This is a genomic window from Virgisporangium ochraceum, assembly GCF_016863655.1.
Lineage (GTDB): Bacteria > Actinomycetota > Actinomycetes > Mycobacteriales > Micromonosporaceae > Virgisporangium > Virgisporangium ochraceum.
In genome coordinates this window covers 1-42,526 of record NZ_BOPH01000029.1, presented here as the reverse complement: position 1 = coordinate 42,526, position 42,526 = coordinate 1, and the positions used below count along the sequence as shown (strand labels likewise).

Below are 42,526 nucleotides of genomic sequence, written 5' to 3'. Positions count from 1 at the left end.
CAATGGAGCAACGCGAACGGCTCGTTACCAAGATCCTGGTAACGAGCCGTTGACCTGCTCAAACTCTGGTGGGCGATACTGGGTTTGAACCAGTGACCTCTTCCGTGTCAAATTTGTCCTGGTACCGCTCTGACCTGCGGTTTGAGGAACGGCGCAGGTCGGGCGGTGCGGTACTGAGCCGTAGGGCGCGGCCGGCAGTTGTTCAACGCTGTCGAGGGCCAGTCGACGCTCACACAATCCGCACGACGCTTGAAGCGGATCAAGTCGCAAGATCTCGAAATCGCGGCTGCATAGCGAGAGCGGCCCGACGTCACTGCCACATCATCGTCCGGTCATGGATGCGGCAATAGGTCGGACCTGATGATTTGGTTTGGCTCAACGGCTAACCGACGACGCCGATCATCCGAGGCTTATCACCTCCGTAACGGCCATCACCGAGCCACGCCGAGCGTCCATGGACGAGACTGCCAGGTTAACGGCATTCACGCATGGTCGGCAGGCTTTGAGTGCCGATCCTGAGCCGAGCGCATTATCATTCACGTTTCTGGTGTCGTGAGGGCGGCAAGATGCATTCGCATGTCCGTCGAGGTTCTTGTGAGCTTGGTCCTTGCGCGTGGTTGTTTCAGATGTGTGCGCCAAACGCGAACAGCGTCTGCCGCTCGGCGCGAATCGTGCATCTCGCGTTTGTCGCGCGGACGGAAGGCACCAAACCGGTCAACGGAACTCGAGACCGCACGCCGCCAGCGGCGAAGCGAATGTCGGCGCGTTCCAACGGATGAATACGTCCCAGATCTCAATGGCGCCCGGGTGCTCTGATCTGGCGCGGACAGCGTGGCCTTGCTGATCTGCCGCGGCCGCTATCGATCACATATCCGCAAGTGCCGCGAGGAGTGTGGCCTTGCTGATCTGCCGCATTCCGCTCGTCACCAACGGTGACGGAGGGGGGCGCTCGCAAGCGCCCGGTCATGCCGAGAATAGTGAACACGATCTTGTGGTAGCCCAACCCAGGATCGAGCTACCGGAGAGAAGCCATTTCCGGTAGCTGATGGAACGCGTACGGTCCACCGGCACGTTGGGCTCCGCGTCATCCGGCGCTTGACATGGACGGCACGTTCGACAATGGCGACCCCGGATTCGACAACAAAGAGAGACCGCCAATTGGTGCGGTCGGTCGGGTGCGCTGTTCGCGGTCAGCAGGCAGGCATTGTCGCCATTGGAGACCCCGGAAACACTCTTTCCCATAGACGATCCGTCTACACTCGCGCTCCGTCGACGCACTGGGGGAGGCGCGAGTGGACGGCGGGTACGCGGTCGGTATCGACCTGGGCACGTCCAACACGATTGCGATCGTCCGTTGGCCGGACGGCCGGACCCGACCCGTGCTCTTCGACGGTCAGCCGGTGCTGCCCAGCGCCCTGTTCCTGGACAGCGACGGGAACCTGCGGGTCGGCCGGGACGCCAACCGGATGGCCCAACTCGACCCGGCCCGGTTCGAACCCAACCCGAAGCGACGGATCGACGAGGACGTGCTCTTGCTCGGTGACCGGGAACTGCCGATCGTCGAGGCGCTCGCCGCGCCGCTGCGGGCGGTGGCACGGGCGGTGACCGATGCCGTGGGTCATCTGCCGCCGGCGGTCATCACCTGTCCGGCCATGTGGGGCGCATCGCGGACAGGACGGTTACGTCAGGCGGCCTCGGCAGCGGGGTGGCCCGCGGTGGACCTGATGAGCGAGCCGATCGCCGCGGCCCGCTACTTCACCGGAATGATGCGCCGCCCGGTGCCGGTAGGGTCGACGCTGGCGATCTTCGACTTCGGCGGCGGCACGCTCGACGTGGCGCTGGTTCGCAACGACGGTCCGACGTTCACGGTGGCCGCCAGTGGCGGCGCCGAGGACCTGGGCGGTCTGGACATCGACGCCGCGATCGTCACGCATCTCGGCCCGTCGCTCGCGGTTCAGCATCCCGAGGTCTGGGCGCAGATCAACCACCCGTTGGACGAACTGGGCCGGCGCAACCGGCGAATGTTCTGGGACGACGTCCGGGCGGCGAAGGAGACGCTGTCACGCGCACCGTCCGCCCCGATCCCGGTGCCCGGGGTCAGCGCGTCGCTGCACCTGACCCGCGACGAGTTCGAGCACCTCGCCACGCCGTTGGTCCGGCGGGCGACAGCCGAGCTGACCCGGGCTACGCGTCAGGCCGGCCTCAGCGCCGACCGGTTGGCCGGGATCTTCCTCGTCGGCGGCACCAGCCGTACCCCTCTCGTGGCCCGGCTCCTACACGTGGAGACCGGCGTCGCACCCACCGTCCTCGAACAACCCGAACTGCCCGTCGCCGAAGGCGCGATCGCCGGCCCGGTCACCGGTCCCGCCGGTCCGGCCCGGCCCGCCGGCCCCGTCCAGTCACCCGCCGGCATGCTCGTCTCCGGCGGGCTGCCGGCGGTACCGCGGCACAGCCCGGCGGCGACGCCGCGCCGGGCCGGTGCGGTGCCCTCTGCCATGCCCGTCCCCGCACAGCCACCGCCCGGACGGCCCTTCGGCGCCGCGCCCACCCGGCGGCGTGGAGCGTGGGCGTGGGTCCTGGTGGTCGTGCTCGTCGGCGTGGTCGCCCTTGGCGGCGCCACCTGGCTGTACATCCGCGACTCCGACCCGTTCCGGCCCGATCGAACCGTCACCATCGCCGATCTCGCACCGTCCGGCTACCGGCAGGCCCTGGTGACCTTCGGACCGACGTTCGTCATCGGCGAGCGCGCCGACGGCAGGGCCGAAGTAGTCACCCTCGAGTCCGCTGGGGACTCGACGCGCCGCCAGCGGTCGACGGGCAAGGGTCCGTGGGCCAGCGCGCGGGCGATCGGCTCGTGGATGGCCCTGTTCCCCCGGCCAACGCCGGAAGGTACCCGGACCGTCGAGGTCTTCGACGGGACTCGGCACGCGACTATCGAGCTCGCTAAGGGCGAGGACATCATGTTTCCGTCCGGCGGACACGACCGGCTGCATTACGTCGTCTTCGCGGCGGCGACCGGCACGTTGCGGTCCGGCGACACCGCCAGCCCTGAGCCACGCCAGGTGAACGCTCCACCCGGCGCGACCCTGGCCGGCAGCTTCAACGTCGACAGTAACGGCGTCACGGTAGCCGGCCCCGACGGAAGGGTGTACTCATTCACCGTTGGCAACCCACGCGTCGCCATCGCCCCGACGCCGGTACCGCCGGGCCATCCGGGTGCCCTGTTTGTCCACGATCACCAGGCGGGAGTCACCTGGTATGCGGAGAACAAAGCCGGGTACCAGGTGTTCCGGAACGGTACGGCGGTGTTCAAGGGTGCACCCGATCGCACGCCGGTCCGGATCGCCATGTGCCGACCGAAGCAGCCGGAGCTCTGCGTCTTCGACGAGGTGAACAACGCTGCCACGACGACCGGCCTGACCGTGTACCGCTTTCCCGAGGTACCCGACCTCGTCTCAGTCCCGCACGCCGCCGCCGTTCCCACCGCGTCGACGGCGACGGTCCTGATCGTGCCGACCTTGGCGTTCGGGTCCGCGGGCTCGATCACCGTCAACGCGCGCGGCCCCGCGACCACCTTCGACGGAACCCTCCTGCAGGTCTACGACAACGACGCCGTGCTCGTACCGAGCCGCCCGGTCAAAGGGGCGGCGACGGCCGACTGGGCCGCCACACCGCAGTCGATCACCATCATGCAGGTGGACCTGAACACCGGGAGCCGCAAGAAACTCGAAACCGTGACGGCGCGGCCCGGCAGCTGCGGTGCGGCCAACGGCCGGATGGCATGTGCCGGCCGCGACGACTTCACAGTGTGGCGGTTGAGACTCTGACCGGCACGCGACGGACGGTCGCAACGTCACCGTCCCGAATGGCTCGGCCCAGATACATGCCACTGTGAGCTCGATGCGTGACGGTAACGGCGATCGGATGGGGTGACGCACCGGATCGCGGGGAGAGCGCCCATGTCGTGCGCCCACCGCCGGACGTTCCGGGCAGCGGCCGAGGGTGCGAATCCTCTCGTCCCACGAGTTGGCCACCCGTCGAATCCAATAGTTGCCGACTTCCCGGCAGCGGGCGATCGGCCGGCGAGGCGATCCCGCTCGACCTGCGGGCTGGCGAACCGGTCGTGCTCTACTCCAGCCCACCGACCCCGTCGATCTGTTCTGCACCGGCGAGGTCGCCGGGCCGACGTCAAGGTCTTCGAGGTCGACTACACGTTCACGTTCTTCAGCGGCCAGCGGTCCTGGGCGGCCCACTCCGAGATCGTGTCCGACCGCACCGGCAAGGGCAGCCTGGAGTGCTCCGGTCCGGCCGGGGTCACGCTGGCGATCGCCCAGGTGCCCGACAACGGGCACCTGCTGCGCAACGGTCAAGCCGTACTGTTCGGTCACACAGATCGAAGCACGATTGCCCGGGGCGGCCCGATGGCGGCGCGTCGAGATCATCAACGCGCTCGGCGTAGCCGCTGTCGGCGCTTGATCACGTTTCCGGATCTGGCCGCGAGGAGCGCGGCGTCCGGATTTGCGCTCGATCCACTTCCCTGTAACCGGAACAGTTAAGAATGATCTTGATTGACGATGGGTGGCGGGCCGATATTCGGTCCCAAGCCGTACCGAAACTGGCGTTCCGAAACGGCAGTAAGGTGACAACTCCGGTACGATTTCGCCCCGTGGCTTCCACTGCCAGTCGCCCCGACGCCCGGCTGGGCCTCGGCGATGCCCGGGTTTCGGCCACGAAACAGAGCCTCGAACGGCAACTCGACGCCGTGGCCGCCGGCGGCATCACCGGCGACCGGATCTTCACCGGCGACGGGCTGGCCGCGCTCCTCACGTACGCCCTCGCCGGCGACACGATCGTGGTGTACACCCTCGACCGACTCGGCCGGAACCTGCGCGAAGTCCCTAATCTCGTCCATGACCTCGCCGAGCGCCACATCGGCGTGCGGTCTCTGGCCGACCCGTTGCCGATCAGTACCGCCGCTGAGGGCATGGGCCGCGTCGCCTTCCTCCTGCTGGCCCGGTTCGCCGAGATGGAACGCGCCTTCACCGCCGAACACGCCCACGCCGTGGCCGCCGGCCGTCGCGTCTGCCGCCCCGCCGCCCATCCCGACAACAAGATCAAATACGGCCGGCTCTTTGAAGCCCAGGGCATCAGCCTCGGCAACATCGCCGCCGAGACAGGCGTCCCCGAGACCTCACCACGCTGGAACCTCGTCTTCGCGGATCCCGCATCGGCGGCGGGAGATACGAGGTGACCGGCGACCAGGAGTCTGCTGTTCTCACGACCGTGCGCCCCGGACAGATCGTCACCGGCACGGTGACCGAGATCGCGCCTTTCTCCGTCACCTTCGTCGATATCGGAGGCATTACCGCGCACATCAACCTCCCCGAACTGTCCTGGCGCCACGTCAACCACCCCGCCGACATCGTGGCCGTGGGACAGCAGATCTCCGCCGAGGTCCTCGATGTCGACCTCGAACGTGTACGAGTAGCCCTGTCCCTCAAGAGCCTCCAGGCGGACCCACTGCTCGATGTCCAAGTCGGCACGATCGTCACCGGCCCCGTCACCAAGCTGTTGCCCTTCGGCGCGTTCGTCCGAGTCGAAGACCTGGCCAACGGTTTCGAAGGACTGCTCCACAAGTTCTGGCTGTACGAACGGGCGGTCACGGAGGGGGACCTGGTCAAAGTAAAGATCATCAACGTCGACGTCACCCGCCGCACGATCGAACTCCGCCTCGCCGAAGAGTGACCACAGTGTCGAGCTCTTCGACACAGGTCGCGAGGATTCGTGTCCTCTCGGGGTCAAGGTGCCCCCCATTGCTCAGCCACGTGCTGACGCAGCCGGCGGTGTCGAAGTCGAGGAGGACCACCTCGATGTCGCCGACCCGGGCACCTCGTAGGAACGGCGGAAACCAGCGACCGTAGTGGGCCTGCCACATCCTGGCGATGTCCTGTTGCGGTACAGCCACCGAACAATCAACCGGCCGGGGCGTGGCAAGCCATCGCGGACTGCCGCTCGTGATCACCGTACGGGAGTTGCTCGAGGCTGTCGACGACAGAGGCGGCGAGCGGACCTGGACACGCCGCCATGGTCAGGTTCACGGATTTGCCGCCGAGCGGGCGGCGACATTCCGCAGAACCTTGAGGCCAGAGACGTCGGCGTGATTACCGTCGCGACGGTAGCGGCCTTCCGACACTCGCTCCAGATCGTCATTGAGCCACCCCGGGGATCTTGGAGGCCGGGTTATGTGGCGCCGATCGACGCCGGGGTGATGGTCTGAGCGTAGTACTGGTGCTCGTACTCGATCGGTGGCATGTCGCCGATCGAGGTGTGGATCCGGGCGTTGTTGTACCAGGAGATCCACTCGTAGATCGCGATCTCGGTCTGCGCACGCGTCTTCCACGGCCCGCGCCGGTGGATCAGCTCGGCCTTGAACGTGCCGTTGAGTGCTTCGGCCATCGCGTTGCCGTACGAACCGGCCACGCTACCAACGGATGGCATCACTCCGACGTCGGAAAGTCTTATCGTGTAACGGATCGACGTATATTGCCCGGATTCAACCGGTGGTCGCAACACCGTTGCTTTGGGCAGACAGTAGCAGTTCGTTGATTGCCTCGGCCGGTGTCTTCCAGTGGAGTGTCTTACGCGGGCGGCTGTTGAGTGTGGCAGCTACGGCATCGAGGTCGTCACGGCTCCACCGTGCCAGGTCGGTTCCCTTCGGGAAGTACTGGCGGAGCAGGCCATTGGTGTTTTCGTTCGTGCCGCGCTGCCAAGGGCTGTGCGGGTCGGCGAAGTAGACCTCGATACCGGTGTTGACCTTCAGCTGGGCGTGCTGGGCGAGTTCCTTCCCGCGGTCCCAGGTGAGGGTCTGACGCAGGTGATCTGGCAGGGTGGTGATCGTGACGGTGATCGCGTCCCGGACGGCTTGGGCGCCACGGCCGGCCAGCGCCGGACCGTTCTTCACGCGTTCCTCGGCGCCGTAGCCGTCCATGGGTGGCAGGTGCAGCAGCATTGTGAACCGGGTGGTTCGCTCGACGAGTGTCCCGATCGCGGACCGGTCGGTTCCGATGATCAGATCACCTTCCCAGTGCCCAGGAACTGCGCGGTCGTCGACCTCGGCGGGCCGTTCGCTGATCATCACCTCGGGCGTGACGTGACCGCCGGCCCGTTGCCGCGCCCGAGCCCGTGGAACGCGCAAGGCTCGGCCGGTGCGCAGACACGCGACCAGGTCCCGTTTCAACGCCCCACGCCCCTGGATGAACAAGGACTGGTAAATCGCCTCCGGCGAGATGCGCATGGACTCATCATCCGGGAAATCAACCCGGAGCCGGTTGGAGATCTGTTCCGGGCTCCACGCGGTGGCCCAGCGCCGGTCCTGCCGATGCGGCTTGTTCCGCCCCTTCCACGGCGCCGTTACCGGCCCCTGCGCCGGCCTGCCGTCGAGATGGTGAACCTCACCTGCCAACCGCTGCTGCACGTACTCGCGTAGCCGGTCGTTGGAAACCAGTTTCGCTGTCTTGGGACGGCGGGCGACCAACTCTGCCTTCCATTGCGCGACCGATGCCCGGTAGTCCAGCTTCGCTCCCCGAGTTGCAGCGTTGCGGCGCAACTCCCGCGAAATCGTCGACGGATCGCGGCCCAACCGCCGGGCGATCTCCCGCACGCCGACGTTGCGGGCCTTCAACACGGCGATCTCCTCTCGCTCGGTGAACGACAAGTACCGGCCCTTGAGCGCAGACACCATGAACAACGGCATCCCGCCACGCTGCCGGAACCACCGACCCCCGGCCGCCTGCGACACGCCGACCGCAACCGCCGCATCCTCACTGCTCAAGCCCCTGGCGATCTCACGCCAGAACCGGCGCTCGACCTCTCGCCGAAGCGCCGGCGCACCCGGCGACTTCATCGGCGACCTGCCCGTCAACGCCTTCATCCACCCGGCCGGCCTGCCCATTGCCACCTCCACACCCGAGGTGTTGCGACCACCGGTTGAATCCGGGCAGATAACCGCTGTAAGGGTGCAAGCGGAACTCCCTGTCCGCTCACAGAGGAGGAGGCGGCGCTCAAACGTCGGGCCGACGAGATGATGGCGAAGTTTGGCACGGCGCGGGAGGTGTGTTTCTTGTTTGGCTTGTACTGCGCAGATCTGCCTGAGCGGCTGGGTCCCCATGAAATTGCTTGGTGTCGCATGTTGGGCATTGACTGTGTGGCCGCCAAGACGGCACTAGAACTGGCGGAAGAAATCTCTGGCGGGGTACCGCGCAGCGGCGATCCATTTGATCCGGACTGGAACGCCCGGCACCACGGATTGTGGATGGCGATTCTGGTTGCACAGGGTATTTCGCCTGATGACGCTCGCCTTCTCGCCGTAGCCCATGAACTTGACGGACCGAGATCTGGAGCCCCCACCTACGGAAGCACAGATTCCAGAATTGACATGCGAAACAATGAGATGGGTATCAAGATCGGACTCGCGGCTCGCGAGAAAGTCGAAAATTCGCCGGATCACCCCGGCCTGGGGGAGATCCGGGGCGGGGAAGGGCAGATGCGGAAGGCGGCAGAAGCCGCGATCGAAATGGTCATGGCCGCGGTCGACGCCGGAGGTTGCAGTAGGGTCGGATGCTTCGATATGTCACGGCGTGGCTAGGCTCATCAGCATGCGCAGGTGGGCACTATTTACTGTACTCGGCCTCTGTCTCGCCGCGGGCACGGCGTGCACGGAACAGCGGGCGTTAGACGACGTGAAAGATGCCTGTACGTTCTTCGGGCAGCTCCGTGTCGACCGAGAGAAGGTCGTGGTGGACCGAGCCGAGATCGAACGGAGGCTGGATGAAGCGGTGGACGCCGCAGGGAAGGCCGCCGATAAGGATGCGGAATGGTCCAATTTTGAGCGGCAGTTGAAGGATTTGCGTGCGTCGGCGGGCGATCCGCAACAGTATGATCAGCTCGAGAGTGAGATATGGACGGTATGTGCCCCATTAGTCGGGACCTGAAGCGGCGGGCCTGCGTTCCTCCCTGCCGCTCGGACGTGGCGTAGCCGAGCATCTGCCGTGAATGCAGGTCCGACACCGTTGCCAGATACAGCTTCCCTTCGTCGGTGACGATCTCGATCAGGTCCCGCACAACACCACATCCGGGGCGGGTGCGGTGAACCGGTGGCTCACTAGGGTCCGGTGCCACCGGCCGCTTGCCCTGGTAGTCAGGTCGCACCGCTGGGTTCGGCCAATCGGGCCGACGGCCCTGCGTCGAGGGCAGGCACTCGTCAGTGGTTGGATGCGGGTCTTGCGATGTCGACCAATAGGCGAGCCCAAGTCGGGAATTCCGAGCGACGACAGTCGAAGCCATCACAATCACGTGTTGGCGAATGGTGGTCGGCGGTCACTACGCTGACCCAACAGCGTAGTTCACCGCCGATCCTCAAACGGACGTAGTCCGCGTGATACGGAACCGCGCGAGACGATAAATCAGGATTTCGTTCCACGGGTTCGATAACGGTCGTTATGTCGCCTCGGATCGACCAATCGCCGGACCTGACGGGGCGTCGGCGGCGGCGGGGTCGGATTTCGGTGCCCCATTGCTGACTAGCTCGAGGACCTGGTGGGCATCGAGGGCGGCCAGCTCCACGCGGCGCTCGTCGATGACCAGGATCATGGTTATCTGCCGGCTCGCGAGGCTGGGGGCACGGTCGACCAGCTCACCTGCCCGGTGCCGGCTTCTGGCGCGGTCAGTCAGGTCGAGTACGGCCAGCGCCGCTGACGGGATCGACAGTAAGAGCTCCTAACTCTTTGAGGTTCTGAGGCGTCGCCAGCAGATGATTGCGCAGCCGAGTCGGAGGAGTGCTTCGTGGATGTCGTCGCGGACTTCCCAGCGGATGCGTAGGCGTCGGAACCAGTGCAGCAAGGCGTGGGTCTGTTCGACGTGTGGGGCTCGTAAAGTCGGTTCGGGCTATGCGGCCTGGGTGTATTCGTTGATGAGGCCGCCGAGAACCTGCCGTCCTTTGATCTTGCCGGTGGGCGGCGGGTTACTGGCTGACGGTGGGTTCGGTGGTCGCTGGGCGAGGGCGCGGTGTGGCCGATGCCCGTTGTAGTGGGTGGTGTACTCGCCCAACACCATGGTCAGGTGCCGTTCGTTGGCGATGAGGATCCGGTCGGTGCACTCCCGGCGTACGGTGGCGACCCAGCGCTCGGCGAACGCGTTCGCCCGTGGCGCCTGGGACGGGGTTCGGATCACCTGGATGCTGGCGGCGGTGAATACCGTGTCGAACCCGGCGGTGAACTTGCTGTCCCGGTCACGGACCAGGAACCGCAGATTGTCGAAATGGTGGTCGAGGTCCATGAGCAGGTTGCGGGCCTGCTGGGTGACCCAGGCACCGGTCGGGTGCGCGGTGACGCTGATGACGTGGACCCGGCGGGTCGCCAGTTCCAGGAAGAACAGGACGTAGATCCGCTTGAGGAACACCGTGTCGACGGTGAAGAAGTCGCGGGCCAGGATGGCGTGCGCCTGGGCTGTCAGGAACTGCTTCCAGGTCGGGCCGCTGCTCGTCGGCGCCGGGTCGACACCGGCCCGGTGCAGGATCTTCCACACCGTGCTGGCCGCCACCTGGTAGCCCAATCCGACGAGTTCACCCTGCAGCCGGCGGTGTCCCCAGGTCGGGTTCTCGGCGGCCAGGCGCAGTACCAGCTTGCGGATCTCACCGGCGAGCGGTGGGCGCCCGCGAGGCCGGTGCGGGTTAGGTCCAATGCCGGGCCAGGAGTTGGCGGTGCCACCGCAGCAGGGTGGCCGGGGTGACGAAGAACGCCGACCACCGGGCGCGGGGGAGTAGCCGGGACAACGCCGCCAGCAGAACCCGGTCCGCGGGTCGCGGGTCCGGGCGGTGGACCTGCCGGCGCAGCACCGCCACCTGATGACGCAGGACCAGCAGTTCAACGTCCTTGGCGCCGCCGTCGCGGGCGAGCTGGGTCAACAGCTGGAGGATCTGACGCAGGAGCAGGTAGATCAGCGAGGCGCTCATGGTCGGATGGTCGCCGTGACCGAGAGGCGGTCGCCAGACAAGTTCGCACGTCACAGCCGCCGAACCGCATTTTCGAGCCCCACAGGACAATGCCAGTGTCGGTACCGGGATGATGTTGTGCTCCCAACGTAACGGACACAATGCGAACGGCTCGTTACCGATACTCTGGTAACAAGCCGCTGACCTGCTGAAACTCTTGGTGGGCGATACTGGGTTTGAACCAGTGACCTCTTCCGTGTCAAGGAAGCGCGCTCCCACTGCGCCAATCGCCCGTTATATGCCCGTTGGAACGGGTTCGAGGTGGAGACGGGATTTGAACCCGTGTACACGGCTTTGCAGGCCGTTGCCTCGCCTCTCGGCCACTCCACCGAGGCTGGCCTCCGAGCGGACGACGGGACTCGAACCCGCGACCCTCACCTTGGCAAGGTGATGCGCTACCAACTGCGCTACGTCCGCATTGCCATCCGGTACACCCGGTGACGGTTGGAAACTCTAGCCTAGCCCCGCACCCCATGCCAAACCGGTTACCCCTTTGGCGCGTCGCACCCCCGTGACCAGGCACGACAGGCCGTTGCCACAAGACCAGCAGCCAGGCCGCAAGAAGAGTCAGGCCACAAGACCAGCAGCCAGGCCGCAAGGAGAGTCAGGCCACAAGACCAGGCAGCCAGGCCGCAAGGAGAGTCAGGCCACAAGACCAGGAGCCAGGCCGCAAGAGAAGACAGGCCACAAGACCAGCAGCCGGGCCGCAAGAAGAGTCAGGCCGCAAAAGAGACAGGCCGTCCGAAGTCTCACCCGGGCGCCGCGGTCAGCCCGGCACACCCCCGTAGCCCCGCGAACCGGGCCTCCAACCGTTCCGCCGCCGCTCCGCTCAACGGCACAGGCTGGCCCGTCGCCGAGATGGCCGCCGGCACCAGGTCCCATCCCAGGACGTCCCGGCCCCTGATGGTCAGCAGCAGAACCCCCGTCTCCGTCGACCGGGAGGTGCCGTACCACACGAAGTTGCCCATCCCGTAGGCCACGAACGTGCGGCCCGACCAGCCGACGCCCTGAAGGACGTGGGCGTGGGCCCCCAGCACGATGTCGACCCCGGACTGCACCAGGATCGCCAGGAAGTCCTTCTGGCGTTGGCTCGGGCAGCCGTCCCCCTCCGGTCCCCAATGGTTGAACGCGACCACGACGTCGGCCTGGGTCCGGGCGGCCGCGACCGCCGCACGGACCCGGGCCGCGTCGAACGAGAGCGCCACGCCGGGACGGTCGTCCCTGGCGCCCCACGTCTCCGCGAGGGTGGTGATCTGGCTGAAGCCCAGCACGGCGACCCTGGTGCCGCGGACCGTGGTGACCCACGGCGCGTAGGCCGCCCGGGCGTCGCGCCCCGCGCCGAAGACGGGCATGCCCGCCGCGGCGGCGGCGTCGAGGGTGTCGGCCAGGCCGACCTGCCCGTAGTCGAGGACGTGGTTGTTCGCCAGCGAGACGGCGTCGACGCCGGCCGCCCGCACCGCCGCGTACGCGCTCGCCGGCGCGCGGAAGTGGAACTCCTTGGGCTCGGGCGTACCCCGCTCGGTGACCGCGGTCTCCAGGTTGAGCACCGCCACGTCGGCGCCCTGCAGCACGGGGGCCAGGGGACCGATCGCGGTGGCCGGGTCGCGCAGGAGCGGCGCGGTGCGGCCGGTGAAGTGCACGTCCCCGGCGACGGCCAGCGTGAAGGGGGAGGGCGAAGGAGAGGGCACGGGAGAGGGAGAAGAGGAGGGCACGGCGGGAGGGGAGGCGGGAGGGGAGACGGAGCGCCGCGGTTCGGTACAGGCCGCGGCACACATCAGGGGGACCAGCATGAGCGCCGCCCATCGCCGCATGGTCACAGCCTAGGACAGCGTGGCGCGGGCGAGCTCGGCCAGCGCGGCGCTGATCCGGGCGGGCCCGTACCCGAGGGTCCCGCGTTGGTGCCGGTACAGGTCCGGCGCGAGCGGGGCGAGCAGCACGTCGGTGAGGACGTCGGGGTCGGGCGCACCCGCGTCGTGGGCCAGCGCGCGCACGTGCGTGCGCCAGAAGCCGTAGGCGCCGGTGGCGTACCGGGACGCGCCGACCTCGGTCGCGAGCGCCAGGTGACCGTGGGTCTCCAGCAGGTCGACCATCGCCGCGTAGAAGGCGGCCAGCCGGTCGGCCGGTGGGGCGCCCGGACCCAACGGGGGGTCACCGCGGATCATCCGCTCCTGGAGGGCGCGCTCGTGCTCGTCGAGGAGGGCGACCGCGATCGAGGCCCGGTCGGGGTAGCGGCGGTACAGCGTCGCCCGGCCGACGCCGGCGGCGCGGGCGATGTCGTCCATGGTCGTGTTGCCGGCGCCGTTCTCGGCGAAGAGGCGGGCGGCCGCGGCGAGCACACGGGCCCGGTTGCGCGCGGCGTCGGCCCGTTCCATCCCGCCACATTAAAGGACAGACCGTCCACTTGCTTGTCAGCACCGGAGAGTCGACCTAGATTAAATGGACACTGCGTCCACTTAGGGGCCGACGATGATCTTCGCCGCACTCGCCATCGGGTGCCTGCTGGCCGTGCAGGCGTCGGCCAACGTCCAGTTGGGTGCGGCTCTCCGCAGCCCGTACGGCGCCTCGACCGCGCAGCTTCTCGTCGCGACCGGCATCCTCGCCGTACTCGCCACGGTGGCGGGCGCCGTCGCCGCGCTCGGCGGGCTGGCCGGCGTCACCTGGTGGCATCTCCTGGGTGGACTCGCCAGCCCGCTCTACATCACCAGCGGCATCCTGCTGTTCCCGCGGCTCGGCGCGGTGCTGTCGATGGGCCTGTTCGTCACCGGTCAGGTCTTCGCGTCGCTCGCGCTCGACGCCGGTGGCCTTCTCGACGTGCCGCGCCGGCCGCTGTCGCCCGCCACGGCGGCCGGCGCCCTGGCCGTGCTCGCCGGGATCACCGTGATCGTGGTGGCGCAACGGGCGGGCGGGGTGCCGGCGGCGCGGCCGGGCTGGCTCGCGCTGGGCCTGGTGGCCGGCGCCGCGCTGCCGGTTCAGGGCGCGGTGAACGCGCGGCTACGCGCCGACCTCGGTGCGCCGCTGGCCGTCGGGCTGGTCAGCTTCACGGTCGCCACGCTCGCGATCGCCGCGGTGCTGGGAGTGCTGCTGGCGTCGGGTCGCACGCCGCGGCCCCGGGTCGGCGCGCTCGGCGCGGTGCCGTGGTGGGGCTGGCTCGGTGGCGCGTGCGCCGCGGCGTACGTGACCGGGACGTTCCTGCTGATCCCGCGCATCGGTGCCGCCACGACGATCGCCCTCACGGTCACCGGGCAGCAGGTCGCGTCGGCGCTGATCGACCACCGTGGACTGTTCCGGCTGCCCCGCCGTCGCCTCACCGCCGCGCGGGCCGCCGGACTCGCCCTCCTCGTGGCCGGATGCCTGCTGGCTCAGTAGCGCTCCGCCAGGTGCTCCCGACCGGCGGGCGGCTCGTAGGAGTCGGGCCAGTAGTCGACCACCCGCGTGATGAGCCCGGTGCCGCCGACCTCCAGCCACACGCACGCGTCCTGACGCTCGTCGCCCACGCGGGTGTCGAGCCACAGCGCCGCGAAGCGGCCGTCGGCCACCACCCGCCGGACCGCGAGGTGCCAGTCGCCGGGGTACTCGGTGTTGAAGCGCAGGAACGCGTCGCGGCCCCGGATCCGCTCGCGGGTCTGCGGCATCTCGTACACCACGTCGGCGTCGAGCAGCGCGGCGACGCCGGGCCAGTCGCGCGCCTCCAGGCGCGCCACGTACTCCGACGACACGTGCCGGGTCTGTGCGGTCTCGTCCATCCTGGCAACGTAGCGGGCGGGTCTGACAGAAAAACCACAGGACTCTGGGAGCCGGAACCGAGGGTCGTCACAGGATTCCTTGTGGATCGGCCGGAAGCATCCGACGGCATGACAACGCGCCGTCTCCTCCTCTCGGTGGCCGGCGCCGGCGCGCTGGCCACCACCGGTGCGCTGGCTCGCGCCGGCGCACCGGCCGGGTTCACCGGACGCGCCCACCGGCGACAATTGTCCACAGTGGACCAGCCCCGCCGGTTCGGCGCCGTCGTCGCCGCCGCAGCCGACCCGACCGCCGCCGTCGCCGAGGCCCGGTGGCAGCAACGCGTTTCGGCTTTGACCGCCGCGCTCGCCGCGGAGCCCGTCGACCTGGCCGTCGCCGCGCTCGACCGCCGCACCGGCCGCGCCTACGGCTACGCCGGCACGAAGCAGTTCCGCACGGCGAGCATCGTGAAGGTCGACATCCTCGCGACCTTGCTACACGAGGCGAGCCGCGAGGGCCGGTCACTGTCGACCAGCGAACAGCGGCTCGCCGCCGCGATGATCCGCCACAGCGACAACGACGCCGCCTCCACGCTGTGGCGCCGCACCGGCGGAATCGCCGCCACCACACAGGTTTTCGGGCTGACGTCGACCAGGCAGGGCGCCGACGGCGACTGGGGCGAGACCTCGACAACCGCCGAGGACCAGCTCCGGCTCCTCGCACACCTGGCCGATCCGCGCGGAGCCGTGCCCAACGGCGCCTACGTCCTCGACCTCATGGCCACCGTCGCCGACGACCAGAACTGGGGCGTCTCGGCGGCGGCCGCCGCCGGCGAACGCACCGCCCTGAAGAACGGCTGGTACCCCACCTCCGACGGCTGGATCCTCAACAGCGTCGGCCGCATCAACGGCGCCGCGACGGATCTGCTCATCGCCGTCCTCTCGCGCGGCCACCGGTCCTACACCCCGGGCATCCGCGCCGTCGAGGGCATCGCCGCCCGCACCCGCGCGGTCGTCGGCGGAGAAGACCCGTAGGAGACGCGCATGCGGGCGGCCGGCTACGTCCGCTCGCCCTGTGCGCGTACAGAACGCGGGACCCTCACGCGCGGCCGGTTCCCGGAGGTCGCCGACGCCGCTCGGCGGGTCCGGCCGCCGGGATTCCCTGTGCGCGGCCGTGGTCGCCGGCGTACAAACGACCGATGAACGAGGACCTGGCACGCGCCATCATCGACGGGAACAGCTACCTGACGCTCGCCACCGCCGACACCGACGGCCGCCCGTGGGCCACGCCCGTCTGGTTCGCCCACGACCGGTACACCGACTTCCTCTGGCTCTCCCGCCCGACCACGCGGCACTCGGCCAACATCGCCGCCCGGCCGGAGGTCGCCATCGTCGTCTTCGACTCGACCGTGCCCATCAACCAGGGCCGGGCGGTGTACGTCGAGGCGGTGGCCGACGGGGTTCCGGCCGCCGAGGTCGAGGGGGCGTTGCGGGTCTTCTCGGCCCGGTCGGTGGCCGACGGCGGCGGCGACTACCCGACCCAGCCGGCCGGCTTCCGGCTCTACCGGGCCCGCGCGGTGACGCACTACGTGCTCGACGAGCACGACAGCCGGGTCCGGGTCGACCTGGGATGACGGCCCGTCCACCCGACGACCGGCTACCCGACGACCGGCTACCCGACGACGGAGCCGTCGGTGCGGATCCGGCTCCAGGGGCCGGCGTAGCTCGTCGTCGGGTCGTTGAGGATGACCTCGGCGATCCCGTCCCGGAACGGCCGCACCGACCGGAACCGCTTGCCCAGCGGGATCAGCCACGTCCCCGCGCGGTCGACCAGGCCGTACGAGTACGGGCTGCCCTCCTGGCGCTCGACCCAGACGAGGTCGAGATCCCCGGCGGTGTACGGCTTCTGGTCGTATCCGCCGTCCACCGAGTAGTCGACGAGGCGGTGCGGGTCGTCGTCCCACTCGGGGGAGACGTCGGCCAGCCGCGTTTCCTGGCGGGTCAGCTCGCCGGCGAGCCACTCCGTGAACGTGGCGTGGGCTACCTCGCGGGCCATGCCGTTCTCCACCAGCCAGACGGCCGGCCCGCCGGCACGGTCGGCGCCGTCGGCCGGGCCGAACGCGTAGCCCTCGATCTCGGACAGGTCCCACGCGGCGAACAGCGCGAAGAGGCACCTCGTCGGCCCACCCTCCGTCGCCTCCGGCCACTCGTCGTCGGGACCCGGTAGGTCGACGGACCGGCTCTCCATCGCCTCCGGCGGCAGGAACGAGAACCCCTCCCGGTCGTAGTAGCCGAACCCGAGCACGGGGTACCCCACCTCGGCGACGAACGCCCGGTAGTCGGCGGGCAGCAGGTGGGACACGTCGGCCCCGTGGCGGTGCTCGACGGACCGGGCGTAACGCAGCTGCCGCGGTGCGTACCCCAGACCCCGGCCGAGCCCGCGCTCCACCACCGTCCGCTCGAACTGGCGCCACCGCGTCACCGCATCCGTCACGGTGCGAAGGGTAGCGGCCATGATGGGTCCGCAGGCGACCGGGAGAGAAGGGTGGGGGCATGACAGGGTGGAGTTCGCGAGCCGTTCACGCAGACGCGGAGGTGCCCCGCGCGGCCGGTGCGGTGTCGCCGCCGATCGTCCAGTCGTCGACGTTCGCGGCGGACTCGGCGCAGGAGTTCACCGAGCGCGCGCTGGAACGGCGCGGCAGCGGCTTCTACACGCGCTACGGGAACCCGAACCACGCCCAGGTCGCCTCGGTGCTCGCCGACCTGGAGGGCGCGGAGACCGCGATGGTCTTCGCCTCCGGCATGGCCACCATCACCACGGCGGTGCTCGCGCTGGTGCGGTCGGGCGACCACGTCGTGGCGCAGCAACGGCACTACGGCGGCGTGCCCTCGCTGCTGCTGAACCTGCTGCCGAAGTTCGGGGTGCACTGCACGCAGGTCGACCAGACGGACACGGAGGCGTTCGCGGCGGCGATGCGGCCGGAGACGCGGCTGGTCCTGGTGGAGTCGCCGAGCAACCCGCTGCTGGACATCACCGACCTGCGCGCGGTCTCCGCGCTGGCCCGCGACGCCGGCGCGCTGACCATCGCCGACAACACGTTCGCCACCCCCGTGAACAGCCGGCCGCTCGCGTTCGGGGCGGACCTGGTGTGGCACAGCGCGACCAAGTACCTCGGTGGTCACAGCGACCTGTCCGCCGGTGTCCTCGCCGGACCGGCCGACGTGCTCGACCGGGTCTGGGACACGGCCATCATCACCGGCGCCGTCCTCGGCCCGGTCGACGCCTGGCTGCTGCTGCGGGGACTCCGGACCCTGCCGCTGCGGGTCCGCCAGCACAACAGCAACGGTTTGGCGCTCGCACACGCGATGAGAGCGCACCCGGCGGTCGCGGCGGTCCACTACCCGGGCCTGCCGGACCATCCCGCGCACGGGGTCGCGGCCGCGCAGATGGACGGCTACGGCGGCGTGGTGAGCGTGGAGCTCGCCGGCGGCTACGACGCTGCCGACCGCTTCATCGACGGCCTGCGCCTGGCCCGCCGGGCCGCCAGCCTCGGCAGCGTCGAGACCCTGGTCGTCCACCCCGCGACGATGTGGCAGGCCATCCTGCGGCCCGACCAGCTCGGTGACGCCGCGATGAGCCCCGGCCTGGTCCGCGTGTCCGCCGGCATCGAGGACACCGACGACCTCGTCGACGACGTCATCCGGTCTCTGGACGCTCTTCCGGGCTGATCGGGTCGGCCGCGGCGAGGAGGCGCCGGACCAGGCCGTGGAACTGTTGCTGCTGGTTGCCCGTGAGCACCGGGTCGAGCGTGGCCGCGAGGTCGGTGGCGTAGGTCCGGGTCGCCGCGGCCAGGGCCCGGCGGCCCTTCGGGGTGAGCACGATCCGGCTCGCCCGCCGGTCGGCCGGGTCGGCGACGCGGCGGACGAGGCCGGCCGACCCGATTCGGTCGACCAGCTTGCTGGTGCCACCGACGGTGACCCGCAGCAGCGTGGCCAGGTCGCCGATGCGCAGGCCGCGGTCGGGCGACCGGGAGATCATGTGCAGGGCCTCGAAGTACGCCAACGGCAGGTCGTGGCTCCGCTTGAGCCCGGCGTCGACCCGGTTCCAGAGCAGGATCTCCAGCCGGACCAGATCGGTGAGCCACTGGACCCGGTCCTCCGGCTGCGTCATGCCGGGATCCTACATATATTCCGTGGAATATTGTTCCCCGGCACGTAGTTGGGGTGGGCATGCGTGCCGTCGTGTTGACACAGCCCGGTCCCGTCGAGAACCTGCACCTCCGGGACCTTCCCGTGCCCGAACCGCGGCCGGGATGGGTGCGGATCGCGGTGAAGGCGTTCGGACTCAACCGGTCGGAACTGCACCTGCGGCTGGGCTACGCCGAGGGCGCGCGGCTGCCCGTGGTGCCCGGCATCGAGGCGGTCGGCATTGTCGACGCCGCGCCGGGCACCGACCTCGAGCGCGGCCAGCAGGTGGCCGCGCTCATGGGCGGCATGGGACGCACGTACGACGGCGGCTACGCCGAGTACACCGTGGTTCCCCGCGGCCAGGTGATCCCGTTCCGGTCCGACCTGCCGTGGGACGTCCTCGGCGCGGTGCCGGAGACCCTGCAGACCGCCCACGGGTCGCTCACCACCGGGCTCGACCTGCGGGCCGGGCAGACCCTCCTGATCCGCGGTGGCACGTCGGCACTCGGCTACGCCACCGCCGCCCTGGCCCGCGACCTCGGCGCCACGGTGCTGGCCACCACCCGCCAACGCGACCGGCTCGACGATCTCGCCGCCCACGGCGTCGACCACCCGATCCTCGACGACGGCGACGTCGCCGCGCGGGCCCGCCGGATCGCGCCCGACGGCGTCGACGCCGCGCTGGAACTGGTCGGCACGCCCACCCTGCCCGACACCCTGAACGCCACGCGGGTGCACGGAACCGTCTGCTTCGCCGGCATGCTGTCGAACGAGTGGACCGTCCCCGAGTTCTACCCCATCGGCTACCTGCCCCGCGGAGTCCGGCTCAGCGCCTACGGCGGCGACGCCTCCGACCTGCCTCCCGCGGTCCTGCAGACGATCCTCGACCGGATCGCGGCCGGAACCTTCGCGCTGTGGCCGACCACGGTCTACCCCCTCGACCGGATCCGCCGGGCCCACCACGACATGGAGACCAACGCGGTCAGCGGCAAGCTCGTCGTCCGCACGACCGACGGTCCGTGACGGGCGGCGCACCCGCGGGCGCCCGACGCCGGAGGGTCGTACGCTGACATGATCGTTCTCATTGCCGGTGCGGCGGTGACCATGCGCCCACCCGGTTCCGTCGCGGCCGTCCGCACCCTCGCGAGCGGTGAGTTCCTGGCTCTCGCCGACGCGCCGACCGTCCACGCCGCCGTGATGATCGCCGCCCGGGCCACCGCCGACGCCTGCGACCTGCGCCGGTACGACCCAGCCAGCCGGTCCCCGCGCCTCGACCGCCTCGGCGTGGCCCGCGACCTGCCGCTCGTCGGGACCCACGGCCACGTCACCGACCACCGCGGTCGGTGAACCGGCGCGTGCTCCCGCGCCGCGACGCCCTGCTCTGGGCCGGCGGTTCCCCGGTTCAGGGAAGCTTCTCCGCCAGCACCGGTGCGAGGGCGGCCGAGTACGCCGTGGTCAGGTGGCTGCCGTCGCGGTACACCAGCAGGTTGCCCACCACCGGCGGGCAGACCTTGGGGGTGCACAGCCAGGGCGTCGGGTCGATGACGGTCGCGCCGGCGGTGGCGACGGCGGCGGCGACCATCCGGCGGCGGGTGGGCACCCTGATGGCCTGCTCGGGTGAGCTGGCGCAGGCGCCGATGGCGGCGGCGTTCGCCGACAGGCACTCGGGAACGTCACCCTTCGGCCAGGGCGTGTCCTCGATGACGACGACCCGGGCCCCGGTCGCCGCGGCGGTCCGTACGGCGGCGGCCCAGCCGTTGGCCCAGGCCTGGTCCTGCCCGCTGTCCGCGACCGATGCGACCCGGCCGCCGGCACCGCTGGACGACATGACGACCAGCACCGGGTCGAGGGTGGCGATGTACTCCGTGGCGGCCTCCTGGAACTGCCGGCACTCGACGTACTCCCGCTTCAGGGTGGGTTCGTAGACCCGCACCGAGGCGGCCGTGCAGGAGCTCTTGGTGACGACCGCCAGGCGCAGCTTCCGCTGCTTGGCGATGGCGTCCAGGGCGTCGAACCAGTGCCCGGCGTGGGAGTCGCCGTAGAGGACGATCGTGGCGGTACCCGCCGGATCCCCGTACAGACAGGGCGTCTTGATGCCGACGTCGGCGATGCTGCGGTGGCAGGTGTCCGGGTAGATGGGAGGGCTGTCGCGGGGGGCGTCGACCAGCGACGGCGTCAGGTTCGCGGGGACGGTGGTGGTGGCCGCGCTGGCCGCGATGAGCTCGCCGAGGGCCCGGCTGGCGTCCGAGCCGGCGACCTCCCCGTCCGAACCCGCGACATTGACCTCGACGGCGTTCTCGCCGACGGGCAGCTGGCGCAGCGGCACGGTCATGGCCACGACGCCGACGACCGCTGTGTACGCCGACAGCCCGACACCCAGGCCCAGCCCCCGCCAGGAGCTGACCTTGAAGACGCCGCGGTGCCGCACCGGGTTCTCCACGGCCACCAACGTCAGCGCGGCCAGCAGGAGCGCGAAGGCGGCCAGGGCCAGGTTCCATCCGAGCGCCGGCTCGACCCCGAGCGCGTGGGGCCCGATGATCAGGACGGGCCAGTGCCACAGGTACCAGGAGTACGAGACCCGGCCGATGTGCTCCAGCCCGGGCAGCCGCAGCACCGGCAGCGGGCGGAGGTGCCCGGTGGCGATGACGGCGGCGGTGCCGAGGACGGGCAGTGCCGCGGCGCTGCCGGGGAACGGCGTGCCGGCGTCGAACCGGACCGCGGCGACCACGACGCACCCGAGCCCGACGAGGCCTACCACGACGTACAGCACCGGAACGTCGGGCAGCCGCGGGGCGAGCACGGCGACGAGGGCGCCGACGGCCAGCTCCCAGGCCCGGGTGTGCGCACCGAAGTAGGCCCACGGGGCGGAGGCCGCGGTCTGCCAGATCGAGAGCGCGAAGGACACGACGATGACCGCGCCGAGGATGGCGACCAGCCGGTGGGGGACCACCGTGCGGCGGTGCTGTGCGCTGTGACGGCGACGGCGGCGTCCCCGGGTACGGCCCCAGATCAGGCCGATCACCCCGATCAGCAGGGGCCAGACGACGTAGAACTGCTCCTCGACCGCCAGTGACCAGAAGTGCTGCAGCGGCGAGGGCGTCTGTGCCGACGCCAGGTAGTCGGTGCCCTCGACGGCGAGGCGGTAGTTCATCGCGTACCCGACGGTGAACAACGCGTCGACGGCGATCCCCCGGAAGCGGACCGGTGGCATCCACACCCAGGCCGCCACGAGCGTCGCGACCAGCACCACCGAGGCGGCCGGGAGCAACCGGACGAACCGCCGGGCGTAGAAGCCCGGGATGGAGATCTCGCCGGACCTGGCCAGCTCGCGCAGGAGCAGCTGCGTGATGAGGAACCCGGAGATCACGAAGAACACGTCGACGCCGACGAAGCCGCCCGGGATGCCCGGTACGCCGGCGTGGTAGAGCACGACGAGCAGCACGGCGACCGCGCGCAGACCCTCGATGTCGGGCCGGAACCAGGCGGGGGCCCGCTGCGTGGAGCCCGCGGAGGGTCGCTGCGGTGACCGCGGTGAGGGCACGCCGGTCCGCTGAACGCTCCTGGTGGCGACGACCACGAGGTCTCCCTGGCGGCGGACTCGGACGGTGGCGTGGTGGTCTCGGACGCGTTCCGTTCCTAGGACGCCCTGACCTCGGCACGAGGTTGCACCCGGACTGGTCCACGTGAGGTTACTTCACGCGGACGTAGCCGGGTCCCCACCGCCAGGGTATGAACAGAAAGGGACGGAGGTGACGAAATGGACCCACTATGTCCCCTCTCGGGGCGACCGCCAGCGGCGGCCGGACACGCCGCATCCGCCGGTCTCCTCGAACATCCGCTGCTCCAGCGTCTGATCTGTCTCGGATTCGACAGCCACGACTTCGCGATCTTCGGCAGTGGGCCGCTGCTCGCGTGGGGACTGCGGTGCGACATCGGCGACCTCGACATCGTCGCCAGGGGATCGGCGTGGGAGCGCGCGCGGACCATCGGCGTGCCGCGGTCCGGAGGGATCAGCGGGGACCCGACCATGCACCTCTGGGGCGGCCGGATCGAGGTGTACGCCCGGTGGTTCGCACCGCTGCAGGACACCGACGAGCTCATCGACGGCGCGGACCTCATCGGTGGCCTGCGGTTCGTCCGGCTGGAGTACGTCCTCGCGTACAAGCGGGAGCTGGGACGGCCGAAGGACCTGGTCGACATCCGGGCGATGGAAGGGCTGGCCCCGGCGCGCTGACCCGCCCCGGGCGGCGCGTCGGGGCATTCGACCGCCTACTTCGGGGCGTTCGCCGGCGACACCGAGATCGACTCGACCACGCGGTCGGCCGACGACAGGGGCAGCCTCGGCATCCCGCGCGAGTTCAGCTTCCTGATCGGCGACCCGGACCTGCGGGGCGGCATCAACCGCATCAAGATGGGTGGGAGGTTATCAACATCAAGAACGCTTGTTGACGTTGATAACCTCCCACCCACTCATGATCCGGGCACTGGGACAGGTCGCCTAGGATCGCCGGGCATGGCGGCGATCCTGCTCGTGCACGGCGCCTGGCACGGGCCCTGGTGCTGGGAGGAGTTCGCCCGCTACCTCGGCGAGCGTGGCCATGACGTGCGCACCGTGCGGTTGCGTGGCCACGACCAGCGGCCGGGACGCATCTGGCACCGGATCCGGGAGTACGTCGACGACGTCGCCGACGCGGTGACCGGGTTCACCGAGGCTCCGGTTCTGGTGGGACATTCGATGGGCGGGTTCGTGGTGCAGAAGTACCTCGAGCGTCACCGGGCCGCAGCCGGTGTACTGCTGGCATCCGTTCCGCCGGGCGGGGCGGCCGGCATCACGGCGCGGGTGGCCGTACGGCATCCGCTGCTCTTCGCGAAGGCGAACGGGCTTCTCAGCCTGCGTCCGCTGATCGGCTCTCCCGCGCTGGTACGCGCGCTGTTCTTCACGGCCGACACACCCCAGCCGATCGTCGACGCGTGCGGCGCCCGCCTGCAGGACGAGTCGTACCTCGCGTATCTCGACATGCTCGCGCTGGCGTTGCCGCGACCCCGACGGGTCGCCGACCCGATGCTCGTCCTGGGCGCGGAGCGGGACGGGCTGATCACCGTCGACGAAGTGCGGCGCACCGCCCGCGCCTACCGGACCGAGGCCGAGATCTTCGCCGGCGCGGGTCACGACATGATGCTCGACGCGGGGTGGGAACGGGTGGCCGACCGCGTCGACCGGTGGATCCGGGACCCGTCCGGCTGACGGCGGTCATCATGGGTGCATGCCGCTCGCCGATCTGTGGCCCGTGCTCGGGGTCGGAGTCCGCACGCCCCTCGTGGAACTGTTCGTACCGGACGGGGACGCGTTGGAGCCGCTCGCCCGGCTCGCCGCCGACGGCATCTACGACCCGCAGAACCAGTACCTTCCCCGCATTCCCGTCGGTGGATGGGAGGACGTCGCCTCGCCGGAGGCCGAGCGCCGGTTCCTCCGCTACTTCTGGGCGGCGTTCGCGGACTGGCGGCCCGAGAAGTGGAACCTGATGCTCGCCGCGCGGGTCGACGGGGACCTCGTCGGGGTCCAGGAGATCGGTGCCCAGCACTTCGCGGTGACGCGGACGGTGTCGACCGGCTCGTGGGTCGGCCGACGCTTCCAGGGCGCCGGGCACGGCAAGGCGATGCGTGAGGCGGTCCTGCATCTGGCCTTCGACGGGCTGGACGCCGAGCGCGCCGACACGGCGGCCTGGACCACGAACCACGCCTCACTGGGCGTCTCGCGCGCGATGGGTTACCGCGACAACGGCACCACGACCCGGGCGGCCGAGGGAAGACGGGTCGAGCAGGTCAACCTCACGCTGCGGCGCGCCGACTGGACCCGGTCGTCGCGGGGTTGCGCCGTCACCGGCCTGTCTCCCGAGACCGCCGCGATGTTCGGTCTGTGACCGGGTCGGGCCGGTGACGGTACGGTGCCGGTCATGCGGTACGGCGCCCATCTGCCCCTCCTCGACCTCGACGGCGCGGGCTGGCGACCGGGCACGCTGGTGTCCTACGTCGCGGCGGCGCACCGGCTCGGGTACGCGGCGGTCACCGCCAACGACCATCTGGTCTTCCAGCGGCCGTGGCTGGACGCCGTCGTCGCGCTGGCCAGCGTCGCCGGGACGAGCGCCGACCTGCGACTGGCCACGACCGTCGCGCTGCCGGTGGTCCGGGGGCCGGCCGCGCTGGCCAAGGCGGCGGCGGCCCTGGACGTCGTCTCGGGTGGGCGGCTGGTCCTCGGCGTCGGGCCGGGATCGTCGCCGCGTGACTACGCGGCCGCCGGGGTGCCCTTCGACGAGCGGTGGCCGCGCTTCGAGGAGTCGGTCCGGGCGCTGCGGTCCTACCTGACGCCGGGCGCGCCGCCGTTCCACGGGCGCTTCTACTCGACCGACGGGGCGCTGCGTCCGCATCCCGCCCGCGCCGACGGGCCGCCGATCTGGCTGGCCAGCTGGGGATCGGAGGCCGGCCTGCGGAGGGTTGCCCGCCTCGGTGACGGCTGGCTGGCGTCGGCCTACAACACCACGCCGGAGCGGGTCGTGGACGCCCGCGCGACGCTGGCCGTGGAGCTGTCCCGCACGGGGCGGACGATCGACGACCTCCCCTGTGCGCTGGCGACGATGTGGACCTACGTCACCGACGACGAGCGCGAGCGCGAGACGCACCTCCGCGCGCTCGCCACCATGCTGAACCGGCCGGTCGACGCGCTGGCCGGCAGACTGCTGGTCGGCCCGGCCGAGCGGTGCGCCGCGGTCGTCCGGGCCTACGCCGCCGCCGGCATCGGTCAGCTGTTCATCTGGCCCCTCGCCGACGCCGAGCGCCAGCTCGAACGGTTCATGGGTGACGTGGTGCCGCTGGTACCGCCGTCGCCCTGACGGCCACCGGCCTTGCCCAAAACATCTTAGTCATTAAGATAACTGCATGGTGATATCGACCGACGTCACGGTGGCGATCGCCGGTGCCGGGCTCTCCGGCCTCTGCCTCGCCCAGCGCCTCATGCGCGCCGGCATCGACGTGCATGTCTACGAGCGGGACCCGGGACCGTTCGTGCGGCGGCAGGGCTACCGGCTCATCCTCGACCGGCACGGGCTGGACGCGCTGCGTGAGAGCCTGCCCGTGCCGCTGTACCGACTGGCGCTGGCCACCAGCGACGAGCCCGGCGGCCACCTGCGGTTCACGGACAGCCGGCTGCGGGACGCGTTCACCATCACGTTCAAGGACGAACCGCACGCGACCCGCCAGGTCGACCGGCTGACCCTGCGGTCGATCCTGCAGTCCGGGCTGAACGGACGCATCCACTACGGCAAGGACGCCGTCGCCGTGGACGGCGGCGGGCCCGCGAAGCTGCGGCTGCGGTTCTCCGACGGCGGGGCCGCCGCGGCGGACGTCGTCGTGGGCGCGGACGGCGTCGGCTCGGCGCTGCGCGCGCAGCTCATGCCGGACGCGGACCCGGCGAACACCCCGATGGCCGGCGTCTACGGCCGGTCGCCCCTGTGGCAGGGCGGCGGGAGCGTCATCCCGGACGCGTTGCGGACCAGCGGGGTCCTGTCCATCGCCGACCGGCCGGGGCGCGCGTTCTTCTTCACCTCCATGCGGTTCGGCGAGAACCCGCAGGAGGCGTTCGCGCGCCTGGCCCCCGGCACCTTCGCGCCCACCGGGCACGACTACGTCATGTGGGGACTGCTGCTCAGGCAGGACGAGGTGCCCACCGGCATCAGCGGCGACCTGCTGGCGCTGCGGCACCTGGCCGGCCGGATGAGCGTGGGCTTCCACCCGCTCATCCGACGGCTGATCGACACGGCCGAACTGGACGCCACGGTGCTCAACCTCTTCGCCACCGGCCGGCGCCCGCACCGGTGGCCGGTACCCCGGGCGACGATGATCGGCGACGCCGTGCACGCCATGCCGCCGTTCGGCGCGCACGGCGGCAACACCGCGCTCCGCGACGCCGCCCTGCTCGGCCGCCGGCTCGTCGAGGCGCTGACGGGTGGCACGCCGGTGGAGGACGCGATCGCCGGCTACCAGGACGAGATGGTGTCCTACGCCTTCCGCGCCGTCGACAACTCCGCCCGGCTGATGCGCCGGCTCACGGGTACCGCCGCCGCGCCGCACTGGGTGCTGACCCGCGTGCTACCTCGGCTGCACCGGGTCACCGTGCCGGAGGCATGATTGCCGGCATGTCCACCGAGCCGGCCCGCGCGTCCGCGATCGCCGACCTGATGCGCGCCGGGCGGGAGACCTCACGGCTGTCCATGGTGTTCCGGTACGCCATCGCGGAGCGGCTCGGCCTCACCGTGAGCGACCTGGAGTGCCTGGACTACCTGGTCGACGTCGGATCCGCCACCGCGGGGCAGGTCGCCGAGCGGACCAACCTCACCACCGGTGCGGTGACCAGCATGCTCCGCCGGCTCCAGCAGGCGGGCTACGTGACGGCCGAACGCGACCCGGCGGACCGGCGGCGGACGATCGTCACCCTGCGGCCGGAGCGGGCCGCCGAACTGGAGCGACCGTACGAGCGGTTCGCCGAGGGGGCGGCGCGGCTCATCGAGGGCTACCGCGTCGAGGAGCTGGTGTTCCTGGTCGGGCACTACGGCCGCATGCAGGCGGTGTACCACGCCGAACTCGAGCGCCTGCGCGACGACGACACCGCCCGACGGTCCGCCTGAGGCGCCGTCGCGCGGCGGGTCACGGCCGTCGCGCCAGGGGCGCCGGCGGTTCGGGTCCCACGAGCACCGCCGTCGGGTCGATCGGGGTCGCGGTCGGTGCGACCGGAGGGTTCGTCGGTGTCGCGGCGGCGGCCGGGGCGGCGGCGTCGCGGAGAAGGGTGTAGGTGGTGACCACGACGGCCGCGAGCATGAGCGCCGACAGGATCCGGGCGTCGACGAACGGGCTGTAGGGGCCGCCGTTGGACAGGAACGGCAGGTAGGACAGCGCCGACGCGGCCTGCACGATCAGTGGCAGGTACCACAGGCGGGGGCGGTGGAACGCCAGGGCCAGGGTGAGCAGGTCGGCCAGGTAGAAGTAGCGCTCGTGCATCGACGGGAGGAGGAACGGCACCGTGACCGCGAAGCACGCGGCCGCCGTGACGATCCGCGTCCGGTCGAGGTCGACCCGCGACGCGACCAGCGCGTAGCAGATGCCGAGCACGACCGCGATCGTGAACAGGTAGCCCAGGTTGCGGAAGATGCCGCCGGCGTAAGCGATCTGCAGGTACTGGAACACCGACGGCGCGGAGCGGGCCAGGCCGCCCTTGTCGTCGGCCTGGCTGGAGTAGACGGTGAGCAGCTCGACCGGACCGCGGCCGACGGCGATCGCGGGAAGCGCCAGCAGCAGGTAGACCGCGGGCAGCGCGAGCAGGACCCGCCAGCGCACCCGGCCGGCCAGGACCAGCAGGAGGAGCACCGGCAGGATGAACACGCCCTGCGGCTTGAACGCCACGGACGTGGCGAAGAAGGCCACGGCCCACCAGTGGCGGTCACGCAGCAGCAGGTACAGGCCGCCGAGCGCGAAGCCCGCCCACACCGACTCGCACTGTCCGTACATCGACGCGTTGACCACGACCGTCGGCAGGAACGCGGTGACGAGCGCGGCCAGCGTCGGGATCCGCCAGCCCGGGTAGCGGAGGGCGACGAGGCGGTACATGAAGTAGACGACCATGACGTCGAACACCGCGAAGATCAGCTTGATCTTGAGCAGCGTGGACCCGGGGAGGAACCCGGCGACGACCAGCAGGTAGAGGAACGGCGCGTTGTAGTTCCCGATCGGTTCGCGCAGGCCCGTGATCCCGCCCGCCGCCCACAGCTGGTCGTACCAGTCGCGGAACACCACCAGGTCGGTGGTGACGTAGTTACGCCCGACGACGCGGACGAGAACCGCGAGCACCACCAGGCCGGCGAGGATCAGCCGCTCGGCCGGCGGCACGGCCCGGATTGCCGCGAGCCGTTGCCGGCCCCAGGAGTACCCGAAGGACATGAGGGATCGCCGTTCGCCGAGGGGTGTCGGCACCGACCCTCTCGCACCGGTGACGGGAACGGCAAACCGGGGCGCCGGGGCCTACGGCTGCTCGCGCGCGTCAGTCTCCGGTCGCTCGGCGTGACCCTCGACCGCGCCCGGTGCGCCCATTGCGCCCGGCGCGTCCGTGCGTCCGGCCACCGGACCCGTGGCCGCCGCCCCCGTGGCCGCCGGCGTCGCGGCAGCCGGCGTCGCGGCAGCCGGCGTCGCGGCAGCCGGCGTCGCGGCAGCCGGCGTCGCGGCCGCCGGCCCGGAGCCCTCGGCGTGCCCGGCCTTGTCGTGCTTCTTCGCGCGGTGGAAGGTCACGCTCATCACGGCCACGATCACGGCACCGACGATCAGGCCGACGATCGCGCTCGCCAGGGTGTTGACCAGCCAGCCGACCACGCCACCCACGGCGCCCGTGGCGTCGTGGGCCGCCTCCTCCATGTGGTGCACGACCTCGTACAACGCGTGCAGCCCCAGCTCGTCGGCACCGACCAGCAGGATGTGGCCGCCCACCCAGAGCATCGCGGCGGTGCCGACGACGCTCAGCACGGTGAGTACCCGGGGCATCGCCTTCACGAGGCCGCGGCCGAACCCGGCGACCGCCTTTCCGGGACGCTCGGCCAGCCGCAGACCCACGTCGTCCATCTTCACGATCAGGCCGACCGCCCCGTAGACCAGCACGGTCATGGCCACGGCCACGACCGCCAGGATCGCGGTGCGCGACCAGAACGACTCGTCGGCCACCTCGTTCAGCGAGATCACCATGATCTCGGCGGACAGGATGAGGTCGGTGCGGATCGCACCGGACACCAGGGTCTTCTCGTCGGGCCGTTCGGCGTCGGCGTGCGCGTCGTGGTGGGCGATCCGTTCCCAGATCTTCTCCGCGCCCTCGTAGCAGAGGTACGCGCCGCCGATCATGAGCAGCGGGGTGAGCAGCCAGTCGAGGAACTGGCTGAGGATCAGGATGACCGGCAGGATGATGAGGAACTTGTTGCGCAGCGACCCGAACGCGATGCGCTTGACGATCGGGATCTCCCGCTCGGCCGCCAGGCCGCGCACGTACTGCGGGGTGACCGCCGCGTCGTCGATGACCACGCCGGCGGCCTTCGACCCGGCCTTGGCCGCGGCCGCGCCGATGTCGTCGACGGACGCGGCCGCCGCGCGCGCCAGAACCGCAATGTCGTCCAGCAGTGCTGCGAGTCCCGCGCTCAAGGAAGCCCCTCCACGATCGGCGTGTGTGTGCCCATTCTCGTCTGTTCCGGCCGTTCGCGCACTCGCGGACGCGCCACGCATGTCCGGTCGCCGCCCCACCACACCCCCGTCCGACGGTGGAGCGCGGGAGGGTTGCGGGAGAGTAATGCCGGTCGGGGCCTGCGTTACTCTCCCGCAACCCACCTGCCGGGAGCCGAAACGTCCTCAGTCGCCGCCCAGAAGGTCCTCCCGGGGCGGGGTCCACGGCGCCCGCAGGCGCGGGCAGCCGTCCTCCGACGGGCCGACCTCGACCTCGGCGAGGCCCAGCCCGGGCTCGCGGTCGTACCGCAGGTCGCCGACGATCCAGCCGTCGCCGACCCGCGTGGCGACCGGGGCGCGGGCGAACCGCAGCAACGCGTCGACCGCGCAGTACTCGCTGGCGAGGGTGGCGAGCAGGTCGACCGGGACGGCCAGCTCACCGGTCCAGCTGACCTCGTCGGTCGACGGCTGCCCCACCGGCGCGAGCGGGGCGGTTCCCGTACCGCCCGTCGGGTACAGGTCCGCGCACCGGTCCGCCGTGATCCAGCCGGGCGCGAGCGAGTGGAACGCCCGGCGCACCACGTACCGGTCCGACGTCCGTTGGACGGCGAGGACCTCGCGGCACACGGGGTTGGCCGGCATCGGGGTCAGCACCACGTCGAGGGTGCGGGCCTGCGGGAACCGGTCCGCGAGCAGGTCACCGAACCGGCTCTCGGCGCTGCGCGCGGTCACCACGAACGCCGCCGTGAGCGCGAGCCACGCGGCGGCGCCGCCGGCGAGCGCCGCCCGCGCCGACGCGAACCGGCTGACCGCGACGAGCCCGACCGTGAGCGCCGTGAGCAGCGCGGCGAACGACGGCGGCACGAAGCCGCTGAACCAGCTCAGCCCGAGCCCGGCCGCGAGCACGACCGCGATCAGGACCCGCAGGGTCCGGCTGGGCAGCACGAACAGCAGCGCCGCCGCGCACGCCCAGAGCAGCGGCTCCACGATGAAGACGGAGTCGCCGTAGTACCAGCGGTTGTCGACCGGCCAGAACGGGTGCACGCCGTAGCTGTTGGTGAAGTCGAGCGCGATGTGCAGCAGCGGCGCCAGCACCGACAGGCCGGCGAGGAACCCGAGATCGGCCCGCTCCGGCGTCACCTTCCGGAAGCGCCACCACAGGCGCACCGCGAGAAACAGGACCAGCGACAGCACCAGCGAACCGAGCACGGTGTGCGTGTGGCCACGGTGGTGCAGGAGGTAGTCGAGCGTGGAGCCGGCCCAGCTCGTGTAGACCACGTCGGCGTCGGGGAGGTTGCCGCCCACCGCCATGACCGTGAGGGCGACGGTGCGCCGGCCCCGGTCGCCGAGCACCGCCGACGGGGGGATGGACCGGTGTACCACCTCACCGACCAGGACGCTGATCAGCGTGTGGGTCACGTTGTCCATGGGCGGTGATCCTAAGGCGCGCGCCGTAGGCTCCGTGCATGAGCAGGTTCGACGTCCCCGACCGTGGTGAGCTGCCGGCCGACCTCCGCGACCGGATCGACGCCGTCGAGGAGAAGTCGGGCTTCGTGCCGAACATCTTCCTGTCCCTCGCGCGGCGGCCGGACGAGTGGCGGGCGTTCTTCGCCTACCACGACGCGCTCATGGACCGGGAGACCCCGGCGCTGACGAAGGCCGACCGGGAGCTCATCGTGGTGGCGACGAGCGCGGAGAACCACTGCCTCTACTGCGTGGTCGCGCACGGGGCGATCGCCCGCATCCGGGCCCGCAACCCGCGCGTCGCCGACCAGGTCGCCACCGACTGGCGCAGGGCCGAGATCGACGACCGGCAGCGGGCGGTCCTCGAGGTCGCGGTGCGGTTCGCGGTCGAGCCGTGGACGGTCACCGGCGCGCACCTCGACGAGCTGCGGCGGCACGGCCTTACCGACGACGACGTGTGGGACGTCGGAGCGATCGCCGCGTTCTTCGCGATGTCGAACCGGCTCGTCCACCTGACCGGGACGATGCCGAACGACGAGTTCTACCCCATGGGACGCGTACCGCGCGGCTGACGGCCGCCCGACCAGCTGCGCCACAGCTCGGCGTACCGCCCGCCGCTCGCGATCAGCTCCTCGTGGCGGCCCACCTCGACCACCTCGCCGTGGTCGAGCACCACCACGCGGTCGGCCCGGGCGGCCTGGCTCAGCCGGTGCGCCACGATCAGCGTCGTGCGGCCGGCGGTGGCCGCGTCGGCGGCGCGGTCGAGGTCGCGCGCGCCGGCGCTGCCGGCCTCCGCGGTCGCCTCGTCGAGGACGGCGACGTCGGGGTCCATGAGGACCAGCCGGGCCAGGGCCAGCTGCTGCGCCTGCGCGGCCGTCAGCTGGTGGGCGCCCTCGCCGACCTGCGTCCGCAGCCCGTCGGGCAGCGCCCGCGCCCACTCCAGCGCGCCGACCAGGTCGAGCGCCGCGGTCGCCTCGTCCTCGGTGGCCGACGGGCGCGCGAGCGTCACGTCGTCGAGCAGCGTGCCGGAGAAGACGTGGACCTCCTGGCTGATCAGCCCGATGCGCCCGCGTACCTCGGCGGCACCCAGCGACTCCAGCGCGACGCCGCCCAGCAGCACCGAGCCGGACGCCGGGGTCAGCAGACCGGTGGCGAGGCCGGCCAGCGTGGTCTTCCCGGCGCCGCTGGCACCGACCAGCGCCACCCGTTCGCCCGGCGCGATCCGCAGCGAGACGCCGCGCAGCACCGGCGGGCCGCCGTCGTAGCGGTGCCGCAGGTCGCGGACCTCGATGCCGGTGTCGGCCGGTGTCGGCGGCGCCGCCACGACCGGCGGCGGGGGCAGCGACGACACGCCGACGAGCCGGGCCAGGCTGGCGCCGGCCTGCTGCACCATGTCGAACTCGAGCACGATCAGGCCCAGCGGGTTGAACAGGCGGTGGAAGTACAGCGCGGCGGCGGTGACCGCCCCGACGGTCGCGAGGTCGGCGCGGACCAGGAACCAGCCGACCACCAGCACCGCGCTCAGCCCGGCGAACTCGGCCCGGTTGATCCAGGACGCGAAGCGGGTGAACAGCCGGAACACGGTGAGGGTCAGGTCGACGGTCTGCTGCGAGCATGCGGAGATCCGGTCGAGGTGCTCCTTCTCCCACCGGTACGCGTGCACGGTGTCCAGGCCGCGCAGCGGGCCGACCATCGCCTGGGTCCGCGCCGCGTTGGCCGCCCGCTCCCGCGCGTAGAACGGCGCGGACCGCGGAAGGTACCAGCGCAGCGCGTACACGTACACGGGTGCGGCGACGAGCCCGGCCAGCCCGAGCCGCCAGTCGAGCGCGAACAGCCCGCCGGTGGTCAGCGTCACCGTCAGCATCGCCGCGATCATGTCGGGCCCGGTGGTGGTGATGGCGTTGGTCACCACCGACACGTCGGAGCCGACGCGGGCGAGGAGGTCGCCGGTGCCGGCACGCTCCACAGTGGACGACGGGACGTGCAGCGCCCGGTCGAGCACCCGCTCGCGGACGCGCGCGAGCACGGTCTCGCCGAGGCGGGCGACGAGCACCGATCCCGCCGCGGTGAGCGCACCCCCGACGAGCGCCGCGACCGCCACGACGCCGACCGCCCACCACACGCGGTCGATCGGGGCACCGGCGATGATGTCGTCGACCATCCCGCCGAGCACCCACGGCGCCACCAGGCCGCACGCGGCGGCCGCGACCGCGACGAGCGCGGTCGCCGTCGCGGTGCCGGGCATCCGGCGCACCTCGGCGCCGAGCTCGGCCCACGTGGCCCGGGCATCCGCGACCGGCAACCGGTCGCTCACCGGAGCACCGCCTCCCGGTAGCGCCCGTCGGTGTCGACGAGGTCGGCGTGGGTCCCCTCGGCGACCGCCTGCCCGCCGTCGACCACCACGACGCGGGTGGCCCGGCTGAGCAGCGTCGGGCTGCTGGTGATGAGCACCGTGCAGCGCGCGGACCGCAGCCGCGCGATCCCCGCGGCGATCGCCTCCTCGGTGACCGGGTCGACCGCCGTGGTGGGGTCGTGGAGCACCAGCACCGGTGGGTCGGTGACGAGCGCCCGGGCGAGCGCGATCCGTTGCCGCTGGCCCCCGGACAGGTTGGCGCCGCCGTCGGTGAGTGTGTGGTCGAGCCCGTCGGGGTGGGCGTCGACGACGTCGTCGGCCGCCGCCGCCGCAAGAGCACCGGCGATGTCACCGGTGGCCGGCAGGTTCGCGCGCAGGGTGCCGTCGAACAGGTGCGCGGAGTGGTGCTCGACCAGCACCACCGACCGGCCCGCGGCGAGGTCGAGGTCCGCGGCCGGCACGCCGTCGACGTGCAGCGTGCCCCCGTGGTCGGCGGCCGGTACCTGGCCGGCGAGCAGGGATCGCAGCGCCTGGGCGTCCCGCGGGTCGTACGCGACGACGCCGAGCAGTTCGCCCTCCCGCACGTGCAGCGTCAGCCCGTCGAGGGTGCGGTAGGCCACCTTCTCCAGCCGCACGCGCACGTCCTGCGGGTCGCCCGCTGCCCGCGTGCCGGGGCTCAGGCCCGTCGGCGCGGTCAGCACGGCCGCGATCCGCCCGGCCGACGCCTTCGAGGTGGCGTACCACTGCACGCAGAACCCGAACGTGCCCACCGGTTCGGCGATGAACTGGGCCAGCCCGACCACGGCGACGAGTTCGCCCACCGACAGCGACCCGCGCAGCGCGAGCCATCCGGCGAACCCGGCGACCGTCGCGAGGAACAGCCCGTTGACCGTGGTCGTCAGTCCACGGTGGACAGCCTTCATCGTGGCCGCGCGCAGCGTCGCCGCGAGCGCCTGCCGGCTGGCCGCGACGTACCGGCGCGACGCCGCGTCCTGCGCGCCGATGCCGCGCAGCACCCGCAGCCCGCCCACGAGGTCGGTGGCGAGCCCGCTGGTGTCGGCGAGCGCGGCCTGCTGCGCCTCGCTGCGCCGGGTGAGCATCGGGGCCAGCCACTGCAGCGCCAGCGCCAGGGCCGGAACGCCGAGCAGCACGCCGGCGCCGAGCGGCAGGTGGATCGTCAGCAGCACGGCGCCGGCGACGAGCAGGGCGGTCGCCGCGGCGAGCGCGACGCCGACCGCCCGGATCACCAGGCCGGCCGCCTCGGCGTCACCGCAGGCCACCGCGATCAGTTCGCCGGAGCGGGAACCCTTCAGGCCGCGCGGGTCCAGGGCCCGCTCGGCGATCTCGACGCGCAGCAGGTGGGTCTCCCGCTCCATCGCCGTGTACGACAGCCGGGCGCCGTACCGCCACGCCATCGACAGCGCGGTGAACAACGCGGCGAGGCCGACGACCGAACCGACGATCGCGGCGGCGTCGCCGGTCGCCACGGCGCGGTCGATGATGAGCCCGATCGCGACCGGCACCGCAGCCTCGGTGGCCTGGTGGGCGCACAGCAGCACCAGGCTGCCGGCGATGCGGGCCCGGTGCCGGCGCAACGCCCGCCACTGGACCCCGGCGGCCGTCGCCGGCATGCACGCCCCCTACCGCTTGATCCGCCCTCGGTCAGCGAAGGCTACCCTAACCAGCGGGTGGGCTCAGCGGGGGCAGGCGCCCACCCGGCAGCCTGCCCGATCCGGGGCATCGACGGATGTGGTCAGTCCGTGATCGGACCGAGGCGCCCGCGCAGCCAGCGCACCGCCGCCGCGCCGAGGCGGCGTTTGGCCGCGGCGATCGGCTCCAGCCCGGGCGGCATCGTGGCCAGCCCGCCGGCGACGAGGAACCCGGCGTGGGCGGCGAGAACCGCGTCGAGGTCGCGCGGCGGAACGTGTCCCGCGTGCCGGCGCAGCGCCGCGTCGGGGTCGATGCCGTCGGCCACGGCGCTCGTCACGACGGTCACCAGATCGACGAGCGGTGACCCGGGACGCGCGTGCGGCCAGTCGACCACGACGACCCGGTCGGGCGTCAGCAGGACGTTGTGCGGGTGGAGGTCGCCGTGCACGAGGGAGTCGCCGCGGGCCGCGGCCGGGCCGTCCCGCTCCAGGGCGACGAGTCGGGGGAGGGCGGCGGCCGTCCACGGGTCGGCGAGCCGGTCGGCGGTCAGCGTGGCCCAGCCGCCGAGCCGGGGACGGTCGCGCGGCAGGGGACCGGCGGGCCGGCCGAGGTCGGCGGTCGCGGCGAGGACGCGGTCGAGCGCGTCGGGGGTCCACGGGTCGGGGTGGACGCCGTCGACGTCCTCGAACACGAGCGCGACCCACCGCCGGTCGTCGACGGCGCCGAGGAGCCGCGGCGCGGGCGTGCCCGCCGGCAGCGCCGCGTTGGCCCGGATCTCCGCGCGGTACGCGTCGACCTCGTGCGGCCACCGCCGGGCGTCGATCGCCTTGGCGAAGGCGCGGCCGCCGCCGGCCAGCGTCAGCCGGGACGCGAACCCGGGCGAGAAGCCGCCGGGGCACGACCGGGCGCCGACGACCCGTCCACCGGCCAGCCGCTCGAGGTCCGCGCGGAGCGCGGGCTCCAGCGCGTCCCACGACGGCCGGACGCGCGTCACGCCGCCGGGCGCGCCATGACCCACACCCGCAACGGCCCGGCCGTGAGCTCGCGCGCGACCTCGAACCCGGCGGCCCGGTAGACCTCGACGTTGCCCGGGTTGCTCGTCTCGAGCACGGCCGCCAGCCCGTCGTCGGCGGCGCGGCGCAGCCCGTCGGCGAGCAGTGCCCGTCCCCATCGGCGGCCGCGGTGGTCGGGGTGCGTGCCGAGCACGCCGAGGTACCAGAACGGCTCGTCGGGCAGCGCGTCGTGCACCGCCGCGTTGTAGGCGTCGACGCGGGCCCGCGCGTCGGCGGGAAGGTCGTCGAGGGCGCCGGGCGGCGCGTCGGACGCCTTGGGGCCGTCCCACATCGCGACGGAGCCGCCCCGGCCTATCGTCCAGACCGTGCCGTCGTCGACGCGCTTGTCGAAGAGGCGTCCGAAGAACGCGGCGGCGTACCGCGGGTAGGTGGTGTCGGCGGGGAACAGGTGCCGCAGCACCGGATCGGCGCTGAACGCCGCCACGAGCGTGCCCAGCACCCGCTCGCGGTCGGCCGACGTGGCCAGGGTGATCTCGTCCGTCACCCGGCCGACCCTAGTGGCCGGCGCCATCGCCGGGCGACGGGTTTCGGGCGGGACTATCGTGAGCCGGATGGACGCCGACCGTACCCGGGTCATGGCCTACCGCCTGCTCGCCCAGCAGCTCCAGCGGGTCGACGACCCACCACACTCGCTCGCGGTGCTCGACCTCGGTGTGCAGGACACGCCGTACGGGGTGGCGCGGCAGGCGTTGGCCGCGCGCACCACGGTCCAGAAGGAAAGCCGCAGCCTGCGGATGGCCTGGACCCACCGCGGCGCCCCGCACCTGCACCGCACCGCCGACCTCACCACGCTGATGCCCGCGCTGTGGCCGTTCAGCGACGCCGACGCCGTCTCGCGGCTCGGCGCCGGCCCGATCAGGGACGGGGCGAAGCTGGGTCTGGCCGCGTTCGAACAGACCGCGCGGGCGTTCCGGAAGGCCGTGAAGAAGCCGATGCCCAAGGGCGAGGCGAGCACCGCGGTCAGCGCGCTGGTCGACCGGTCGCTCACCTACGACTGCCGCTCGTGCGGCGCCCGCCACATCTCGGGCGGGCTGTTCCAGTCGGCCGGGCTGGCCGGCGGCGTCGGGGTGCGGGTCGACGGCGCGCAGACCGTCATCGAACCGCTGGCCGACCGCGGGAAGCTGCCGACCGAGCCGGCCGGGGTGGAGGCGGTCGTCCTCGCGTACCTGCGCCTGCTCGGGCCCGCCACCGCCGGCGAGGTCGCGAAGTTCATCGGCACGACCCAGACCCACCTGCGCCCGTTCTGGCCCGCCGACGACCTGGTGGAGATCCGGGTCGACGGCCGGAAGGCGTACCTGCCCGAGGACTCCGTCGAGGCGTTCGAGAAGGCCGAGACCCCGCGGGTGGTCCGGCTGCTGCCCCCGAGCGACCCGCTGCTGCAGGCGCGCGACCGGAACCTGCTGGTGCCGGAGAAGGCGCACCGGGCCGCGGTGTGGCGCATCCTCGGAAACCCGGGCGCGGTGCTCGTCGACGGCGAGATCGCCGGCACGTGGCGCGCGAAGGCCGCCGGCAAGCGCGAGCTCGCGGTCACGGTCACCCCGTTCGGGAAGCTGTCGAGGAAGGCCCGCGCCGAGGTCGAGGCCGAGGCGGTCGTCGTGGCCGGCGTCCGCGGCATCGCGGGCGCCGCCGTCACGGTCGGGGACTGACGTGCTGGTCGAACTCGCGGTGGGCGACGCGTACGGGGCCGGGTTCGAGTACGCGAACCCCGAGGTGGTCCGGCGGCACAACGACCTGTCCGGTTACCGGCCGCACCCGCTCGACGGGATCCCCGCCGGCAACTACACCGACGACACGCAGATGAGCCTCGCGATCGCCGAGACGCTCGTCGACGGGCTCGACTGGACGCCGTCGGTGCTGGCCGCGAAGTTCGTCGAGGTGTACAAGCGCGACCCGCGGCGCGGTTACGCGGGCCGGTTCCAGGCTTTCCTCGACGAGATCTCCGACGGCGACGAGTTTCTCGACCGGATCCATCCGGGCAGCGACAAGAGCGGCGCGGCGATGCGCGCCTGTCCGGTGGGCGTTCTGCCGGACCTCGACGAGGTGCTCGAACGCACCCGGATCCAGGCCGCGATCACCCACAACACGCCAGACGGCATCGCGGCCGCCTGCGCCGCGGCGCTGATGCCGCACTACCTCCGGTACCGGCTCGGTCCGCGGGCCGACCTCGGCCGGTTCCTCGCCGAGCACGTGCCGGGGGAGTGGGCGGTTCCCTGGGCCGGCCCGGTCGGCGCGCCCGGCTGGATGAGCGTGCGGGCCGCCGTGACAGCGCTCGTCGCGGGCACCGGCATGGGCGACGTGCTGCGGCGGTGCGTCGCGTTCACCGGCGACGTCGACACCGTCGCCACGATCGCGTTGGCCGCCGGGTCGTACGCGGAGGACCTGCCGCAGGACGTGCCGGCGCACCTGGTCACCGGCCTGGAAGCCGGAGCGTACGGCCGTGACTACCTCGCGGACCTGGACGGGCGACTGCAGCGGCTGTGACGGCAGTCAAGGTTGCGAAACGATTTCGAAACAAGCAGGAACGATTGCTTTCGACCCGGGTCTATGAGGGAGTTTGTCTGCTGCCACAACTTTCTGCACGTTAAACAAGGCGCCGCTGGAGGTCCGGATGTCACGCTGGCTGAATTCCCGGCTGGGTCAACGTTCCCCGTCTCCGTCAGAGGTCGGCTTCCCGGTCGGCCGCCGGGCCCTGCTCCGCGGTGCCGGCGCGGTCGGCGCCCTCGCCGCCGTGCCCACGCTCGCCGCCTGCGGCGACGATGACGACAGCGGCGACGGCGGCGACGGTAGCGGCGAGGTGACGTTCGGCTCGAACGAGGTCGGGTCGACGTTCGCCAAGCAGCGGCAGGCGGCCGTCGCCGACTTCCAGAGCAAGAACTCCGGGATCACGGTCAAGCTCAACGAGATCGACCACAACTCGTTCCAGGAGAACATCAACAACTACCTGCAGGGCAACCCCGACGACGTGTTCAGCTGGTTCGCCGGGTACCGCATGCAGTTCTTCGCCCGCCGCAACCTCATCGGCGACGTCAGCGACGTGTGGCCGCTCGACGTCACCGAGGCGTTCAAGGCCGCGTCGACGGGCGAGGGCGGCAAGCAGTTCTTCGTGCCGCAGTCGTACTACCCGTGGGCGGTCTTCTACCGCAAGAGCCTGTTCGCCGAGCGCGGGTACCAGGTTCCGCGGAACATCAACGAGCTGGTGACGCTGGCCGACAAGATGAAGGCCGACGGCATCACGCCGTTCGCGTTCGCAGACAAGGACGGCTGGCCCGCGATGGGCACGTTCGACATCCTGAACCTGCGCATCAACGGCTACCAGTTCCACGTCGACCTGATGGCCGGCAAGGGGTCGTGGGAGAGCGCCGAGGTGAAGAAGGTGTTCACCCAGTGGCAGCAGCTGATGCCGCTGCACCAGACCGACGCGCTCGGCCGCACCTGGCAGGAGGCCGCGCAGGGCCTGCACCAGAAGAAGAGCGGCATGTACATGTTCGGCACGTTCATCATCGACCAGATCCCGCAGGCCGACCGCGAGGACATCGACCTGTTCAACTTCCCGGAGATCGACTCGAAGGTCGGTGCCGGCGCCATCGACGCGCCGATCGACGGCTTCTGCATGGCGGCCAAGCCGAAGAACAAGGCCGGCGCCAAGAAGCTGCTCAAGTACCTGGCGAGCCCCGACGCGTCGCTCCAGGCCAGCAACCTCGGCGAGCCGTTCATCGCGTCGAACTCCAAGGCCGACACGGCGAAGTACACGACGCTGCAGAAGAAGTCGGCGGAACTGGTGAGCCAGGCCAAGAACATCGCCCAGTTCCTCGACCGCGACACCCGGCCCGACTTCGCGTCGACGGTGATCATCCCGGCGTTCCAGGAGTTCATCAGGAATCCCAACGACGCCAACAGTATTCTGAAGAACATCGAGAGCCAGAAGAAGACGATCTTCGTAGAGTGAGCACTCCAACCCTTGACCCGGCGCCGCCTACCGACAGGCGGCGCCGCCGGCGCGTACTCACCGGTGGCGACCGCGTCGTCGTCACGCTCATGGTCGCTGTTCCGCTGATCTTCGTGGTGGTCCTGGTATGGCTGCCGGCGCTCGCGTCGGTGGTGCTGTCGTTCTCCCGCTGGGAGGGCTTCGGCGGCCTCGACGAGATCGACTGGATCGGCTTCGAGAACTACAAGAACATCGCCACCAACTACCCGCCGTTCTGGCCGGCCATGTGGCACAACCTGATCTGGGTCGGTTTCCTCTTCCTGATACCGACGCCGTTGGGCATGTTCCTGGCCGTGCTCGTCGACCGGCAGCTGCGCTTCTCGCGCTTCTACCAGACGGCGTTCTACCTGCCGGTGATCCTGTCGCTGGCGCTGACCGGCTTCATCTGGCAGCTCATCTACTCGCGCGACCAGGGTCTGCTCAACGCCGTGCTCGGCACCGAGATCGACTGGTACGGCGACCCGAGCGTGAACCTGTGGGCGGTGCTGGTCGCCACGTCGTGGAAGCACACCGGCTACATCATGCTCATCTACCTCGCCGGGCTGAAGGCCGTCGACCCGGTGCTCCGCGAGGCGGCCACGATGGACGGTGCCAGCGAAGGGCGCGCGTTCTTCGCCGTCATCTTCCCCGTGATGCGGCCGATCAACCTGATCGTCCTGGTGATCACGATCATCGAGTCGCTGCGCGCGTTCGACATCGTGTGGATCGTCAACAAGGGCCGCAACGGGCTGGAGGTCATCGCCGCGCTCGTCGTCCAGAACATCGTCGGCGAGGCCAGCCGCATCGGGTTCGGCTCGGCCCTGGCGACCATCATGCTGATCATCTCGTCCGCGTACGTGGTCCTCCACCTGCGGGCGACCATGAAGGGGGACCGCGGATGACGGCCACCAAGGCACCGGCCCGCGCCGCGTCCGTCCCGCAGGGCGTGCGACGACGGCGCCAACCGACGCGACCACAACGCGTGGTACTGCACGTGTTCCTGGCCGTGATGGCGGTCCTGTGGCTGCTCCCGCTGCTGTGGGGCGCGTTCAACTCGTTCCGCGACTACGAGTACACCGCCGAGCACGGCTACTTCTCGTTCGGCGGCTTCTCGTTCGACAACTACACCAACGCGTGGGAGCGGGCGGAGTTCGGCGAGAAGTTCCTGAACTCGGTCTACATCACGGTGCCCGCCGTGCTGCTGACCCTGTTCCTGTCGGCGTGCGTGGCGTTCGTGCTGGCGCGGTTCAGCTTCAAGCTCAACCTCCCGCTGCTGGGCGTGTTCGTGGCGGCGAACCTGCTGCCGCCGCAGGCGCTGCTCATCCCGATCTACAAGGCGTTCAACGAGATCCCGCTGCCGCTCTGGCTGAACTCCGACGGGGAGCTGCTCAACAGCTACCTCGGGCTGATCCTGGTGAACACCGCGTTCCAGATCGGGTTCTGCGCGCTCGTGCTCAGCAACTACATGAAGACGCTGCCGCACGAGATCTACGAGTCGGCCGCCGTCGACGGCGCGGGTGTCGCCCGGCAGTTCTTCCAGCTGACGCTCCCGCTGATCCGACCGCCGCTGGCGGCGCTCGGCACGTTGCAGGTCACCTGGATCTACAACGAGTTCTTCTGGGCCACGGCTCTGCTGAGCGACGGCGACAAGTTCCCGATCACCAGCTCGCTGAACAACCTGCGGGGCCAGTTCTTCACCGACTACAACCTCCTGTCGGCGGGGTCGATCATCGTGGCACTGCCGACGCTGCTGGTGTTCCTCGTCCTGCAGCGCCAGTTCGTGGCGGGCCTGACCCTGGGCTCCACCAAGGGCTAGTCCTTCTGGGG

Annotated in this window: 43 protein-coding genes, 3 tRNA genes and 1 pseudogene; 24 read left to right on the top strand and 23 right to left on the bottom strand. The window is 71.1% G+C overall.

The genetic code is table 11. From position 1 onward, the window contains the following. Positions 1 to 1,292: 1,292 nt before the first annotated feature. Positions 1,293 to 3,827: an Hsp70 family protein gene (locus tag Voc01_RS13095; RefSeq protein ID WP_203927647.1), complete on the top strand. Its 2,535-nt coding sequence runs from the start codon at positions 1,293 to 1,295 to the stop codon at positions 3,825 to 3,827. A gap of 380 nt (positions 3,828 to 4,207) precedes the next feature. On the opposite strand, the gene Voc01_RS13090 is transcribed toward Voc01_RS13095, so the two are convergent. Continuing rightward, positions 4,208 to 4,363, bottom strand: coding sequence for a hypothetical protein (locus Voc01_RS13090; RefSeq protein WP_203927646.1), 156 nt, complete (start codon positions 4,361 to 4,363; stop codon positions 4,208 to 4,210). 195 nt (positions 4,364 to 4,558) lie between these two features. On the opposite strand from Voc01_RS13090, the gene Voc01_RS13085 reads away from it, so the two are divergent. Next, positions 4,559 to 5,251: a recombinase family protein gene (locus tag Voc01_RS13085; protein WP_203927645.1), complete on the top strand. Its 693-nt coding sequence runs from the start codon at positions 4,559 to 4,561 to the stop codon at positions 5,249 to 5,251. Next, entirely contained in the window at positions 5,248 to 5,745 is a 498-nt protein-coding gene (locus tag Voc01_RS13080) for a S1 RNA-binding domain-containing protein (protein WP_203927644.1), read from the top strand. The genes Voc01_RS13085 and Voc01_RS13080 overlap by 4 nt, the downstream gene beginning before the upstream one ends. Positions 5,746 to 6,240: 495 nt before the next feature. Here the strand turns inward: Voc01_RS13080 and Voc01_RS13075 are convergent, their stop codons facing one another. Together Voc01_RS13075 and Voc01_RS13070 are read right to left on the bottom strand one after the other, a co-directional pair. Next, complete coding sequence (locus tag Voc01_RS13075) at positions 6,241 to 6,498, bottom strand: integrase core domain-containing protein (RefSeq protein ID WP_275423710.1); 258 nt, start codon at positions 6,496 to 6,498, stop codon at positions 6,241 to 6,243. A 55-nt stretch (positions 6,499 to 6,553) separates the two neighbouring features. Continuing rightward, positions 6,554 to 7,930, bottom strand: a complete 1,377-nt coding sequence (locus Voc01_RS13070; protein ID WP_203927651.1) for an IS30 family transposase — start codon at positions 7,928 to 7,930, stop codon at positions 6,554 to 6,556. Between the two features lie 273 nt (positions 7,931 to 8,203). Here Voc01_RS13070 and Voc01_RS13065 point away from each other — a divergent pair, with 273 nt between their 5' ends. From Voc01_RS13065 to Voc01_RS13055, 3 genes are all read left to right on the top strand, one after another. Then, entirely contained in the window at positions 8,204 to 8,644 is a 441-nt protein-coding gene (locus Voc01_RS13065) for a hypothetical protein (RefSeq protein WP_203927642.1), read from the top strand. Positions 8,645 to 8,654: 10 nt separating this feature from the next. Then, entirely contained in the window at positions 8,655 to 8,990 is a 336-nt protein-coding gene (locus tag Voc01_RS13060; protein WP_203927641.1) for a hypothetical protein, read from the top strand. A gap of 604 nt (positions 8,991 to 9,594) precedes the next feature. Beyond that, positions 9,595 to 9,753 carry a hypothetical protein gene (locus Voc01_RS13055; RefSeq protein WP_203927640.1) on the top strand — a complete coding sequence of 53 codons (159 nt, stop codon included), beginning with the start codon at positions 9,595 to 9,597 and terminating at the stop codon, positions 9,751 to 9,753. A 21-nt stretch (positions 9,754 to 9,774) separates the two neighbouring features. Here Voc01_RS13055 and Voc01_RS13050 read toward each other — a convergent pair. The 8 genes and pseudogenes from Voc01_RS13050 to Voc01_RS13020 form a co-directional block, all read right to left on the bottom strand. Beyond that, a pseudogene (locus Voc01_RS13050) lies at positions 9,775 to 9,915 on the bottom strand (IS5/IS1182 family transposase); the annotation flags it as partial. Between the two features lie 27 nt (positions 9,916 to 9,942). Then, positions 9,943 to 10,608: an integrase core domain-containing protein gene (locus tag Voc01_RS53000; RefSeq protein ID WP_239160150.1), complete on the bottom strand. Its 666-nt coding sequence runs from the start codon at positions 10,606 to 10,608 to the stop codon at positions 9,943 to 9,945. 118 nt (positions 10,609 to 10,726) lie between these two features. Beyond that, complete coding sequence (locus Voc01_RS52995; RefSeq protein WP_239160149.1) at positions 10,727 to 11,008, bottom strand: hypothetical protein; 282 nt, start codon at positions 11,006 to 11,008, stop codon at positions 10,727 to 10,729. A gap of 197 nt (positions 11,009 to 11,205) precedes the next feature. Next, positions 11,206 to 11,280: transfer RNA gene (locus tag Voc01_RS13040), tRNA-Val, on the bottom strand. 26 nt (positions 11,281 to 11,306) lie between these two features. Continuing rightward, a tRNA-Cys gene (locus tag Voc01_RS13035) sits at positions 11,307 to 11,377 on the bottom strand. Positions 11,378 to 11,391: 14 nt separating this feature from the next. After that, a tRNA-Gly gene (locus Voc01_RS13030) sits at positions 11,392 to 11,464 on the bottom strand. Positions 11,465 to 11,796: 332 nt separating this feature from the next. Beyond that, positions 11,797 to 12,735, bottom strand: a complete 939-nt coding sequence (locus Voc01_RS13025) for a CapA family protein (protein ID WP_203927639.1) — start codon at positions 12,733 to 12,735, stop codon at positions 11,797 to 11,799. A 132-nt stretch (positions 12,736 to 12,867) separates the two neighbouring features. Further along, entirely contained in the window at positions 12,868 to 13,419 is a 552-nt protein-coding gene (locus Voc01_RS13020; protein ID WP_203927638.1) for a TetR/AcrR family transcriptional regulator, read from the bottom strand. 94 nt (positions 13,420 to 13,513) lie between these two features. Between Voc01_RS13020 and Voc01_RS13015 the strand changes: the two genes are divergently transcribed. Then, positions 13,514 to 14,413, top strand: a complete 900-nt coding sequence (locus tag Voc01_RS13015) for a DMT family transporter (RefSeq protein WP_203927637.1) — start codon at positions 13,514 to 13,516, stop codon at positions 14,411 to 14,413. Here the strand turns inward: Voc01_RS13015 and Voc01_RS13010 are convergent. Next, on the bottom strand, positions 14,407 to 14,790 hold the full coding sequence (locus Voc01_RS13010) for a nuclear transport factor 2 family protein (protein WP_203927636.1): 384 nt from the start codon (positions 14,788 to 14,790) through the stop codon (positions 14,407 to 14,409). The two genes, Voc01_RS13015 and Voc01_RS13010, sit on opposite strands and share 7 nt — an antisense overlap. Positions 14,791 to 14,898: 108 nt before the next feature. Here Voc01_RS13010 and Voc01_RS13005 point away from each other — a divergent pair, with 108 nt between their 5' ends. Both Voc01_RS13005 and Voc01_RS13000 read left to right on the top strand, forming a co-directional pair. Beyond that, positions 14,899 to 15,801, top strand: coding sequence for a serine hydrolase (locus Voc01_RS13005; RefSeq protein WP_203927635.1), 903 nt, complete (start codon positions 14,899 to 14,901; stop codon positions 15,799 to 15,801). A 164-nt stretch (positions 15,802 to 15,965) separates the two neighbouring features. Then, positions 15,966 to 16,400: a pyridoxamine 5'-phosphate oxidase family protein gene (locus tag Voc01_RS13000; protein ID WP_203927634.1), complete on the top strand. Its 435-nt coding sequence runs from the start codon at positions 15,966 to 15,968 to the stop codon at positions 16,398 to 16,400. Between the two features lie 38 nt (positions 16,401 to 16,438). Here Voc01_RS13000 and Voc01_RS12995 read toward each other — a convergent pair whose 3' ends face one another. Further along, on the bottom strand, positions 16,439 to 17,260 hold the full coding sequence (locus tag Voc01_RS12995; RefSeq protein WP_203927633.1) for a WG repeat-containing protein: 822 nt from the start codon (positions 17,258 to 17,260) through the stop codon (positions 16,439 to 16,441). Positions 17,261 to 17,319: 59 nt separating this feature from the next. Between Voc01_RS12995 and Voc01_RS12990 the strand changes: the two genes are divergently transcribed. Beyond that, on the top strand, positions 17,320 to 18,495 hold the full coding sequence (locus tag Voc01_RS12990; protein WP_203927632.1) for a trans-sulfuration enzyme family protein: 1,176 nt from the start codon (positions 17,320 to 17,322) through the stop codon (positions 18,493 to 18,495). Here Voc01_RS12990 and Voc01_RS12985 read toward each other — a convergent pair. Further along, the gene (locus tag Voc01_RS12985) at positions 18,464 to 18,937 is read right to left on the bottom strand and encodes a MarR family winged helix-turn-helix transcriptional regulator (protein WP_203927631.1); all 474 of its coding nucleotides are present in this window, start codon (positions 18,935 to 18,937) and stop codon (positions 18,464 to 18,466) included. The genes Voc01_RS12990 and Voc01_RS12985 overlap by 32 nt on opposite strands. A gap of 59 nt (positions 18,938 to 18,996) precedes the next feature. Between Voc01_RS12985 and Voc01_RS12980 the strand changes: the two genes are divergently transcribed. Both Voc01_RS12980 and Voc01_RS12975 read left to right on the top strand, forming a co-directional pair. Further along, entirely contained in the window at positions 18,997 to 19,977 is a 981-nt protein-coding gene (locus Voc01_RS12980) for a zinc-binding dehydrogenase (protein ID WP_203927630.1), read from the top strand. Between the two features lie 48 nt (positions 19,978 to 20,025). Beyond that, entirely contained in the window at positions 20,026 to 20,301 is a 276-nt protein-coding gene (locus tag Voc01_RS12975) for a hypothetical protein (RefSeq protein ID WP_203927629.1), read from the top strand. Positions 20,302 to 20,356: 55 nt separating this feature from the next. On the opposite strand, the gene Voc01_RS12970 is transcribed toward Voc01_RS12975, so the two are convergent. Continuing rightward, positions 20,357 to 22,531: an acyltransferase family protein gene (locus Voc01_RS12970; RefSeq protein ID WP_239160148.1), complete on the bottom strand. Its 2,175-nt coding sequence runs from the start codon at positions 22,529 to 22,531 to the stop codon at positions 20,357 to 20,359. Positions 22,532 to 22,711: 180 nt separating this feature from the next. Between Voc01_RS12970 and Voc01_RS12965 the strand changes: the two genes are divergently transcribed. After that, positions 22,712 to 23,188: a hypothetical protein gene (locus Voc01_RS12965; RefSeq protein WP_203927628.1), complete on the top strand. Its 477-nt coding sequence runs from the start codon at positions 22,712 to 22,714 to the stop codon at positions 23,186 to 23,188. 35 nt (positions 23,189 to 23,223) lie between these two features. On the opposite strand, the gene Voc01_RS54040 is transcribed toward Voc01_RS12965, so the two are convergent. Continuing rightward, a complete protein-coding gene (locus Voc01_RS54040) occupies positions 23,224 to 23,352 on the bottom strand; it encodes a hypothetical protein (protein ID WP_275423709.1) in 129 nt (42 codons plus the stop codon). A 115-nt stretch (positions 23,353 to 23,467) separates the two neighbouring features. Here Voc01_RS54040 and Voc01_RS12960 point away from each other — a divergent pair, with 115 nt between their 5' ends. The 5 genes from Voc01_RS12960 to Voc01_RS12940 are packed head-to-tail and all read left to right on the top strand — an operon-like array spanning position 23,468 to position 27,632. After that, positions 23,468 to 24,199 carry an alpha/beta hydrolase gene (locus Voc01_RS12960; protein WP_203927627.1) on the top strand — a complete coding sequence of 244 codons (732 nt, stop codon included), beginning with the start codon at positions 23,468 to 23,470 and terminating at the stop codon, positions 24,197 to 24,199. A 19-nt stretch (positions 24,200 to 24,218) separates the two neighbouring features. Further along, positions 24,219 to 24,875 carry a GNAT family N-acetyltransferase gene (locus tag Voc01_RS12955; protein WP_203927626.1) on the top strand — a complete coding sequence of 219 codons (657 nt, stop codon included), beginning with the start codon at positions 24,219 to 24,221 and terminating at the stop codon, positions 24,873 to 24,875. 33 nt (positions 24,876 to 24,908) lie between these two features. Beyond that, positions 24,909 to 25,841 carry an LLM class flavin-dependent oxidoreductase gene (locus tag Voc01_RS12950; RefSeq protein WP_203927625.1) on the top strand — a complete coding sequence of 311 codons (933 nt, stop codon included), beginning with the start codon at positions 24,909 to 24,911 and terminating at the stop codon, positions 25,839 to 25,841. A gap of 46 nt (positions 25,842 to 25,887) precedes the next feature. Further along, positions 25,888 to 27,135, top strand: a complete 1,248-nt coding sequence (locus Voc01_RS12945) for an FAD-dependent oxidoreductase (RefSeq protein WP_203927624.1) — start codon at positions 25,888 to 25,890, stop codon at positions 27,133 to 27,135. An 8-nt stretch (positions 27,136 to 27,143) separates the two neighbouring features. After that, positions 27,144 to 27,632, top strand: coding sequence for a MarR family transcriptional regulator (locus tag Voc01_RS12940; RefSeq protein WP_239160147.1), 489 nt, complete (start codon positions 27,144 to 27,146; stop codon positions 27,630 to 27,632). Between the two features lie 19 nt (positions 27,633 to 27,651). Here Voc01_RS12940 and Voc01_RS12935 read toward each other — a convergent pair whose 3' ends face one another. The 3 genes from Voc01_RS12935 to Voc01_RS12925 all read right to left on the bottom strand — a co-directional run bounded on the left by Voc01_RS12935 (position 27,652) and on the right by Voc01_RS12925 (position 31,623). Continuing rightward, complete coding sequence (locus tag Voc01_RS12935; protein WP_203927622.1) at positions 27,652 to 28,938, bottom strand: putative hexosyltransferase; 1,287 nt, start codon at positions 28,936 to 28,938, stop codon at positions 27,652 to 27,654. 81 nt (positions 28,939 to 29,019) lie between these two features. Continuing rightward, positions 29,020 to 30,177: a DUF808 domain-containing protein gene (locus tag Voc01_RS12930; RefSeq protein ID WP_239160146.1), complete on the bottom strand. Its 1,158-nt coding sequence runs from the start codon at positions 30,175 to 30,177 to the stop codon at positions 29,020 to 29,022. A 204-nt stretch (positions 30,178 to 30,381) separates the two neighbouring features. Beyond that, a complete protein-coding gene (locus tag Voc01_RS12925) occupies positions 30,382 to 31,623 on the bottom strand; it encodes a metal-dependent hydrolase (protein WP_203927621.1) in 1,242 nt (413 codons plus the stop codon). 38 nt (positions 31,624 to 31,661) lie between these two features. On the opposite strand from Voc01_RS12925, the gene Voc01_RS12920 reads away from it, so the two are divergent. Next, positions 31,662 to 32,231 (top strand): peroxidase-related enzyme, encoded by a 570-nt coding sequence (locus Voc01_RS12920; RefSeq protein ID WP_203927620.1) that lies wholly within the window; start codon positions 31,662 to 31,664, stop codon positions 32,229 to 32,231. Here Voc01_RS12920 and Voc01_RS12915 read toward each other — a convergent pair. The 4 genes from Voc01_RS12915 to Voc01_RS12900 all read right to left on the bottom strand — a co-directional run bounded on the left by Voc01_RS12915 (position 32,201) and on the right by Voc01_RS12900 (position 37,219). Further along, positions 32,201 to 33,973, bottom strand: coding sequence for an ABC transporter ATP-binding protein (locus tag Voc01_RS12915; RefSeq protein WP_239160145.1), 1,773 nt, complete (start codon positions 33,971 to 33,973; stop codon positions 32,201 to 32,203). The genes Voc01_RS12920 and Voc01_RS12915 overlap by 31 nt on opposite strands. Further along, complete coding sequence (locus Voc01_RS12910; protein WP_203927619.1) at positions 33,970 to 35,643, bottom strand: ABC transporter ATP-binding protein; 1,674 nt, start codon at positions 35,641 to 35,643, stop codon at positions 33,970 to 33,972. The genes Voc01_RS12915 and Voc01_RS12910 overlap by 4 nt, the downstream gene beginning before the upstream one ends. A gap of 122 nt (positions 35,644 to 35,765) precedes the next feature. Then, positions 35,766 to 36,656 carry a phosphotransferase gene (locus Voc01_RS12905; protein WP_203927618.1) on the bottom strand — a complete coding sequence of 297 codons (891 nt, stop codon included), beginning with the start codon at positions 36,654 to 36,656 and terminating at the stop codon, positions 35,766 to 35,768. Continuing rightward, a complete protein-coding gene (locus Voc01_RS12900) occupies positions 36,653 to 37,219 on the bottom strand; it encodes a GNAT family N-acetyltransferase (RefSeq protein WP_239160144.1) in 567 nt (188 codons plus the stop codon). Before Voc01_RS12900 ends, Voc01_RS12905 begins: the two co-directional genes overlap by 4 nt. Positions 37,220 to 37,286: 67 nt before the next feature. Between Voc01_RS12900 and Voc01_RS12895 the strand changes: the two genes are divergently transcribed. The 5 genes from Voc01_RS12895 to Voc01_RS12875 all read left to right on the top strand — a co-directional run bounded on the left by Voc01_RS12895 (position 37,287) and on the right by Voc01_RS12875 (position 42,515). Further along, a complete protein-coding gene (locus tag Voc01_RS12895; protein WP_203927616.1) occupies positions 37,287 to 38,381 on the top strand; it encodes a winged helix DNA-binding domain-containing protein in 1,095 nt (364 codons plus the stop codon). A 1-nt stretch (position 38,382) separates the two neighbouring features. Further along, positions 38,383 to 39,216 (top strand): ADP-ribosylglycohydrolase family protein, encoded by an 834-nt coding sequence (locus tag Voc01_RS12890; RefSeq protein ID WP_203927615.1) that lies wholly within the window; start codon positions 38,383 to 38,385, stop codon positions 39,214 to 39,216. Between the two features lie 127 nt (positions 39,217 to 39,343). Then, on the top strand, positions 39,344 to 40,681 hold the full coding sequence (locus Voc01_RS12885; protein ID WP_203927614.1) for an ABC transporter substrate-binding protein: 1,338 nt from the start codon (positions 39,344 to 39,346) through the stop codon (positions 40,679 to 40,681). Next, entirely contained in the window at positions 40,678 to 41,601 is a 924-nt protein-coding gene (locus tag Voc01_RS12880) for a carbohydrate ABC transporter permease (RefSeq protein WP_239160143.1), read from the top strand. Before Voc01_RS12885 ends, Voc01_RS12880 begins: the two co-directional genes overlap by 4 nt. Next, positions 41,598 to 42,515 (top strand): carbohydrate ABC transporter permease, encoded by a 918-nt coding sequence (locus Voc01_RS12875; RefSeq protein WP_203927613.1) that lies wholly within the window; start codon positions 41,598 to 41,600, stop codon positions 42,513 to 42,515. The genes Voc01_RS12880 and Voc01_RS12875 overlap by 4 nt, the downstream gene beginning before the upstream one ends. Positions 42,516 to 42,526 lie beyond the last annotated feature (11 nt).

Excerpts from the sequence above, each read along its gene's own strand:
- Voc01_RS13085 (WP_203927645.1), top strand. The coding sequence starts at position 4,559 with ATGATCTTGATTGACGATGGGTGGCGGGCCGATATTCGGTCCCAAGCC.
- Voc01_RS13075 (WP_275423710.1), bottom strand. The coding sequence starts at position 6,498 with ATGCCATCCGTTGGTAGCGTGGCCGGTTCGTACGGCAACGCGATGGCC.
- Voc01_RS13070 (WP_203927651.1), bottom strand. The coding sequence starts at position 7,930 with ATGAAGGCGTTGACGGGCAGGTCGCCGATGAAGTCGCCGGGTGCGCCG.
- Voc01_RS13060 (WP_203927641.1), top strand. The coding sequence starts at position 8,655 with ATGCGCAGGTGGGCACTATTTACTGTACTCGGCCTCTGTCTCGCCGCG.
- Voc01_RS52995 (WP_239160149.1), bottom strand. The coding sequence starts at position 11,008 with ATGAGCGCCTCGCTGATCTACCTGCTCCTGCGTCAGATCCTCCAGCTG.
- Voc01_RS13020 (WP_203927638.1), bottom strand. The coding sequence starts at position 13,419 with ATGGAACGGGCCGACGCCGCGCGCAACCGGGCCCGTGTGCTCGCCGCG.
- Voc01_RS13015 (WP_203927637.1), top strand. The coding sequence starts at position 13,514 with ATGATCTTCGCCGCACTCGCCATCGGGTGCCTGCTGGCCGTGCAGGCG.
- Voc01_RS13010 (WP_203927636.1), bottom strand. The coding sequence starts at position 14,790 with ATGGACGAGACCGCACAGACCCGGCACGTGTCGTCGGAGTACGTGGCG.
- Voc01_RS13005 (WP_203927635.1), top strand. The coding sequence starts at position 14,899 with ATGACAACGCGCCGTCTCCTCCTCTCGGTGGCCGGCGCCGGCGCGCTG.
- Voc01_RS13000 (WP_203927634.1), top strand. The coding sequence starts at position 15,966 with ATGAACGAGGACCTGGCACGCGCCATCATCGACGGGAACAGCTACCTG.
- Voc01_RS12990 (WP_203927632.1), top strand. The coding sequence starts at position 17,320 with ATGACAGGGTGGAGTTCGCGAGCCGTTCACGCAGACGCGGAGGTGCCC.
- Voc01_RS12985 (WP_203927631.1), bottom strand. The coding sequence starts at position 18,937 with ATGACGCAGCCGGAGGACCGGGTCCAGTGGCTCACCGATCTGGTCCGG.
- Voc01_RS12980 (WP_203927630.1), top strand. The coding sequence starts at position 18,997 with ATGCGTGCCGTCGTGTTGACACAGCCCGGTCCCGTCGAGAACCTGCAC.
- Voc01_RS12975 (WP_203927629.1), top strand. The coding sequence starts at position 20,026 with ATGATCGTTCTCATTGCCGGTGCGGCGGTGACCATGCGCCCACCCGGT.
- Voc01_RS12965 (WP_203927628.1), top strand. The coding sequence starts at position 22,712 with ATGGACCCACTATGTCCCCTCTCGGGGCGACCGCCAGCGGCGGCCGGA.
- Voc01_RS54040 (WP_275423709.1), bottom strand. The coding sequence starts at position 23,352 with ATGCCGCCCCGCAGGTCCGGGTCGCCGATCAGGAAGCTGAACTCGCGC.
- Voc01_RS12960 (WP_203927627.1), top strand. The coding sequence starts at position 23,468 with ATGGCGGCGATCCTGCTCGTGCACGGCGCCTGGCACGGGCCCTGGTGC.
- Voc01_RS12955 (WP_203927626.1), top strand. The coding sequence starts at position 24,219 with ATGCCGCTCGCCGATCTGTGGCCCGTGCTCGGGGTCGGAGTCCGCACG.
- Voc01_RS12950 (WP_203927625.1), top strand. The coding sequence starts at position 24,909 with ATGCGGTACGGCGCCCATCTGCCCCTCCTCGACCTCGACGGCGCGGGC.
- Voc01_RS12945 (WP_203927624.1), top strand. The coding sequence starts at position 25,888 with ATGGTGATATCGACCGACGTCACGGTGGCGATCGCCGGTGCCGGGCTC.
- Voc01_RS12940 (WP_239160147.1), top strand. The coding sequence starts at position 27,144 with ATGTCCACCGAGCCGGCCCGCGCGTCCGCGATCGCCGACCTGATGCGC.
- Voc01_RS12935 (WP_203927622.1), bottom strand. The coding sequence starts at position 28,938 with ATGTCCTTCGGGTACTCCTGGGGCCGGCAACGGCTCGCGGCAATCCGG.
- Voc01_RS12925 (WP_203927621.1), bottom strand. The coding sequence starts at position 31,623 with ATGGACAACGTGACCCACACGCTGATCAGCGTCCTGGTCGGTGAGGTG.
- Voc01_RS12920 (WP_203927620.1), top strand. The coding sequence starts at position 31,662 with ATGAGCAGGTTCGACGTCCCCGACCGTGGTGAGCTGCCGGCCGACCTC.
- Voc01_RS12910 (WP_203927619.1), bottom strand. The coding sequence starts at position 35,643 with ATGCCGGCGACGGCCGCCGGGGTCCAGTGGCGGGCGTTGCGCCGGCAC.
- Voc01_RS12895 (WP_203927616.1), top strand. The coding sequence starts at position 37,287 with ATGGACGCCGACCGTACCCGGGTCATGGCCTACCGCCTGCTCGCCCAG.
- Voc01_RS12885 (WP_203927614.1), top strand. The coding sequence starts at position 39,344 with ATGTCACGCTGGCTGAATTCCCGGCTGGGTCAACGTTCCCCGTCTCCG.
- Voc01_RS12875 (WP_203927613.1), top strand. The coding sequence starts at position 41,598 with ATGACGGCCACCAAGGCACCGGCCCGCGCCGCGTCCGTCCCGCAGGGC.